At 71.4% G+C, this 56540-nt stretch carries 49 protein-coding genes and 2 pseudogenes (2 of these 51 only partly in view); 25 read left to right on the top strand and 26 right to left on the bottom strand.

Annotated elements, in window-relative coordinates; translation table 11 throughout:
- Positions 1 to 674: the 3' portion of a peptidoglycan D,D-transpeptidase FtsI family protein gene (locus ACFRMN_RS01570; RefSeq protein WP_383011567.1), read on the top strand. The gene continues 808 nt to the left of window position 1, outside the view; 674 of the gene's 1482 nt are visible here — the last part of the coding sequence; the start codon falls outside the window, past its left edge; the stop codon is at positions 672 to 674.
- 80 nt (positions 675 to 754) lie between these two features.
- Here ACFRMN_RS01570 and ACFRMN_RS01575 read toward each other — a convergent pair.
- A pseudogene (locus ACFRMN_RS01575) lies at positions 755 to 1894 on the bottom strand (sirohydrochlorin chelatase); the annotation flags it as partial.
- Positions 1895 to 2044: 150 nt separating this feature from the next.
- Here ACFRMN_RS01575 and ACFRMN_RS01580 point away from each other — a divergent pair.
- From ACFRMN_RS01580 to ACFRMN_RS01605, 6 genes are all read left to right on the top strand, one after another.
- On the top strand, positions 2045 to 2947 hold the full coding sequence (locus ACFRMN_RS01580; RefSeq protein WP_383011570.1) for a DUF4132 domain-containing protein: 903 nt from the start codon (positions 2045 to 2047) through the stop codon (positions 2945 to 2947).
- A 5-nt stretch (positions 2948 to 2952) separates the two neighbouring features.
- On the top strand, positions 2953 to 7926 hold the full coding sequence (locus ACFRMN_RS01585) for a hypothetical protein (RefSeq protein ID WP_383012036.1): 4974 nt from the start codon (positions 2953 to 2955) through the stop codon (positions 7924 to 7926).
- Entirely contained in the window at positions 7923 to 9083 is a 1161-nt protein-coding gene (locus tag ACFRMN_RS01590; RefSeq protein ID WP_383011573.1) for an AAA family ATPase, read from the top strand. Before ACFRMN_RS01585 ends, ACFRMN_RS01590 begins: the two co-directional genes overlap by 4 nt.
- Positions 9070 to 13020: a DUF5682 family protein gene (locus ACFRMN_RS01595; RefSeq protein ID WP_383011576.1), complete on the top strand. Its 3951-nt coding sequence runs from the start codon at positions 9070 to 9072 to the stop codon at positions 13018 to 13020. Before ACFRMN_RS01590 ends, ACFRMN_RS01595 begins: the two co-directional genes overlap by 14 nt.
- Positions 13017 to 14807 (top strand): hypothetical protein, encoded by a 1791-nt coding sequence (locus tag ACFRMN_RS01600; RefSeq protein WP_383011579.1) that lies wholly within the window; start codon positions 13017 to 13019, stop codon positions 14805 to 14807. The genes ACFRMN_RS01595 and ACFRMN_RS01600 overlap by 4 nt, the downstream gene beginning before the upstream one ends.
- Positions 14808 to 14882: 75 nt before the next feature.
- Positions 14883 to 15680, top strand: a complete 798-nt coding sequence (locus ACFRMN_RS01605) for a vancomycin high temperature exclusion protein (RefSeq protein ID WP_383011581.1) — start codon at positions 14883 to 14885, stop codon at positions 15678 to 15680.
- A gap of 92 nt (positions 15681 to 15772) precedes the next feature.
- Here the strand turns inward: ACFRMN_RS01605 and ACFRMN_RS01610 are convergent, their stop codons facing one another.
- The 3 genes and pseudogenes from ACFRMN_RS01610 to ACFRMN_RS01620 form a co-directional block, all read right to left on the bottom strand.
- Positions 15773 to 16249, bottom strand: coding sequence for a gamma-glutamylcyclotransferase family protein (locus tag ACFRMN_RS01610; protein ID WP_383011584.1), 477 nt, complete (start codon positions 16247 to 16249; stop codon positions 15773 to 15775).
- A complete protein-coding gene (cutA, locus tag ACFRMN_RS01615; RefSeq protein ID WP_383011587.1) occupies positions 16246 to 16575 on the bottom strand; it encodes a divalent-cation tolerance protein CutA in 330 nt (109 codons plus the stop codon). Before cutA ends, ACFRMN_RS01610 begins: the two co-directional genes overlap by 4 nt.
- A gap of 48 nt (positions 16576 to 16623) precedes the next feature.
- Positions 16624 to 18589, bottom strand: a pseudogene (locus tag ACFRMN_RS01620) (ABC transporter ATP-binding protein).
- Here ACFRMN_RS01620 and ACFRMN_RS01625 point away from each other — a divergent pair.
- The gene (locus ACFRMN_RS01625) at positions 18497 to 18751 is read left to right on the top strand and encodes a hypothetical protein (protein WP_383012060.1); all 255 of its coding nucleotides are present in this window, start codon (positions 18497 to 18499) and stop codon (positions 18749 to 18751) included. The pseudogene ACFRMN_RS01620 and the gene ACFRMN_RS01625 sit on opposite strands and share 93 nt — an antisense overlap.
- On the opposite strand, the gene ACFRMN_RS01630 is transcribed toward ACFRMN_RS01625, so the two are convergent.
- Together ACFRMN_RS01630 and ACFRMN_RS01635 are read right to left on the bottom strand one after the other, a co-directional pair.
- Complete coding sequence (locus tag ACFRMN_RS01630) at positions 18703 to 20571, bottom strand: ABC transporter transmembrane domain-containing protein (protein ID WP_383011590.1); 1869 nt, start codon at positions 20569 to 20571, stop codon at positions 18703 to 18705. The genes ACFRMN_RS01625 and ACFRMN_RS01630 overlap by 49 nt on opposite strands.
- Positions 20572 to 20626: 55 nt before the next feature.
- The gene (locus ACFRMN_RS01635; protein WP_383011593.1) at positions 20627 to 21262 is read right to left on the bottom strand and encodes an NADPH-dependent FMN reductase; all 636 of its coding nucleotides are present in this window, start codon (positions 21260 to 21262) and stop codon (positions 20627 to 20629) included.
- Between the two features lie 52 nt (positions 21263 to 21314).
- Between ACFRMN_RS01635 and soxR the strand changes: the two genes are divergently transcribed.
- The 4 genes from soxR (at position 21315) to ACFRMN_RS01655 (ending at position 24582) form a co-directional block, all read left to right on the top strand.
- A complete protein-coding gene (soxR, locus tag ACFRMN_RS01640; RefSeq protein WP_383011596.1) occupies positions 21315 to 21770 on the top strand; it encodes a redox-sensitive transcriptional activator SoxR in 456 nt (151 codons plus the stop codon).
- 211 nt (positions 21771 to 21981) lie between these two features.
- On the top strand, positions 21982 to 22776 hold the full coding sequence (locus ACFRMN_RS01645; protein ID WP_383011599.1) for an aminotransferase class IV: 795 nt from the start codon (positions 21982 to 21984) through the stop codon (positions 22774 to 22776).
- Positions 22777 to 23020: 244 nt separating this feature from the next.
- Positions 23021 to 23683 carry a hypothetical protein gene (locus tag ACFRMN_RS01650; protein ID WP_383011602.1) on the top strand — a complete coding sequence of 221 codons (663 nt, stop codon included), beginning with the start codon at positions 23021 to 23023 and terminating at the stop codon, positions 23681 to 23683.
- Positions 23684 to 24003: 320 nt separating this feature from the next.
- On the top strand, positions 24004 to 24582 hold the full coding sequence (locus ACFRMN_RS01655) for a class F sortase (RefSeq protein ID WP_383011605.1): 579 nt from the start codon (positions 24004 to 24006) through the stop codon (positions 24580 to 24582).
- Between the two features lie 99 nt (positions 24583 to 24681).
- On the opposite strand, the gene ACFRMN_RS01660 is transcribed toward ACFRMN_RS01655, so the two are convergent.
- The 3 genes from ACFRMN_RS01660 to ACFRMN_RS01670 all read right to left on the bottom strand — a co-directional run bounded on the left by ACFRMN_RS01660 (position 24682) and on the right by ACFRMN_RS01670 (position 26351).
- Positions 24682 to 25461 (bottom strand): sulfite exporter TauE/SafE family protein, encoded by a 780-nt coding sequence (locus ACFRMN_RS01660; RefSeq protein ID WP_383011608.1) that lies wholly within the window; start codon positions 25459 to 25461, stop codon positions 24682 to 24684.
- 153 nt (positions 25462 to 25614) lie between these two features.
- On the bottom strand, positions 25615 to 26151 hold the full coding sequence (locus tag ACFRMN_RS01665; RefSeq protein WP_383011611.1) for an SDR family NAD(P)-dependent oxidoreductase: 537 nt from the start codon (positions 26149 to 26151) through the stop codon (positions 25615 to 25617).
- Positions 26094 to 26351, bottom strand: a complete 258-nt coding sequence (locus ACFRMN_RS01670) for an SDR family oxidoreductase (RefSeq protein WP_383011613.1) — start codon at positions 26349 to 26351, stop codon at positions 26094 to 26096. Before ACFRMN_RS01670 ends, ACFRMN_RS01665 begins: the two co-directional genes overlap by 58 nt.
- A 175-nt stretch (positions 26352 to 26526) precedes the next feature.
- On the opposite strand from ACFRMN_RS01670, the gene ACFRMN_RS01675 reads away from it, so the two are divergent.
- From ACFRMN_RS01675 to ACFRMN_RS01690, 4 genes are all read left to right on the top strand, one after another.
- The gene (locus ACFRMN_RS01675; protein WP_383011616.1) at positions 26527 to 27168 is read left to right on the top strand and encodes a TetR/AcrR family transcriptional regulator; all 642 of its coding nucleotides are present in this window, start codon (positions 26527 to 26529) and stop codon (positions 27166 to 27168) included.
- 69 nt (positions 27169 to 27237) lie between these two features.
- On the top strand, positions 27238 to 27489 hold the full coding sequence (locus ACFRMN_RS01680) for a DUF397 domain-containing protein (RefSeq protein ID WP_383011619.1): 252 nt from the start codon (positions 27238 to 27240) through the stop codon (positions 27487 to 27489).
- A gap of 103 nt (positions 27490 to 27592) precedes the next feature.
- Positions 27593 to 28522, top strand: coding sequence for an oxidoreductase (locus ACFRMN_RS01685; protein WP_383011622.1), 930 nt, complete (start codon positions 27593 to 27595; stop codon positions 28520 to 28522).
- A gap of 143 nt (positions 28523 to 28665) precedes the next feature.
- Entirely contained in the window at positions 28666 to 29823 is a 1158-nt protein-coding gene (locus tag ACFRMN_RS01690) for an alkaline phosphatase PhoX (RefSeq protein ID WP_383011625.1), read from the top strand.
- Here ACFRMN_RS01690 and ACFRMN_RS01695 read toward each other — a convergent pair.
- The 7 genes from ACFRMN_RS01695 to ACFRMN_RS01725 form a co-directional block, all read right to left on the bottom strand.
- Complete coding sequence (locus ACFRMN_RS01695; protein WP_383011628.1) at positions 29793 to 30914, bottom strand: ArsR/SmtB family transcription factor; 1122 nt, start codon at positions 30912 to 30914, stop codon at positions 29793 to 29795. The genes ACFRMN_RS01690 and ACFRMN_RS01695 overlap by 31 nt on opposite strands.
- 503 nt (positions 30915 to 31417) lie before the next feature.
- Positions 31418 to 34171, bottom strand: coding sequence for a pyruvate, phosphate dikinase (ppdK, locus tag ACFRMN_RS01700; RefSeq protein ID WP_383011631.1), 2754 nt, complete (start codon positions 34169 to 34171; stop codon positions 31418 to 31420).
- Positions 34172 to 34527: 356 nt separating this feature from the next.
- On the bottom strand, positions 34528 to 35229 hold the full coding sequence (locus tag ACFRMN_RS01705) for an HAD family hydrolase (RefSeq protein WP_383011634.1): 702 nt from the start codon (positions 35227 to 35229) through the stop codon (positions 34528 to 34530).
- A complete protein-coding gene (locus ACFRMN_RS01710) occupies positions 35226 to 36353 on the bottom strand; it encodes an ABC transporter ATP-binding protein (protein WP_383011637.1) in 1128 nt (375 codons plus the stop codon). Before ACFRMN_RS01710 ends, ACFRMN_RS01705 begins: the two co-directional genes overlap by 4 nt.
- 7 nt (positions 36354 to 36360) lie before the next feature.
- Positions 36361 to 37326 carry an ABC transporter permease gene (locus ACFRMN_RS01715; protein ID WP_383011640.1) on the bottom strand — a complete coding sequence of 322 codons (966 nt, stop codon included), beginning with the start codon at positions 37324 to 37326 and terminating at the stop codon, positions 36361 to 36363.
- Positions 37314 to 38210, bottom strand: a complete 897-nt coding sequence (locus ACFRMN_RS01720) for an ABC transporter permease (RefSeq protein WP_383011643.1) — start codon at positions 38208 to 38210, stop codon at positions 37314 to 37316. The genes ACFRMN_RS01715 and ACFRMN_RS01720 overlap by 13 nt, the downstream gene beginning before the upstream one ends.
- The gene (locus tag ACFRMN_RS01725) at positions 38210 to 39373 is read right to left on the bottom strand and encodes an ABC transporter substrate-binding protein (RefSeq protein ID WP_383011646.1); all 1164 of its coding nucleotides are present in this window, start codon (positions 39371 to 39373) and stop codon (positions 38210 to 38212) included. The genes ACFRMN_RS01720 and ACFRMN_RS01725 overlap by 1 nt, the downstream gene beginning before the upstream one ends.
- 289 nt (positions 39374 to 39662) lie before the next feature.
- On the opposite strand from ACFRMN_RS01725, the gene ACFRMN_RS01730 reads away from it, so the two are divergent.
- Positions 39663 to 40445, top strand: coding sequence for a GntR family transcriptional regulator (locus ACFRMN_RS01730; protein ID WP_383011648.1), 783 nt, complete (start codon positions 39663 to 39665; stop codon positions 40443 to 40445).
- 52 nt (positions 40446 to 40497) lie between these two features.
- Here ACFRMN_RS01730 and dusB read toward each other — a convergent pair whose 3' ends face one another.
- Entirely contained in the window at positions 40498 to 41661 is a 1164-nt protein-coding gene (dusB, locus tag ACFRMN_RS01735; RefSeq protein ID WP_383011651.1) for a tRNA dihydrouridine synthase DusB, read from the bottom strand.
- A 52-nt stretch (positions 41662 to 41713) separates the two neighbouring features.
- Here dusB and ACFRMN_RS01740 point away from each other — a divergent pair, with 52 nt between their 5' ends.
- Positions 41714 to 43213: an MFS transporter gene (locus ACFRMN_RS01740; RefSeq protein WP_383011654.1), complete on the top strand. Its 1500-nt coding sequence runs from the start codon at positions 41714 to 41716 to the stop codon at positions 43211 to 43213.
- Here the strand turns inward: ACFRMN_RS01740 and ACFRMN_RS01745 are convergent.
- Together ACFRMN_RS01745 and ACFRMN_RS01750 are read right to left on the bottom strand one after the other, a co-directional pair.
- The gene (locus ACFRMN_RS01745; RefSeq protein ID WP_383011657.1) at positions 43180 to 44067 is read right to left on the bottom strand and encodes a helix-turn-helix transcriptional regulator; all 888 of its coding nucleotides are present in this window, start codon (positions 44065 to 44067) and stop codon (positions 43180 to 43182) included. The genes ACFRMN_RS01740 and ACFRMN_RS01745 overlap by 34 nt on opposite strands.
- A gap of 198 nt (positions 44068 to 44265) precedes the next feature.
- Positions 44266 to 44460, bottom strand: coding sequence for a DUF1918 domain-containing protein (locus ACFRMN_RS01750; protein WP_351387673.1), 195 nt, complete (start codon positions 44458 to 44460; stop codon positions 44266 to 44268).
- A gap of 151 nt (positions 44461 to 44611) precedes the next feature.
- Here ACFRMN_RS01750 and ACFRMN_RS01755 point away from each other — a divergent pair, with 151 nt between their 5' ends.
- Positions 44612 to 46087: an MFS transporter gene (locus ACFRMN_RS01755; RefSeq protein WP_383011660.1), complete on the top strand. Its 1476-nt coding sequence runs from the start codon at positions 44612 to 44614 to the stop codon at positions 46085 to 46087.
- An 81-nt stretch (positions 46088 to 46168) separates the two neighbouring features.
- Here the strand turns inward: ACFRMN_RS01755 and ACFRMN_RS01760 are convergent, their stop codons facing one another.
- The gene (locus ACFRMN_RS01760; protein WP_383011662.1) at positions 46169 to 46393 is read right to left on the bottom strand and encodes a DUF6243 family protein; all 225 of its coding nucleotides are present in this window, start codon (positions 46391 to 46393) and stop codon (positions 46169 to 46171) included.
- A 263-nt stretch (positions 46394 to 46656) separates the two neighbouring features.
- Between ACFRMN_RS01760 and ACFRMN_RS01765 the strand changes: the two genes are divergently transcribed.
- On the top strand, positions 46657 to 47673 hold the full coding sequence (locus ACFRMN_RS01765; RefSeq protein ID WP_383011665.1) for an aldo/keto reductase: 1017 nt from the start codon (positions 46657 to 46659) through the stop codon (positions 47671 to 47673).
- Between the two features lie 129 nt (positions 47674 to 47802).
- Entirely contained in the window at positions 47803 to 48390 is a 588-nt protein-coding gene (locus ACFRMN_RS01770; RefSeq protein WP_383011668.1) for a TetR family transcriptional regulator, read from the top strand.
- Positions 48391 to 48409: 19 nt separating this feature from the next.
- Here the strand turns inward: ACFRMN_RS01770 and ACFRMN_RS01775 are convergent, their stop codons facing one another.
- Both ACFRMN_RS01775 and ACFRMN_RS01780 read right to left on the bottom strand, forming a co-directional pair.
- Positions 48410 to 48616: a hypothetical protein gene (locus ACFRMN_RS01775; RefSeq protein ID WP_383011671.1), complete on the bottom strand. Its 207-nt coding sequence runs from the start codon at positions 48614 to 48616 to the stop codon at positions 48410 to 48412.
- A gap of 114 nt (positions 48617 to 48730) precedes the next feature.
- A complete protein-coding gene (locus ACFRMN_RS01780) occupies positions 48731 to 50113 on the bottom strand; it encodes a glycine--tRNA ligase (RefSeq protein ID WP_383011674.1) in 1383 nt (460 codons plus the stop codon).
- Positions 50114 to 50257: 144 nt separating this feature from the next.
- Here ACFRMN_RS01780 and ACFRMN_RS01785 point away from each other — a divergent pair, with 144 nt between their 5' ends.
- From ACFRMN_RS01785 to ACFRMN_RS01800, 4 genes are all read left to right on the top strand, one after another.
- A complete protein-coding gene (locus tag ACFRMN_RS01785; protein WP_383011676.1) occupies positions 50258 to 51277 on the top strand; it encodes a metal ABC transporter substrate-binding protein in 1020 nt (339 codons plus the stop codon).
- A gap of 84 nt (positions 51278 to 51361) precedes the next feature.
- Positions 51362 to 52228 (top strand): metal ABC transporter ATP-binding protein, encoded by an 867-nt coding sequence (locus ACFRMN_RS01790; protein ID WP_383011679.1) that lies wholly within the window; start codon positions 51362 to 51364, stop codon positions 52226 to 52228.
- Between the two features lie 2 nt (positions 52229 to 52230).
- Positions 52231 to 53160, top strand: coding sequence for a metal ABC transporter permease (locus ACFRMN_RS01795; RefSeq protein ID WP_383011682.1), 930 nt, complete (start codon positions 52231 to 52233; stop codon positions 53158 to 53160).
- Between the two features lie 84 nt (positions 53161 to 53244).
- Entirely contained in the window at positions 53245 to 53685 is a 441-nt protein-coding gene (locus ACFRMN_RS01800) for a Fur family transcriptional regulator (RefSeq protein WP_383011685.1), read from the top strand.
- 83 nt (positions 53686 to 53768) lie between these two features.
- Here ACFRMN_RS01800 and ACFRMN_RS01805 read toward each other — a convergent pair whose 3' ends face one another.
- From ACFRMN_RS01805 to leuA, 4 genes are all read right to left on the bottom strand, one after another.
- Complete coding sequence (locus tag ACFRMN_RS01805; RefSeq protein ID WP_383011688.1) at positions 53769 to 54602, bottom strand: isoprenyl transferase; 834 nt, start codon at positions 54600 to 54602, stop codon at positions 53769 to 53771.
- 21 nt (positions 54603 to 54623) lie between these two features.
- Positions 54624 to 55373 carry a DNA repair protein RecO gene (recO, locus tag ACFRMN_RS01810; protein ID WP_383011691.1) on the bottom strand — a complete coding sequence of 250 codons (750 nt, stop codon included), beginning with the start codon at positions 55371 to 55373 and terminating at the stop codon, positions 54624 to 54626.
- A 90-nt stretch (positions 55374 to 55463) separates the two neighbouring features.
- Positions 55464 to 56159 carry a TerB family tellurite resistance protein gene (locus tag ACFRMN_RS01815; protein WP_383011693.1) on the bottom strand — a complete coding sequence of 232 codons (696 nt, stop codon included), beginning with the start codon at positions 56157 to 56159 and terminating at the stop codon, positions 55464 to 55466.
- 252 nt (positions 56160 to 56411) lie between these two features.
- Positions 56412 to 56540, bottom strand: partial view of a 2-isopropylmalate synthase gene (leuA, locus tag ACFRMN_RS01820; protein ID WP_383011696.1) — the end only. 1632 nt of this gene lie beyond the right edge of the window; 129 of the gene's 1761 nt are visible here — the last part of the coding sequence; the start codon falls outside the window, past its right edge — the gene reads right to left on this strand; it ends in the stop codon at positions 56412 to 56414.

Consider the following 56540-nt stretch of genomic DNA (forward strand, 5'->3'; position numbering starts at 1 on the left):
CGCTGAAGACCGCCATGCAGTACTCCTGCAACAACGTCTTCCTCGACGCGGCGGCCAAGGTCGGCGCGGACAAGATGCGCGAGACGGCGGAGAAGTTCGGGTTCAACGCCGATGTCTACTCCGAGGACTTCGGTGACATGCTGGCCACCAAGAGCCTCTACCCCGACAAACTGGACCGGCCGGGGACCGCGCTGACGGGCATGGGCCAGGGCAGTCTCACCAGCACCCCGATGCAGATGGCCATGGTGACCGCCGCTCTCGCCAACGGCGGCAAACTGATGCAGCCCTACATCGTCGAGGAACTGCGCGGCCCCGATCTCTCCAGCCTGGACAAGCGCGAACCCGCGCTCAAGAGCCGGGCCGTCTCCGAGGACACCGCCGAACAGGTGCGGGAGATGATGGAGTTCACCGCCGCGGAGGGCAGCGCGAAGAGGGCGCTGATCGACGGCGTCACGGTCGGCGGGAAGACCGGCACCGCGCAGCGCGGGGTCGATGTCAGCCAGGAGGTGCCGTACGGCTGGTTCGTCTCCTACGGCCAGAAGGGCGACGCCTCCGTCGCTGTCGCGGTCTTCATCGACCCCACGGACATGGACATCTCCCGTGCGGATATCTCCGGCGGCAGGCTCGGCGCTCCGATCGCGAAGAGCGTCATGAAGGCCGTACTCGACAGCTGAAAGCAGCCCTCCCCGGGGCTGTCCCCGGAGCTCTCCCCGGAGCTCTCCCCGAGGCTGTCCCCGGGGCTGTGCGGGCGCGGCGCCGTCAGGGGTGCCACCAGGGCCTCGTCGTAGCGGTGGAGCAGCAGCCGGGCCATCGCCGGGTGCGCGCCGAGCGGGGCGGCGGCGAGCCGGGGCTCTGTGACGAGCCCGGCTCCGGCGGCGGCGCTGCGGGTGGCCAAGTGTCCGGGCGCGGTGAAGTACGAGGCGATCGCGGTGCGCCGGCGGCCCCGGGCGGCGAGGGCGCGCAGGGCCTCGGGGACGGTGGGTGAGGCGGCGGACGCGTAGGCGGGGACGACCGGTACGCCGCCGAGACGTTCGCTGAGCATCACGGCCGTACGGCGGGTGTCCGCCACCGACTCGGGGTCGGGCGATCCGGCGGCGGCCAGGACGATCCCGGCGCCGTGCCCGGTCGGGTCGGTGCCGCGACGCCCGTGCCCCGGGGCTCCCCGGCCTGTCCGGTCTCCCTTACGCGTCCGGTCCGACCGGTTCGACTGGTCCCTCCGGTCCGTCCAGTCGCTCCGGTCCGTGGGCCAGCCGGCCTCGACGAGACGGGCGTACAGCGCCTCGACCAGCAGCGGATGCGGCCCGAGCGGCGCGGCGATCCGGGTGCGCAGGCGGGGTGCGGCGGCGGCTGACGCGGGCAGGTCGCGCTTGATGTGTACGCCACGGCTCAGGAGAAGAGGTACGAGGACGGCCCGGCCGGCGCCGAGGGCGGCGAGGGTGTCGGGCAGCCGCGGTTCGTTGAGCTCGATGTGGCCGAGCCGTACGTCGAGACCGGGGCGCAGCTCGCGGACCTGGTCGAGCAGCGCCGTGATGGTGCGCAGGGCGCGCGGGTCGCGGCTGCCGTGGGCGACGACGACAAGGGTGGGTGCGGGACGGATGGACGCGAGGCCGGTGGACGCGGGTTTGGTGGGGGCGGGTTCGGTGGGGGCGGGGCTCGCGGGGGCGGGGCCAGAGGAGGCGGGACCAGGGGAGGCGGGGGTGTCGCCGCGCGTGTTGCCGTGGGTCCCGTTCCGCGCCATGTGGCTGAGCTGGTGACCGAGTCGCTCGGTTATCCGGATGAGCAGCTGCCCCGCGGTGTCGAAGGGGAACGGCTCCTCGTCCCTGTCCCGTGACTCCCGCGTGGCCGGTGTGGGGGGTTGTGGGGGTGACATGCGGTGGTGTGCCGGCTCCGTCATGAACCGATCGTGGCGGGTCCTGATTGCCGGGCGGTTGCGCGGTGGTGACGGCGGCTTTCCACCATCTCGCCGACGGCGCGGGGGCGTTGTCAGACCCCTCACTTACTGTGATGGCAGTTCAGAACCAGAAGGTCGGGGAGGGGTCCTGCCATGGGCTGGATCGAGACAACGGGCGGGTATGCCGTCGCGCTGGACGGCACGCGCGTGCTGTGCCGGAACGCCGCGGGGCGCACGCTGAAGCAGGTGCCGCCGAAGCTCAAGGACGACGCGGAAGTCGTACGGCTGCGGCAGTTGGCGGAGTGGCTGGGGCGGCACGAGCGGGAGTGCCGGGAGCAGGTGGACACCTGGCTGGTGCGTTCACTGCCCGTGCCCGTGGCCCTGCTGGCCCGGGTGTGGCCGGATCCGGCCTGGCAGTCGGCGTTGCGGGATCTCGTCGTGGCCCCGGTGGCGGCGGACGGCTCGGCGGAGACGGAGCGTGCCGGTTTTCTGCGGAACGCCGATCCGGCGCGGGGGCTGGGGATCGTCGATCTGGACGGGGATTCGGTGTGGCTGGACGCGGCCCGGGTGGAGACGGTGCTGATTCCGCATCCGGTGCTGCTCGAAGAGCTGGCCGAGTTGCGGGAGTTCGCGGCCGAGCTGGGGGTCGAGCAGGGCGCGGAGCAGCTGTTCCGCGAGGTGTGGCGGCGGCCGGAGGCGGCCGGGGGCGCCACCGGGCGCGGTGCGGCGCAGGACTGGCGGGCGTACGCCGACGGGAAGTTCGCGCAGCTGCGGCACGCCACGGCCCGCGCGGTCTCGCTCGGCTACCGGGTGCGCGGCGGCCAGGCGGTGTGCCCGCTGGTGGAGAACGGCCGACAGCTGGAGGCGGCGTACTGGCTGGGGGACGACTACCCCGAGTCGGAATCGCTGACCGGTTCGCTGGAGTGGCGTGACACGGCGGGGCGGCGGCTGCCGCTCGCCGAAGTGGGGCCGGTCGCCTGGTCGGAGGGCGAGCGGATGGCCGCGCTGGTGTACGCGGGCCGTGTGATCGAGAGCGACGAGGAGAAGGCGCTGTGAACGGCATGCGACCGCTGAGCGGGACACGGGTGGACGGGAAGTCCACGGGCGCGGACCTTCCGGAGCGGGAGCGGCTGGGGAAGGACCTGCTGGAGGCGGGTGCGGTGCTGCCACTCGGCGGTGCCTCCGGCGATGTGCTGACGGCGCGTTCGTACGGCCATCCCGCGCTGGACGAGCGCGCGGTGGTACGGCTGGTGCCCGGGGCGATCGGGGCCGCCGAGGATCTTGCCCTGGAGTATCTGGGGTTCGGCGCGGCCGAGGTCACCGAGGTCGGCCGGGTGAAGCGGCAGTCGCTGGGTTTCCCGGCCTGGGCGCTGGTCAACGACCCGGCCAACGGCCATCACGCGCTGGCCGTCGTCAAGGAGATGGAACGGCTCACCCGGCTCGTGAGCACCAAGCCGGGGCTGGCGAAGGAGGGTTTCGACGAGATCGGCGAAAGGCTCGACCGGTCCGTCCCGCATTTCCTGCCCACCTACTACGAGCAGGTGGCACGGCTCTTCCTGGCCGTCGAATCCCGGCAGCAGGCCTCGGTGTTCTTCGGCAAGGCGCGGGCGGCCGAGCAGCGGCACGCGCTGGCGGTCGACGAGGAGCGGCTGCGTGAGGTCTTCCTGGAGTTCGCCGGAGCGGGCGCGCTGACCGGCAAGGCGCTGCGTGAGCACGCCAAGGCGCTGACGGTCCGGCTGTCGGCGGCCGAGGCGTACGGACAGTTCAGGGCGGTGTCGCTGGAGCGGTGCGCGGCCGGGCTCGCCCCGTACGCGGGCATGCTGGAGGATCTGCGGCGCCTCGCGAAGGGCGCGGGGCTGGACGCGGACGCCGAGGAGCAGTCGCTGCTCGGCGAGATCATCCACACCGGTCCGATGAACCGCGCGGCGGGGGGCTTCTGGAAGGCCGCGCTGCCCGCCCTGGCCGCCATCGCGGCCGAGGACCGCTCCGTACGGGAGCGGCTGCTGACGCTGCTGCCCGCCACGGGCGGTGACAGGCCCGAGGAGTTCGACGCGTCCTGGCTGGCGCTGCTCGACCGGTGCGGGGCGGTCGAGCTGCTGGTGGACGGGACGGTCCCGGCCGCCGAGTGGCTGTCGTCCTGGGCCAGGCACCGGCAGCGCGGCTGGCGGACCACCGTGCGCCTCGAAGCCGAACTGACCCTGCTGGAAAGGCTGGTGCGGCGGCTGGTGGCCGACGGCACGCCGGTACGGCTGCTCGGCGGCTACGGCCGGCGCGTGACGGCGGATCTGGATCTGCTCGACGCCTGTCTGGCGTGGGGCGTGCCGGTCGCCGGGCCCTCGGAGGGCGCCTCGCACCTCGATCTGGACGACTGGCTGACGGACGAACGCGAGGGGCGCAGGGATCTGGTCGCGCTGACCACCGATCCCCGGTTCACGCGGCTGCTGGGTGCGGGCGTGGAGCAGGTGGCCGACAGTGGTGACGCCCAGGACCGGCTCGACCGGGTCGCGGACCATCCCGCGCTGCGCACCGTGCTCGTGGGCTGGCTGGCCGACCGCGCCGACGATCTGTCGCGGCCCTTCGGACTGCCGGAGCTGGACGGCCTGCTGCGGCGGCTCAGCCGCTTCTCCTCGCCGTCCGTGCTGGCCACGGCGCCGGAGGCGGTGCGGCGTATCACGGCGGTCTCGCCCGCTCCCGCCCTGGCGAGGACCTTGCGGGCGGGCATTCTCGACGAGCTGGGCTGGCCCGCTCTGGAGGAGGCGCTGCCGGGGCTCGGCAAGGTCGACCCGAAGGCCTCGGGACAGCGTTACGGGTACCGCGCCGAGGCGTGGTACCAGATGCGGGACTCCTGGCCCGCCCTGCTCGTCCGGGTCGGCACGCAGGTCGCGGCGGTCGGGCCGACGGCCGTGCTCGACCAGCGGCCGCTGACTCCCCCGACGGCCTCGAACCGCTCCTGGGACGCGATGACGATCCGTTACGCGGGCGGCCAGTGGCTGATCGCCAACGGGTACGGCGACGACCGGCGGGCTGTGTGGTCGGGCCGTCCCGCCGAGGTGTTCCAGCCCAAGGGCGAGCTGAGCGACCACTGGACGGACGCCCAGACGCCGTCGTTCGAGCTGCCCGACGGAGGGCGCTGCTACGGCGGGCGGCCGGTGTACGCGGGCGACACCTCGTTCGCGGCGGAGCGCCGCCCGGTCGCCTCGGACGGGATCTCCGTATGGGTGCTGCACGAGAACCAGTGGTGGGAGTACGACCCGGAGTCGGCCCGCAGGGGCCGGGTGTCGGTGCCCGCGTTCTTCGACTCGGCGCTGGCCGGGGGCGGCGTACGGCTGCTGGAGCGGGCCTGTCGGCTGCTGCCCGTACAGCCCGGTCTGGAGTCCTCTCCGTTCGGCACGAAGGACGGGCTGCTGGGCTGGTGGGTGACGTACGACCCCAAGGAGGGGACGCTCACCGCCTGTTCGGTGGACGGCAGCCGGAGCCCCGCGGTGCCGGTCCCGGCCCGCGCTCGCGTCGAGCATCTCACCGACGGGACTCCCGCGCCGCCGCTGCGGCTGCCCGGCGGGGCCTCGCTCCATCCGCGCGAGTCCCGTGGCTACGGCGCGTCGGTTTCCCTGTACGACACCGACGGCATCCAGATCGCGCGCTTCGAGGACGGAGGCCGGGGTGGCGCGTACGCGGCGGGCACCCCGCTGGTGGCCCCGCTGTCGTACTGGCACGCGCTGCGGACGCGTGACGAGCGAGGTTCGGCCGCGCTGCGCGCGGTGACGGACGCGGACGCGCGGGCGCTGCTGGCCTTGGTCGCCGAAGGGACGAAGGCGGAGGCGGCGGTGCGCCGACTGCTGCCGGACATCACCCACCCCGGGCTGGTCGCGGGCGTGGCCGGGCTGGTGGACGAGGCGGCGCGCCACAGCGGGCGTATCGCCACGCTCGCCGAGCGCGCGGCGCGCGGGCCGGGCTCGGAGCACGCTGAGGAGAAGGTCCGGTACGCCCACGACGCCGTGCTGAGCAAGGTGTTCCAGGGCTTCGCCGTGTCGACGTACCGGTACGACTACCACCATGTGCCGGAGGGGAGCGCGGCTGTCCTCCAGCAGGTCCGGCTGTTGTCGGAGGCGCTGGCACCGGCCGCGGTGCCGGGGCGCACGCCGGTCGAGCGGACGGATCAGGGGTGGGTGACGCTGGCCGGAGCCGGGATGGCGGCGCTCGCGCTGCGCGCCGCCTCACCCACCACCTCCGACGAACACCGGGCCGCGCTGCTGGAGTTTTTTGACGCGGCGCTGGCCGTCGAGGCGGACGGTGACGCGCTGCTGACCGACCCGCGCGGCCGGCTGCGCGCCGTGGAACTGCTGATCCCCGGCAGCGAGGCGAGCAAGCTCGCCGGTGAGGTACGGCACGCGGGGGCACGGCGGCTGGTGTTCCTCGGCCAACTGCGGTCCGACGACAAGGACGCGTACTGGCACTGCGTGGAGTACGACCCGGCCGGCTCCTTCGGGGGTTGGGACGGGTGCGTGCTCATCGAGTCCGAGGTGCTGGGCGCGGCGGACGATCCGGTACGGGCGCCGGTGGTGCGCCGGATCATGGAGTTGGTACGGGAGCGGGGCCCGCTGCCGTACCGCCCCGAGCAGGCCATGGATTTCGCCGAGCGGGTCGGGATCATCGCGACCGCGGGCGCCCTGCTCCAGCTCGGCTCCCCGGAGATGGGCAGCTACCGGGGCCAGGGGGTGCTGCCCGCCGCGTATCTGGAGCGGCTGGGTGCGAAGAACGCCGAGGTGGAGGTGGGGGTCGCCACGCTCGGCGCGCTGAGTGTCCGGGAGCGACGGGCCTTCAGCGCACTGCTGCTGCCCGCCGGTCCGGAGCGGGTGGCGGAGCTGTGGACCACCGGGTTCGCGCTGGAACCACTGGTGGAGGCGTGGATCACGGCGTTCGGCAGGCGACGGCCCGTACCGCCCTCGCTGATCAGGCAGCTGGTGGCCGAGCTGGGCGGCGGCACCTCGGCACATGACGCGCTCAACCCCGAGTGGCAGGAGAAGTTGTCCGGCCGCACCGAACAGCGGATGGTCGACGGCGAGCTGGAGCCGGCGGAACCGCGGCTGCTGCTGACCGGGTCCACGCTCTATGCCATGGTCGAGGCGCTGCGCTGGTTCGCGTACCGGCTGCCGTACGGCGACCCGCTGCGCGAGGTCCTGCCGGTCACCGCGCGCAAGCTGCGGGAGCGGCTGGCGGATCCCGGTCTGCTGCTGCATCTGGTGGTCGACCGGGACGCCGCCTATGACTCCGTGTCCGAGCGACTGCGCGAGGCCCGCGGCCTGCCGCCGGAGCGCGGCGCGGGCGACAAGGAGATATTCGAGTTCTCACCGGCGCTGGTGCTCACGCCCTCGCGGTACGGAAACCGCTGGGAGAGTGTCTGGGTGCGGCCCTCGGCCGTACTGCCCATGGAAGGGACGGACGGCCAGGGCGAGGGCGGTCCCGACCATCCGGATCTGACGCTGCTGGCCGCGATGGCGGGCGCGGCGCCGCAGCTGACGGCGCTGCGGATGCTGCTCAGCGCGGAGTTCATGGAGCTGGTCACGGCGGACGGCCCGCCGGGGCGGCCACAGGACCCTCGGCTCGGCGCGCCGGAGCTGGTGGGCGAGGCGGCGGAGCGGTTCGGACTCTCCGAGGACGCCGCCGTGCTCTATCTGATGCTGCTCGCGCTGCCCGATCCGACCGACCGTCACCAGGCCGAGTGGACGGGGTGGAAGCCGGCCCGGCTGAAGAAGGCGCGGGCCGAACTGGCCGCCACGGACCTGGTGGTGGAGGCCAAGCGCGCGCGGGCGGGCCGCTCGCTGTTCCTGCCGGGCGGCTGGCTGGAGCAGCGGACGCCGCGGTTGCCGGCGGAGAGCTGGAAGACGGCGCTGCTGCCGTGGGACCTGCATTCGTATGTGGTGCCCGACCGGCCGGTGCCGGAGCTGTACAGGGCCGCGTGGCGGCGGGTCGTTGAAGGCGATGTGCCGGGGTTCGAGGAGTTCCAGGGCCGTAGCGGCCGGGGAGGCAGACGATGACGGTGACAGAGATGACGGCGGCGGAGCACGAGCCGGGGCGGCAGCTGGAGCTGCCGGAGGACCGGTACGCGGCGGAGCTGGCGTTCCTCGCGTCGTACGACGAAGGACCGCGCCCGCCGAGATGGCGGCTGACGCCGCGCGCGGTGGTGCTGTTCGTCTGTGGTTCCGACGGTGAGGCGTTGCGGTCGGCCGACGGCGGACAACTGGTCGTGTCACGGAAGTTCGTGGGAGACCGGGCGCTCGTGGAGCGGTGTGTGGTGACGCTGGCGGGCGAGCGCGGACTGCTGCTCGTCGGTGAGCCGGGCACGGCCAAGTCCATGCTCTCCGAGCTGCTGTCCGCCGCGGTGTGCGGCAGCAGCACACTCACGGTGCAGGGCACCGCGGGCACCACCGAGGACCAGCTCCGCTACGGCTGGAACTACGCGCTGCTGCTGGCCAAGGGGCCGAGCCGGGAGGCCCTGGTGCCCTCCCCCGTCCTCACGGCCATGACACGTGGCGCGGTGGCCCGGGTCGAGGAGGTCACGCGCTGTCTGCCCGAGGTGCAGGACGCGCTGGTCTCGATCCTGTCGGAGCGCCGGATGTCCGTGCCCGAACTGGCGGGCGGCGAGGGCGGGGACAGCACGGTGCACGCCGTACCGGGCTTCACGCTGATCGCCACCGCCAACCTCCGCGACAAGGGCGTCTCCGAGATGTCCGCCGCCCTGAAGCGCCGGTTCAACTTCGAGACGGTCGGCCCGATCGGCGATCTCGACGCGGAGACCGAGTTGGTGCGCGCTCAGGCGACGGCGGCGCTGGTGCGCGGCGGGGCGGCGTTCTCCGTGGACGACACGGTGCTCGAAGCGCTGGTCACCGCCTTCCGGGATCTGCGGACGGGACGGAGCGCGGAGGGCTGGGAGATCGAGCGCCCCTCAACGGTCATGTCGACGGCCGAGGCGGTGCATGTGGCCACGTCGATGGGGCTCGGCGCGGCGTATCTCGGCGACGGGCGGGATGTTCTGCGTACGCTGCCCGGCCATCTGCTCGGGACGGTACGCAAGGACGACCCGGCGGACCACGCACGGCTGTTGGGGTACTGGGACGGCCCGGTGCGCCGCCGGGCGGAGGCGGGCGCTCCGCTGTGGCGGACGCTGTGGGGGCTGCGCGATGAGCTGGGATGAGCCGGAGGTCGGGGCGGGAACGATCGGGACGGGGGCGGTCGCGGCCGAGGTGGTCGCGGCGGATGGCGTGTCGGCGGGCGACGGCACGGGGCCTTCCGAGGCACTGGCCGGGCTCGCCGGGTGCCGGGAGCCGTATCTGATCGGGGTACGGCACCACTCCCCGGCGCTGGCGGCGGCCGTACCGGCGATGCTCGACCGGGCGGCGCCTGAGGTGCTGTTCGTCGAGCTGCCCGAGGAGTTCGCGCCCTGGCTGCCGTATCTCGCCGATCCGGCGACGGTCCCCCCGGTCGCCCTGGCGGGCGGCCGGGACGTGGCCGCGGGCGGCGGGCTGGTGTTCCTGCCGTTCGCGGAGTTCTCGCCCGAGCTGGCGGCGATCCGCTGGGCACGGGAGGCGGGGGTGGAGGTCGTTCCGTTCGATCTGCCGCTGGCAGCGCGCGCGTCCGGTCCGGGCGCGGACGCCGAGCCGAACGGGTCCGGTGATGCCAACGGGTCGAACGGGTCCGGTGAGTCCGGTGGACCGGTCTGGACCGGTGGGGCGTTGGCCGCCGCGCTGCGGGCGCGGCCCGGGGGGCGGCCCGGGGACGATCTGTGGGACCGGCTGGTCGAGGCGGGGGCGCCCGGTTCCGGCCCCGAGGCGCTGCGGCGCGCCGCGCTGCTGGTCGGCTGGGCCCTGCGGGCGGACGCGGGCGCGGTCGATCCGTACGATCTGCGGCGCGAGGCGAATATGCGGCGCCGGCTGGCCGAGCGCGAGGGGCGCCGGGCGGCGGCCGTGATCGGCGCCTTCCACGCGCCCGCGCTGCTGCCGGGCGCCGCGGGACCCGGCCCTGGGGACGTGTCGGCGGGGCCGAGGGACGTGCGGGCCGCCGGGGCCGTCGTCACCTCGCTCGTGCCGTACTCGTACGCGCTGCTGGACGAGCGGTCCGGCTATCCGGCCGGGATCCGCGACCCGGAGTGGCAGCGCGGGGTGCATCTCGCGGCGGGCGATCCCGCGCTGCTGGACGATCTGCTGACATCAACGGCGGTACGGATCTGCGCGGCCGTACGGGACGCCGGGCATCCGAGCGGACCGGCCGACGCCCGCGAGCTGGTCCGGGTCGCGCGCGACCTGGCGGCGCTGCGCGGGCTGCCCGCCGCCGGGCGCGGTGAGCTGGCCGAGGCGGCACAGACCGTGCTCACGCAGGGGCGGTTGTTCGGGCGGGGCCGGGTGGTGGCCTCCGCCATGGAACGGGTGCTGGTGGGGACGCGGCAGGGCAGACTCGCGCCGGGCACGCCGCGTTCCGGCCTGGGGCCGGCCGTGGAGGCGCTGCTCGACGGCCTGTCGCTGCCCACACCGGCCGCGCCCGGCCGCCGGGAGCTGCGCCTCGACGCGCACCGCGGCGATCTGGACCGGCGCCGTGAGCTGTGTCTGCGCCGGCTCGCGGCCTGCCGTGTCCCGTACGGGGAGGAGGGCGAGGTGGCGGGAGTGGGCGACGCCGCCCCGCTGACCACGCGCTGGGCCGTGGCCTGGTCCCCGTCGACCGCCGCGATGCTGGATGTGGCGGGCGTTCACGGGGTGACGCTCGAACAGGCGGCGGCCGGGATGCTGCGCCGACGGCGTGCGGCGGAGCGCGAGCGCGGCGGGCCGACCGCGGCCGAGGTGCTGACCGGCCTGGAGGACGCGGTGCGTTGCGGACTGCCCGCGCTCGCCGCGGAGCGGCTCTCCGAGGCCGCCGGACTGCTGCCCGCGTCCGGCACCCTGCCCGAACTGCTCACCGGCCTCGCCCTGTTGGACCGGATCGGAGCCGGCCATCTGCCGGGACTGCCCTCCGAGTGGGAACGGGACGCGCTCGGCGCGGCGTACGAGGAGCTGGCCGCGGCCGGGGTCCGGGCACTGGACGGGCTCGCCGGTTCCACCGAGCCCGCCGACGCGCGCGCCCTGGTCTCCCTGGCCGACAGGGCGGCGCTCGGCCGGGTCCAGCGGATCTTCGCGGATCAGCCCGCGGCGTCCGGTAGGTCTGATCGCGAGACGGAGGATCGGTCTCGTACTGGACGTACGCGGCCGACTCCGACGACGGGGGGAGGTGCGGTGCCGGACGCCGCGGGCCCGCGGCGATCCACCGGACAGGACCTGGGCGGCGGCTTCCGGCTCGACGCCTCGCTCAAGCGCCTCGACGCCGGGGCGACCCCGCTGATCCGGGGCGCGGCGGGGGCGGCCCGGGTGTTGCTGGGACACCGGGATGCGGCGGAGTTCGGCACGCGTCTGGCGTCCCGCGTGGACAGCGCGACGACCCCCGAACTCCGCGCCGACCTGGCGGGGTTCCTGCGCGGGACGCTGCTCGCGGCGGGCCCTCTGCTGGAGACCGGCCGCGCGCTCGATCCGTTGCTGGAACGGATCGAGGCCCTGCCCGACCGCGGCTTCCTGGACCGGCTCCCCTCACTGCGCGCGGGTTTCGACACGCTCTCCCCGGCGGCCCGCTCCCGTCTGCTCGGCGTGGTGGAGGACCGCACGGGCCTCGCCGCGGGCGCCCTCCCCGGGACGCTGTCGGACCCGGCGGCGTCGGCGCTCCTGGCGGCGGCCGATCTGGCGGGCCGGGAGGCCCTGGCGGCGCGAGGGCTGGATGCGGACGCTCCGGCGGGCGCGCGTGGCGTGGCGAGTGCGGCACAGGCACCTCCCGGTGCCCCCAGTGATCCTGGTGCCCCCGGTGCCCCCGGTGATCTTGGTGATCTTGGTGATCTTGGTGATCTTGTTGCCCCCGATGATCCTGGTGGCTCCGTCGGCTCCGGCGGGCTGGGCCCCGGCTCCCTCGGCGAGGGCGATGACCTGGCCGGAGCCATCGCGCTCGCCCCCGGTGAGCGGTGGCGACTGCTGCTCGGACGGGGGCGGGAGCTCACCGGTGGAGCCGCCCGGATCGCCGGCGCGCTCGATGAGTTGTACGGGTACGGGCGGGGCGAGGGCGCGCGCGGTGAGGAGCGTGACGCGGGTGGCTCCCGGGGCGGGGACGGGGCTTCGTACCCCGATGTCCGTTCCTGGTCCGAGGAGTTGTCCGCGCTGTTCGGGCCCGGTGTACGGGAAGAGGTGCTTGCGGCCGCCGCCGATACGGGACGGCTCGACGCCGCCCTGGAGCTGGACCCGGCCTCGGCCCGGCCGTCGGTGGAGCTGCTGCGTACCGTCCTCTCGTACGCCGGTGGGCTCCCCGAGCACCAGCTCGCCCGGCTGCGGCCCCTGGTGGCCCGGCTGGTGGCCGAGTTGACCGAGGCGCTGGCCAACCGGCTGCGCCCGGCCCTCACCGGTCTCTCCCATCCGCGCCCGACCCGCCGTCCCGGCGGGCCGCTGGATCTCGCCCGTACGCTGCGGGCGAATCTGGCGACAGCCCGCCGCGATCCGGACACCGGAGCGGTGACGGTCCTGCCGGAACAGCCCGTCTTCCGCACGCGTGCCCGTAAGGCGGCCGACTGGCGGCTGGTGCTGGTCGTGGATGTCTCGGGTTCGATGGAGGCCTCGACGGTCTGGGCGGCACTCACCGCCTCCGTACTGGCCGGTGTCCCCGCGGTGAGTACGCACTTCGTCGCGTTCTCCACCGAAGTGCTCGACCTCACCGACCAGGTCGACGACCCGCTGAGCCTGCTCCTTGAGGTCCGGGTCGGTGGCGGTACGAACATCGCGCGCGGGCTGCGCCACGCCCGTGAGCTGGTGACGGTGCCGTCCCGCACGCTGGTCGTGCTGATCAGCGACTTCGAGGAGGGCGGCCCGGTCTCCCCGCTGCTCACGGAGGTGCGGGCGCTGGTCGACGCGGGCTGTCATGTCCTGGGCTGTGCCTCGCTGGACGACGAGGGACGGCCCCGGTATTCGGCCGGTGTGGCGGGCCAGTTGGTGGGGGCGGGCATGCCGGTCGCGGCGCTCAGCCCTCTGGAGCTGGCCCGCTGGGTCGGCGAACGCGTAGGAGGTGCGCACCGATGACGGATTCCGCGGCGGTACTGCCGCCGGTGACCGCCGAAGTGGCGGCCGGGGCGCTCGATCTGCTGCCCGCGCGGCTGCGCAAACGTGTGGACGGGGCGGTGGCGAAGGCCGCCGGCTGGCCGGTGGAGACGACACCGGACGGCGTCCTGGTGCGGGTCGCGGAGGACACGACCGTGACGTTGAGGGTCACGGCCGGGATCGTGGCCGGCCCGGACGACGCGGTGTGCGGCTGTCTGCTGGCACCGGCCTGTCTGCATCGCGCGGCGGTCCTGTCCGTCGCCCCTCTCGCGGTCCGGGAGAAGGAACACCAGGGGACTGACGGGACTGACGGGACTGACGGGGAGGAGGGGAGAGGAGAGCCGGAGGGGGGACAGGGTGAAGCCGGGGCACCGGCGCCCTCGGCTGCCGACGAGACCGCGCTCACCCCGGCCCAGTCCACGGCGCTCGACGCGCTCCGGGACGCCGTGACCGCCGTCCTGGTCTCGGGCGTCTCCGGCTCCGGCGCTGTCCACCGCGCCGAGTTGCTTCATGCCGCCCACTCGGCGCGGCTGGCCGGGCTGCACCGGCCCGCCGGCACGGCGGTGCGGATCGCGCGGCTGCTGAGCGAGGCCCGTTCCGGCGACCCGGCGTTCCGGCTGTCCGGGCTGTCGGGCGAGCTGGCGGAGCTGCTGGATCTGGTGCGCCGCCCCGCCGCCGCGCTCTCCCCGGCCCGCCGCGACTACCGGCCGGAAGGGCCGCTCCGGTTGTACGGGCTGTTCACCGAGCCGGTGGTGACCGCGTCCGGATACGCGGGCGCCACGGTCTACGCGCTCGCGCCCGACGGCACGCTCCGTACGCTCTCGGACGTCGCTCCCGGCGGACCGGACCGCGCCCTTCAGGCCTCGGGGACGCCGGTGCCCGGCGGCTGCGCGCTAGGGCTGCGGGAGTTGGGCGACGGCGGCGGGGTGATCCTCACGGCGCCCACCGTCTCGCCGGACGGCCGGATCGGTGGCGGCGGGGCGGTACGTTCCGTACGGGCCGCCGGTGCGGGCTGGCGGGAAGCGCCGCTCGCCGCCCTCTGGGAGCGGCCACCCGCCGACCAACTGGCCTCGGCGCTCGGCTGGTTGTCCGAGCCCGCCGACGCCCGTTCGGCGGGCGGCGATCTGCTCTTCCTCGACGGTGTCGTCACCGGCGCGGGCTTCGCCGTGGTCGCGGGTCCCACCCTGCGGCTCGCGGCGCCGGACGAGCGGACGGAACTCCCCTACGCCGAGAACCTCCCGCTCCTCGCGAGCCGCCGCGGACTCGCGCTGCGGCTGATCGCCCGGGTCGTGCCCGACAGGCCCAACCGGGTGCATGTGCTCGCCGCGTCCTGGACCGGCCACGACGGTGAACCCGTTCGCGCGGATCTGGGGTTGCGCCTGCTCAACCGCTCGCACATCCCGGCTGTGCCGCCGGGACGAGGGGAACCGATGGAGGCAGGGGCGCCGCCCGCGCTCCCCGTCGAGCTGGACCTGCTGCGCAGGACCGTGGACCGCTCGGTCGCGGGCGGCCGCGCGGTGTCGGCCGCGTCGGCGGACGACGAACTACCGCGCCGGCTGCGGGCGGTGGGCCTCACCACCGGCGCGCGGCGGGTCGAGGCGCTGACGGACGCGGCGGCGGACCGCCGCCATGACGTCCTGGGCCGGCTGCTGCCCGCCGATCCCGGGGGCTTCGCCCTGGCCTGGCTGGCCGCGACGGTCTACGCGTCGGCGGCGACCGAATCGCTGCTGCTGGCCGCCTGGACACCACCGGACATATCCGCGAACTGATCGGCGCCGTCGATCGTCGTACAGAGCGGAGAGCGGGTTGAACGGGGAATCCAGGACCACCCAGAGGGGACCACCATGCCACTGCCGAAGCTGTCACGCCTACGCGTGTCACGCCTACGCTCGCTATGGCTGCGCGTGCCACGGCTGCGCGCGCTACGGCTGAAGCGTCAGCCACGGCAGCCCGAAGAGGCCCGGCCGCCGCGTTTCCGGCTCACCCGACGTCGCCGGAGACACCTCGTGCAGGCCGTCATGCTCGGGTGCGTACTCGCGCTGGCGCCCGCGACGTGGATGCACGCGGTCGCGGACAGCCGGATCCGTACGGTCGCCGAGGTCCCGGCGCGGGACGTCGCCGTGGTCTTCGGCGCCGGGCTGAGGTCCGGTCGGCCGACGCCGTATCTCGCGCACCGCCTCGACGCGGCGGCGGAGCTGTACAGCGCGGGGAAGGTGAAGGTCGTGCTGGTGACCGGGGACAACAGCCGGGAGGAGTACGACGAGCCGAGCGCGATGCGGACGTATCTGGCCGAGCGCGGGGTGCCGGACGACCGGGTCGTCAGCGACTACGCGGGGTTCGACACCTGGGACTCCTGCGTACGGGCCAAGAGGATATTCGGGGTCGACCGGGCGGTGCTGGTGACACAGGGGTTCCATGTCCGGCGCGCGGTGGCGCTCTGCGGGGCGGCGGGCATCGAGTCGTACGGCGTCGGCGTCGCGGAGCCGCATGACGCGACCTGGTACTACGGCGGGATACGGGAGGTCTTCGCCTCCGGGAAGGCGGCGGCGGAGGCGGCGGTCCGGCCCAATCCCATGTTCCTCGGACCGGCCGAGACGGGGGTGGCCGAGGCGCTGGCGGCGGGCGGCGGTGGCGTCCGCTGACGCCACCGGACACTCGCTGCCGCCACCTGACACTCGCCGACGCCATCCGACGCGCGCCGACGCCCGCCACTCTGCCCACCGTCCGCGTCCGGTCAGCCCCCGCGGATGCGGCGGATATGGGCGAGCCAGTCGCCGTCCTCGATCAGCCGTCCGCGCGCCCGTAGCGCGCGGGTGACGCTCGGCGCCGCGAAGTAGACCCAGGCCCTGGCCGGGGTGCCGTCGGACCGCAGGACGTCGCGGGCCACCCGTACGTACAGGTTGCGCGGATCGCCGGGGGCCTCGTACCCCTCCAACTCGTCCAGTCCGGCGAGCAGTCCGTCGTACTCCCCCGGCTTCGCCGTGACCAGGTCGCCGACGACGCCGGAGGAGACTGTGCCGGGGGCCTCGATCGCGTACGGGTAGCCGGGGCCGTCGTACAGCAGCGCTCCCGCCAGCCTGGCCGGTTCCTCCGCGGCCACGCGTCCGCGCAGGCACAGGTCGTGATTCCGCTCGCCCGGCCGCAGCGTGCCGTAGACGAAGAACGGAAGCCCGCCCTCACGTCCGTCGTCAGCCCCGGCGCCGGCCCTCATGGTGCGACAGTCTCCTCGGCGATCCACGCCAGATACTCCGCGCTCCCCCGCACCACCGGCGTGGCAATGATCTCCGGTGTCTCGTAGTCGTGAGCCTCCTTCAGATGGGCCTCCAGCGCGTCATAACGGGCGGCGGTGGTCTTGAAGAGGATCTGCCACTCCTCGCTGGTCTCGATCGCGCTCCGCCAGCGGTACACGGAGGTGACCGGCGCGGAGATCTGCGCACAGGCGGCGAGCCCGGCCTCGATCACACCCCGGGCCAGGTCCTCCGCCTTGTCGGCGCTGTCGGTCGTGGTCAGCACGGTCAGGCACGCGGTGGGTGGCACGAACGGACTCCTTCGGGTTCCGGATGTTCGGTGGCGGGCCGGGGGACCTTACACCGCGAGGGCCGGGAACTGCGAGGCGTACAGCCGCGCGTACGCGCCCTCCGCCACCAGCAGTTCGTCGTGCGAGCCCTGTTCGACGATCGCGCCGTTCTCCATCACCAGGATCACGTCCGCGTCCCGGATCGTGGAGAGCCGGTGCGCGATCACAAAGCTCGTACGGCCGTGGGCCAGCCGCGCCATCGCCTTCTGGATCAGCACCTCGGTCCGGGTGTCCACCGAGCTGGTCGCCTCGTCCAGGACCAGGATGGCCGGTTCCGCGAGAAACGCCCGTGCGATGGTGAGGAGTTGCTTCTCGCCCGCGCTGAGTCCCGCGCCCTCCTCGTCCACGACCGTGTCGTAGCCGTCGGGGAGCGTACGGATGAACCGGTCCGCGTGCGTGGCGCGCGCCGCCTCCACGACGCGTTCGCGCGAGACGTCGCCGGGGGCGCCGTACGCGATGTTGTCCGCGATCGTGCCGCCGAACAGCCAGGTGTCCTGGAGGACCATGCCGATCCCCGACCGCAGCTCCTCCCGGGGGATCCGCGCGATATCGACGCCGTCGAGTGTGATCCGGCCGCCCGTCACCTCGTAGAACCGCATCAGCAGATTGACCAGGGTGGTCTTGCCCGCACCCGTCGGCCCGACGATCGCGACCGTCTGCCCCGGGTACACCGAGAGCGACAGATCGTTGATCAGCGGCTTGTCGGGCTCGTACCGGAACGACACCTTCTCGAACGAGACTGTCCCCGGGCCTGGCCCCCGGCCCGTGTCCGGGAGCTGGCCTGTGTCTGTGTCTGTGTCTGTGTCTGTGTCTGTGTCTGTGTCTGTGCCCGGGACCGGGACCGGGACCGGGACCGGGACCGGGACCGGGACCGGGACCGGAGACGGAGAGGGGGACGGGACCAGGGCCGGGGACGGGACCAGGGCCTGTGTCTGTGCCCGGGACCGGGACCGGGACCGGGACCGGGACCGGAGACGGAGAGGGGGACGGGACCAGGGCCGGGGACGGGACCAGGGCCGGGGACGGGGACGACTCCTCCTCCGCGTCCAGCAGCTCGAAGACCCGCTCGGCGGACGCGATGCCCGACTGGAGGAGGTTGGCCATGGACGCGAGCTGCGCGACCGGTCCGTTGAATTCGTACGAGTAGTGGACGAAGGCCTGGACATCGCCGATGGACAGCGTCCCCGAGGCGACCTTCAGCCCGCCGGCCACCGCGATCAGCACATAGGTCAGATTGCCGACGAAGCTCAGCGCGGGCTGAATGACCCCCGAGATGAACTGCGCCCGGAAACTCGCCTCGTACAGCTCCTCGTTGTGCTTCTCGAAGGTGCGGACGGCCTCGCGCTTCCGGCCGAAGACCAGCACCTCGGCGTGACCGGTGTACATCTCCTCGACATGGCCGTTGAGCCGGCCGGTGACGGCCCACTGCTTGACGAACTGCGGCTGGGCCCGCTTCCCGATCCGTACCGCCACCAGGACGGACACGGGGACGGTCGCCAGGACGATCAGCGCCAGCGGCGGTGAGATCCAGAACATCATCGCCAGCACGCCGACGAGCGTCAGCACTCCGCGCACCATCTGGCCGAACGCCTGCTGCATGGTCTGGGTGATGTTGTCGATGTCATTGGTGGTACGGGAGAGGACTTCGCCACGCGGCTGCTTGTCGATGTACGCGAGCGGCACCCGGGACAGCTTCGCCCGCGCCTCCTCGCGCAACCGGTAGCCGGCCCGCTGGACGACCTCCATCGTGAGCCGCGTCTGCGCCCAGCTGAGGGCGGCGGACACGAAGGCCAGGGAGAGGACGACGGCGAGGGCCCGTGCCACCGCCGGGTAGTCGACGCCGTGCGGACCGCCGGCTCCGGAGACCACCAGATCGGTGGCATGGCCGAGGATCTTCGGGAGGACGACGACGAGGGCTATGGCTGCCGTCCCGGTGGCGAGCACGCCGAGCAGCAGCGCCCGCTCGGGCGCCATCGTCCGCAGCAGCCGTACGGCGGAGCGGCGGAAGTCCAGGGAGCGTTCGAGGGACGGTCCCGCGGTCAGGCCGGGGCCGCGCTGCGGCGCGGGCCCCCGGCGTTCGGGAGCGCTCATGCGGCTTCCTCCTCGCTGAGCTGGGAGAGGACGATCTCCCGGTAGGTGTCGTTGTTCCGCATGAGCTGTTCATGGGTTCCGGTGCCGACGACCCGGCCCTCGTCGAGGACCACGATCCGGTCGGCGCCCCGGATGGTGGAGACGCGCTGGGCGACGATCACCACGGTCGATCCCGCGGTCTCCCCGGCCAGCGCCGCCCGGAGCGCCGCGTCGGTGGCGTAGTCCAGCGCCGAGAACGAGTCGTCGAAGAGATAGATCTCGGGGCGTGCTACCAACACCCGTGCGATGGCGAGGCGTTGGCGCTGCCCGCCGGAGAGATTGCCGCCGCCCTGTGCGACCGGCGCGTCGAGTCCCTCCGCCTGCGCGGCCACGAATCCGGCCGCCTGCGCGGTCTCCAGCGCTCGCCACAGCTCGTCGTCGGTCGCGTCCGGCTTCCCGTAACGGAGGTTGGAGGCGACCGTTCCGGAGAAGAGGTACGGCTTCTGCGGTACGAATCCGACCGTACGGGCGAGCAGGGCCGGGTCCATGGCCCGGATGTCGGTGCCCCCGATCCGTACCTCGCCCTCGGTCGGGTCGAGCAGTCTCGGCACCAGATTGAGCAGGGTGGTCTTGCCGCTGCCCGTGGAGCCGATGACGGCGGTCGTACGACCGGGACGCGCGGTCAGATCGACGGCGCGCAGCACGGGCTCCTCGGCTCCGGGGTAGCGGAATCCGGCGCCCCGGATCTCCAGCCGACCGGCGTCGGCGAGCAGGTCCCCGGGCAACTGGGCACCGGGCAACTGCGCCCCGGGCAACTGGGCACCGGACAACCGGGCACCGGACAGCGGGCCTCCTGGCAGCGGGGCCTCAGACAGCTGATCCCCGGAAAGCCCGGCCCCGGAAAGCCCGGCTCCAGAAAGCCCTGCCCCGGACGGCTCGGTTTCCAGGACCTCCTGGACGCGCTCCGCGCTCACCGCCGCGCGCGGCAGCTGCGTCAGCAGAAAGACCGTCATCATCACGGCCATCAGGATCTGCATCAGATAGCTGAGGAAGGCGATCAGCGAACCGGCCCGCAACGCACCGGAGTCGAGGCGATGCCCACCGACCCAGACGATCGTGACGGTCGCGAACTCCCAGACCAGTATGACCGTCGGCAGCATCCACGCGGTGAGCCGGCCGGTCCGCAGGGCGACGGTCATCAGCTCCCGGTTGGCCCGGGCGTACCGCCGCTGCTCGTGCGTGTCGCGCACGAAGGCCCGGATGACCCGCACCCCGGTGATCTGCTCCCGCGTCATCCGGTTGACCTGGTCGATACGCCGCTGCATGCCCGCGAACAGCGGTGGCATCCGCCGGACGATCAGACCGAGACAGCCGCCGAGCAGCGGTACGAAGATCAGCAACAGCAGCGAGAGCGGCACATCCTGCCTGACGGCCATCGCGATCCCGCCGACACAGGTCAACGGGGCCGCGACCAGCATGGTCAGCCCGATCGCCGTGAGGGTCTGGACCTGCTGGACGTCATTGGTCGTCCGGGTGATCAGCGAGGCGGCGCCGAAGCGGCCCATCTCCCGTACGGAGAAGTCCTGCACCCGGGAGAAGACGGCGGACCGCAGATCGCGGCCGACGCCCATCGCGACCCGGGCCCCGAAGTACACGGCCGCGCCGGCGGCGAGGATCTGGAGCAGGGTGACGGCGAGCATCACACCGCCCGTCGACAGCACATGGCCGGTGTCACCTGTCAGCACACCGTTGTTGATGATGTCGGCGTTGAGAGTGGGCAGGTAGAGCGTGGACAGCGTCTGGATCAGCTGGAGCACGACGACCAGCGCGAGCAGCCCGGTATAGGGGCGCAGCCGGTCGCCCAGCAGGCGGATCAGAACGGACATCTCTTGTGTCCCCCGTATACGTATGAATGCGAAGTGGGCGGGCGGACGGCCGTGGTCAACCGGCGTACGGACGGACGGATTTGGCCTCGCGCAGCGCCAGCGCCCACCAGGCGAGCCGGTCGAGCATCGTCCGCGCGGCGGCGTCGCACGCGGCGGGGTCCCGGTGCCGGCCCTCGGCGTCGAAGTGCGCGTGCGCGTTGTGGAAGGAGACCGTGTCCCGGACGGTGACGGCGTGCATCTCGGCGAAGATCTGGCGCAGTTGCTCGACGGCGCGCAGCCCGCCGGACATCCCGCCGTACGAGACGAAGCCGACGGGCTTGGCCTGCCATTCGACGAAGTGCCAGTCGATCAGCGCCTTGATGGCGGCGGGGAAGGAGTGGTTGTACTCGGGGGTGAGGACGACGAAGGCGTCGGCGCCCGCCAGCGCCGGGGTGACCTTGTCGAGTTCGGCCCGTACGGCGGGGCCGGGGCGGGAGGAGAGGGGGGCCGACAGGTCCGTGTCGGCGAGATCGATGAACGTAGTGGTGAAGTCCTCGCGCTCGGCGGTACGGGAGAGGAACCAGTCGGCGACGACGGGGCCGAAGCGGCCCTCGCGGTTGCTGCCGAGGATGACGGCGAGCCGCAGCCCGCCCTTCTTCCCGGTGTGTCCGGGCACGGCTGTGATCGCGGATTCCCGCGTGGTGAGGTCCATGGGAAGAGCGTCATACTTCAACCATGGTTCAGGTCAAGTTACGCTGGCCCGCATGACGCATCTCGCCTGGAACGCCAAGGAAGCCACCGTCGGTGAACTGGCCGAACGCAGCGGCGTCGCCCCCTCCGCGCTGCGCTTCTACGAACGCGAGGGGCTGATCAGCAGCCGCCGTACGACCGGTAACCAGCGCCGCTACAGCCGGGACACGCTCCGTCGGGTCGCCTTCATCCGTACCTCGCAACGCCTCGGCATCCCGCTCGCCACGATCCGCGATGTCCTGGCGCTGCTGCCGGAGGACCGTACGCCCACCCGGGAGGACTGGGCGCGGATCTCCGAGTGCTGGCGCGACGACCTCGACCAGCGCATCCGTGCGCTGCGGCGGCTGCGGGACAACCTCGCGGACTGCATCGGCTGCGGCTGTCTGTCGCTGGACCGCTGCGTGCTCTCCAACCCCGGCGACGAACTGGCCTCGCACGGGCCGGGACCGCGCCGGCTGATAGAGGACTGACCGATCGAGGACCCGCCGATCAGGGACCGGCCGATCAAGGACCGAGCCCGATCAAGGACTGACCGTTCCAGGACCGAGCCCGATCGAGGACCGGCCGATCAAGGACCGAGCCCGGCCCCGGCCCGACCGAGACCGGCCCCGGCCCGACCGAGACCGTCCCCTGCCTCTCCGCCTTCCCGCCCATACGGGCGACCGGCATACCGTGAGGCGCATGACGACTACCACCACCGCACCACAGCCGCTGATCGAGGTCGACGGCCGGCCCGCCACCGAGGCCGACCTGCGGCTCCGCGCGCTCGACACGTACGGGCACTTCACCGCCATGCAGATCAGGGACGGCCGGGTACGCGGTCTGGACCTCCATCTCGCCCGGCTGGACGCCTCGACCCGGGAGCTGTTCGGCTCGGGTCTGGACGGCGAGCGGGTACGCGCCCTGCTCCGGCACGCGCTCGGTGACGTACGGGACGCCTCGGTGCGGGTGTACGTGCACTGGCCCGAGGGGGCGGCGGAGGCCAGCCTGATGGTGACGGTACGGCCGCCGGCGGCCCCGGACGGGCGGGCGCGGAGCCTGATGTCCGTCCCGTATCTGCGCCCGGTCGCGCACATCAAGCATCTGGGCGGCTTCGCCCAGATCCACTACGGGCGGGTGGCCAGGAACGCGGGCTTCGACGACGCGCTGCTGACCGGCGAGGGCGGGGTGGTGGCCGAGGCGGCGATCGCCAATATCGCGTTCTGGGACGGCGATTCGGTGGTCTGGCCGGACGCCCCGCTTCTGACGGGGATCACCATGGCGTTGGTGGAGTCCCGTCTCCCGGGCGCCGGTCTCCCTTCGGTACGCCGTGAGATCACCTTGGCGGACCTGCCCCGGTACCGGGCGGCCCTGGTCACCAACTCGCACGGGATCGCCCCGGTGGACCGGATCGACGACACGGTCTTCCCGGGGGACGCGGCGCTGGTGAAGCGGGTGACCGAGCTGTACGACGGGGTGGAGTGGGACCGTATCTGAGTGACGGGACGGCCCCCGGGGCGACCGGTCCGGGCATCGGCTCACCCGTTCAGCGCGGCACGGGCCGCCCTGCCGACGGACCGCCGCCGCTCCGCCGTGACCTGCGACGACACCGGCGCGCGGGCCCGGCGGGCTCCCCCCGGCCGACGAATCTGATCGCCCATCAGCAGGCGTGCGCGCTCCGGGGCGCCTTATCTCGGAGGTGACGAGTACCGCGCCGTTGCCAGCCTCGGAGGATGCCACCATGCCCACCACTGTCCGACTGCAGACCGCGACCGCGCTGGCAGCCGCCGCGATAGCCCTGACCGTCACGGGCAACACGGCGGCCGTCGCCGTGGACCGTGACGGTAGCTGGGACACCGGCCGTGACAGCGGCCAGGAGGGCAGTTGGGACGGCGGACGCGACGGCAACTGGGACAGCGGGCGTGACGGGAGCCGGGACAGCGGGGGTGACGGGAGCCGGGACGACGCGCGTGACCGCGGGAAGCCGGCCCGGCTGGATCTGTCCCCCAGGCGCGTGCGCCCCGGCACCAGCGTCGTCGCCAGGACCACGGCATGCGGACGTGACGGCAGCGGCCGGGGCTTCGCCGAGTCCGTCGGCGCCGGGGAATTCAGGCTGGAGCGCCGCGCCACCCCCAAGGAGGCCGTGGCCGGGGAGTTCCGGGTGGCGCGCCACGCCAGGACCGGAACCCACAGCATCCGCGTGCGCTGTGACAACGGCAGAGAGGCCCGTGGCGAGCTCTTCGTGGAGCACGGCGGGCCGACCGGCCATGTGAGAACGGGGGTCGGCGGCAGCGTCGCCCCCGACACCACCCAGATCGCGGCGGGCGTGGCCATTCTGGCCGCAGCCGCCGTCGGCGGGACCTGGCTCCTGCGTCGCCGGGCGAGCGGCGCGCAGGCAAGCTGACGGGCCGGTCTCCACCGCCCCGGTCCCGCCCCGCGTCCCCGTCCCCGTCACGCTCATCGCTGACGGGGGCGGGGAACCTCTCCATACAAAGGCTCGGAACACAGCAGCGGGACACCGCACGACCAGCGAGCCATCCGCACGACCGACGGGAAAACAGGAGAACAGGACTGATGACCGCCAGGGCCAGGCGCAGAGGCAGAGGCATGTACGGGGCCGGGTGCGGCGCCATATGCGGAGGAGGCGGTGGCAGAGGCGCGTGCGCGTGCGGAGCCGGCGGCCGGACCAGGGGCGGCGGTTCTGGCTGGCTGATAGCCATTCCCGTGCTGGTCGGGATCTGGCTCGTCCAGAACGGCTCCGAGCCCGTGACCCCGCCCATGCCGACCGCCGCGGAAGCCTTCGCCGCGGGCCCCGGAAGCCACAGCGAGCTCACCGCCGCTCCGATGCGGCCCTCCGCCCCGGTGCGTCTGAGCATCCCCGAGATCAAGGTGAACGCGCAGGTCCTCGGGCTGGGGCTGGGGCGCGACGGCAGTCTCGACGTACCGCCGTCCGGCATTCGCAACATCACGGGCTGGTACAAGGACGGCGCCACCCCGGGGGCCAAGGGGACCGCGGTCCTGGCCGGTCATGTCGACAACGCGCAAGGACCCGCCGTCTTCTACGAGCTGGGCACGCTCAAGAAGGGCCATCTCATCGAGGTGACCCGCGCGGACGGCCGTACCGCCGTCTTCACCGTCGACGCGCTTGAGGTCTACGACAACGCCGACTTCCCCGACCGCAAGGTGTACGGGGCCACGGACCGGGCGGAGCTACGGGTGATCACCTGCGGGGGCGGCTTCGCCAAGAAGGGCGGCTACCAGGGCAATGTGGTGGTGTACGCCCATCTCATCGGCACGAAATAGCACCGGAGCAGGCGCGGGCCCTCCAACCGCGCGCCCCCAGACCCCCGGGCCCCCCGGGCCCCCCGGGCCCCCCAGACCCCCCGGGCCCCAACGGCGCGCTCACGCCTTCCACTGGTCGAACGCGAGCTTCGCCACCAGCGAGAACACCACCACCAGCAGCACCCCGCGCACGAACTCGCTTCCCTTCCGAAGAGCCATCCGCGCACCGATCATCCCGCCCGCCAGATTGAACACCGCCATCAGCGCGGCCAGTTGCCACAGCACGGTGCCCTGGTAGGCGAACATCGCGAGCGCGCCACCGTTGGTGCAGACGTTCACGATCTTCGCGGTGGCGGAGGCCGTCACCAGATCGAGGTGGAGTACGGCGGTGAGCGCGAGCACAAGAAACGTTCCTGTACCGGGTCCGAACAGCCCGTCGTAGAAGCCGATCCCGCCGCCGACCAGCACGATCGCGGTGACCGTACGCGCCCGGGTGACCGGGCCGCCCGCACCCGTCCCGCCGAAGGACGGCCGCAGCAGGACGAAGGCCGCCACGGCGAGCAGCACCACCATGATCACGGGCCGGAGCACGTCGCTGCTGATCCCGGCCGCGAAGAAGGCGCCGGCCATCGAGCCGGCCAAGGCCGCGAGCCCGATCCGTACGGCCGTCCTCACCTCGACCGGCGTCTGGCGCAGATAGGTCACCGCCGCGCCCGAGGTGCCGACGATGGCGACGGCCTTGTTGGTGCCGAGGATGTGCGCGGCGGGTACGTGCGGCAGCCCGAGGAGCATCGCGGGCAGGAGCAGCAGCCCGCCCCCGCCCACCACGGCATCGATCCAGCCGGCCGCCCCGGCGGCGAGGCAGAGCACAACGAGCATGGTCAGCGATATGTCGGGCATGATCACGACCCTATGGACGGGCTGTGTGCCCCGTCCATGGCTCCAGGGAGAGTGTGAGCTACCCGGCCCTCCGTCACCTCATCGCTGCTCAAGCGGCGGCGCGACCTGATCACTGGCCACTGAGCCTTTTCCAGCCTTCCGCGCGCACCGTGTTCAGCGAGCCTGGTCGGTCGGCCGGATCAGAATCTCGTTGACGGCGACGTGCTCGGGCTGGGCAAGCGCGTACAGGACGGCGCCGGCGATGTCCTCGGCTCGAAGGGTCCGCATGGACTCGGCCATGGTCTTCGCCGCGGCCTGCGTGGCCGGGTCGGTGATGTGGGTGGCCAGCTCCGTCGCGACGAATCCGGGCTCGACGACGATGACGCGTACGCCCTGCGCGGTGACTTCCTGCCGCAACGCTTCCGAGAAGGCGGTGATGCCGAATTTGGTCGCCGCGTACACACCGCCGCCGGCCGATGCGGTACGCCCCGAGGTCGAGGAGATCTGCACCACGGCGCCCTTGCCCCGCAGCAGGTGGGGCAGTGCGGCATGGACCGCGTACATCGATCCGAGCAGGTTGGTCTCGACCATGCGCGTCCACTCCGCGGTGTCCGCGTCCAGGATCGGGCCGCTGAGCATGACGCCCGCGTTGTTCACCAGGGCGTCGAGGGCTCCGAAGTGATCGACGGTCGCCGTGACCGCGTCGTGCACCGACTGGCGGTCGGTGACGTCGAGTCCAGGACCAGCGTCTCGCCGGGGGCGTCCTGTGCGAGGGACTTCAGCCGGTCGGCCCGACGAGCCCCGACGGCCACCCGGGCGCCGGCCTTCGACAGCGCGAGCGCGGTGGCCCGGCCGATGCCCGAGGACGCACCGGTGACCAGGACGACCTTTCCTTCAAGGGTGTTACTCACGTTTTCCTCCCAGGGATGCGTGGAGAAGCACTAATCCGCCAGGTGCCCTGACGGCGACACCGGCGACCGGCCCGGCAGAAAGTGACCGCCGAGTCATGTTGAGCGTAACACCAAATATGACCGCTCGGTCATGTTGCTGATAGGCTTCCGGTCACCGAGGAGGGAGGAGGCACGCATGACCGGGACGACAGCCACTCCGGGCCCAAGAGCGGACATGGTGCGCAACCGGCGTCTACTGCTCCAAGCCGCGACCGAGGCGTTCGCCGAGCACGGAACGGAAGCATCGATGGGCGAGATCGCCCAGCGCGCCGGCCTCGCCAAAGGCACCGTGTTCCGGCACTTCGCCTCGAAGGAAGACCTGCTCGCGGCGATCATGCTCCAGCTGCTCGACCGACTGATCGGCACAGCGGAACGCCTCGTTGAGGCCGACGACGCGGCAACGGCGCTACGGGAGTTCATGACCGACGGCGTCGAGGCACTGGCCACCGACCGCGCGTTCTGCGAAGTGATCGGACGCCCGTCACTGGAACATTCCGGCGTACGGGACGCGATCGGCCGCCTCTGCGACGCGGCTGAGGCACTCGCGGCTCGGGCACGTGAAGAAGGCACCGTCCGCGCCGACATCACGGGCACGGACATCGTGCTGCTACTCGGCGGCATCCACCAGACGGCAGCCCCCCTGCTGACCGCCCAGCCGCAAGCATGGCGCCGCTACCTCGAACTGGCCCTCGACGGACTACGCACCACGGGCGCCGGCACATTGCCACACCGGCCGCCCCGCCACCTGCACCTCACCGACCTCCCCGGGGACGCCTGACCCGCGTCGCGGCCGACCAGCTCCACGCTTCACACACCAGAAGCTTTCTGTCGTCAGCCGGTAGCGGTCATGACCGGGGTGACGCTCGGCGTGTTTCAACGTCCACACCTCGACCGGAAGTCGGCTGTCGTCCACCACGTCCGACGTGGCCGAGCACTCCCGGCACTCCACCATGAAGTCGAGGTCGCGTTCCTCGACAACGGACGTGTGGCGATGCGCGACAGCAAGGACAAGGGCAACGGCCCCGCTCTCGTCTTCACCCCCGGTGAGTGGGCGGCGTTCGAAGGCGGCGTGCTGGACGGCGAGTTCAAGCGGCCGTAGCGCCGCGCCGTGCGTAGCATCAAGAGCGTCCGACCGGACTCGATCGGTCGGGCGCTCTTTACTGTCGTACACAGACAACATGTGAATGCGCGAGGAGCACCCCATGACGACCGGCTGGAGCACGCGCGACATCCCCGACCAGAGCGGACGCGTCGCCGTGGTCACCGGCGCCAACAGCGGGATCGGTCTCGTCACCGCCCGCGAGCTGGCCCGCCGGGGCGCCCACGTGATCCTCGCGTGCCGCAGCGAGACCCGGGGCAGGGAGGCCGAGGCGCTGATCCGTGAAGAAGTGCCGGGCGCCGGGGTGGAGTTCGGGCGGCTGGATCTCGCGGACCTCTCCTCCGTACGGGCCTTCGCCGCCGCGTATCCGGTCGAACGGCTCGATCTGCTCATCAACAACGCGGGCGTGATGGCACTGCCGTACGGCACGACCGCCGACGGCTTCGAGACCCAGTTCGGCGTCAACCACCTCGGTCACTTCGCCCTCACCGGGCTGCTCCTCCCCCGGCTGCTCGACACCCCGGGGGCCCGGGTGGTGTCCGTCTCCAGCGGTTTGCACGCGCTGGCCAATATCGATATCCGTGATCTCAACAGTGAGCGCCGCTACCGCCGTTGGGTGGCCTACGGCCGCTCCAAGTCGGCGAATCTGCTCTTCGTCCACGAGCTGGCGAGGCGGCTGGCCACCGCGGGCTCGGACATCGTCGCCGCCGCCGCGCAGCCCGGGTACGCGGCCACCAATCTCCAGACGGCCGGCGTCAGGATGGAAGGACGCGGGACCGCGGAGCGGATCGTCTCGCTCGCCAACCGGATCATCGCCCAGCCCGCCGAGGCGGGCGCCCTGCCGACGCTGTACGCGGCGACCGCGCCCGGCGTACGGCCCGACTCGTTCACCGGGCCCAGGATCCAGGGCTGGCGGGGCCCGCCCGTCCCGTCGTTCCGCGCGTCCTGGACCCTGGAGGACCGCGCGGGGAAGCTGCTGTGGGCGGCGTCGGAACGGCTCACGGACGTGCGGTACGCGAGCCTCCCCGGGTAGGCCCCGTCTCCCCCGGCGGAATGACGACTCCTCACCGCTCGTTCAGACGGCGGCCATTGACATCCCCTAGGCTCCTGCGACGCGCGACCCCATGGCGTCGGCCGGCGCCGCGGGGCGGTCACGACACCACCATGGAGCGACCAGTGGAACGTCGCAGTTTCCTGCGCGGAGCGGTCATCGGCACCTCGGCCGCGGCTTTCGGCGGCACCCTGTGGCGCGGCGCCGCCTACGCCGCGCCCGCCCAGCCCGGCGCGGGCCCCTACGGAGCACTCGGCACGGCGGACGCCAACAACATCCGGCTCCCCGCCGGATTCACCAGCCGGGTCATCGCCCGGTCGGGGCAGCAGGTCCCCGGCACGTCGTACAGCTGGCACAACGCCCCGGACGGCGGCGCCTGCTACGCCGACGGCACCGGCTGGATCTATGTCTCCAACTCGGAGATCGACCCGTCGGGCGGCGCGAGCGCGGTCCGTTTCTCCTCGACGGGCGCGATCACCGCCGCGTACCGGATCCTCTCCGGCACCCGGCAGAACTGCGCGGGCGGCAAGACTCCGTGGAACACCTGGCTCTCCTGCGAGGAGGTGGACCGCGGCTATGTCTACGAGACCGACCCGTGGGGCGTGAAGGCGCCGGTGCGGCGGGACGCGATCGGACGCTTCAAGCACGAGGCCGCCGCCGCGGACCCCGTACGCAGGACCATCTATCTCACCGAGGACACCACCGACGGCTGCTTCTACCGCTTCACGCCCACCACCTGGGGCGATCTGTCGGCGGGCCGTCTCGAAGTCCTGACCGCCGGTACGGGCACGAGCGGCCCGGTGGGCTGGGCGACGGTCCCCGACCCGAGCGGCGCCTCGACGGCCACCCGTAACCAGGTCTCCGGCGCGAAGCACTTCAACGGCGGCGAGGGCTGCTACTACGCCGACGACACCTGCTGGTTCACGACCAAGGGCGACAACCGGGTCTGGCAGTACAACGTGGCCGCGGGGACCATCGAGCTGGCCTACGACGACTCGCTCGTCTCCGGTACGGCGCCGCTGACCGGTGTCGACAATGTCACCGGCTCCTCCTCCGGCGATCTCTTCGTCGCGGAGGACGGCGGGAACATGGAGATCTGCGTGATCACCCCCGACGATGTCGTCGCGCCGTTCCTGCGGATCGGCGGCCAGTCCGGCTCGGAGATCACCGGACCGGCCTTCTCCCCCGACGGCAAGCGGCTCTACTTCTCCAGCCAGCGCGGTACCAGCGGGAGTTCGTCGGGCGGTATCACCTACGAGGTCACCGGGCCGTTCCGGGCGTAGAGCCCTTCCGATGCTTTGCCGCCCCGCAGCAGGGCGGCGCCCAGCGGGGTGAGGGTGTGCAGGACGGCGTTGCCGTGCCGCAGGGTGACGACGAGCCCCGCCTCGCGCAGGACGCAGGCGTGCTGGCTGGCAGAGGCGAGGGACACGCCGGTTCTGCGAGCCAGCTCGCTCGTGGTCGAGCCGTGCTCGATGGCGCGCAGAACGGCCGAACGCGTATGTCCGACGAGCCGGCCGAGCGTGGGTCCGCCACGCTCCGTGACGGCGGGCGCTTCGGAGTGGGTGACGGGATAGACCAGGACGGGCGGCAGCGTGGGGTCGCGGTGGACGACGGGCGTGGAGCGGCAGAAGAACGACGGCTGGAGCAGCAGTCCCCGCCCGTCCAGCCGCAGTTCGCGGTCGAACGGGTAGTCGGCCTCCAGCACCGGGGAGCGCCAGCGCAGCATCGGCGGCAGCGTGGAGAGCAGTTCGTCCGCGCCGCCGTCGAGCAGCGCCCGCCCGCGCAGCGCCCGGTCCGCCTCGACCCTGGCCCGGATATGCGGCCAGTACGGCTCGACGGCGGCGCGGTGGTACGTACGCAGCGCGTCGACGAGCCGGCCGGAACAGCCGGCGCAGCCGTCGGCGAGCGAGGCCAGCCGGCCGCCCGGGTCTCTGCCGTGCCCGTCGCTGCGGTCCCTGGCCCGGTCCCTGACCCGCTCCCTGCCTCGGTCCCTTTCTTGGCCCGGTCCTGCCTCGCCCCGTCCGGCCGCGCGGGTCCGCCCCACGGCGAGCAGGGCGAGTTCGGCGCGGATTCTCTCCTGGGGTGTGGCGCGCAGCGCCTCAAGGCCCGCTTCCAGGCCCGTGTCAAAGCCGAGCCTTCCCTGAGCCGGCGTCAGGAAATCCGGGAAATAGCCGCGCTGCGGAACGAGCGCGGAGAGCAGACTTGTTTCACCGTTCAACCGGGTTCGCGTTTCCCTGCGCCATTCCCCGTAGGCGAGCGGACCGCGTCGGTCTCTTATTCGATGAAAGCTGAGAATCGTTTCCCACAGCGGGTCGGGCCCGGCGGCCATCCGTACCCCGCCGAGGTCCTTCCCGGTGAAATGAATACGCAGCATCAAATCTCCACTTGTTGCAGCCACAATCTCCCCAGCAGCCCCCAGCACTGAGTATGCAGGTCATCACGGGCTGTTACCACGGTGTTTCGGCCACAGTTGAAACGCTTCGCGGTGGCGCGCGCGAAGCGAAAAGCTGTACCTCGTCGGGCATGAAACCTGGACGACCGAATAGGCGTGGCGAAGGCCGTGGGGGGCTTTGCCCGCTCGGCGGCGGTCGGTCGAGGTTGCGGCTCCATGTCCGGCCCGCGTAAAAGGGGCGCGACCGGTGGGTGGGGATCCACCGGTCGCGCTCTACCCGTTACCAGCCGTTACCCGGGGGGCAATTCAACAGGACACTCACCATTCGCACATGACGAAGGGGCGGGCGCCTCCGCACAAGGCGCCCGCCCCTTCTCTGTGCCCCGGAGCCGCCTCGCCGGTCCGGCGAGGGTCAGGGATCAACCGGCAATGCGGCTCCGGTGTTCAGAGGAAATCCACCACTTTCTCTCGGGAGTCACCAAAAGTCATCGGGAATCGCTGCCGGCCGACGACGCCGCCGCGCGGCCCGCCTCCAGCCGCGCCACCGGGATCCGGAACGGCGAGCAGGAGACATAGTCCAGACCCACCTCGTGGAAGAAGTGCACCGACTCCGGATCGCCGCCGTGTTCACCGCAGACACCGAGCTTGAGTCCCGGCCGGGTGGCCCGGCCCGCCTCGGAAGCGCTCCGCACGAGCGCGCCGACGCCGTCCCGGTCGATCGTCTCGAACGGGGAGACGCCGAAGATGCCCTTCTCCAGGTACGCGGTGAAGAAGCTCGCCTCCACGTCGTCGCGGGAGAAGCCCCAGACGGTCTGGGTGAGGTCGTTCGTACCGAACGAGAAGAACTCCGCCGCCTCCGCGATCTGCCCGGCGGTCAGCGCGGCGCGCGGCAGCTCGATCATCGTGCCGAGCGCCAGCTTGAGTTCGACCCCGGTGGCCCGCTCGACCTCGGCGATGACCAGCTCGGCCTCGTCCCTGACGATCTCCAGCTCCTGGACGGTGCCGACGAGCGGGATCATGATCTCCGGGCGCGGGTCGCCCTTGGCGTTCTTGCGCTCGGCCGCCGCCTCCGCGATGGCGCGTACCTGCATGGCGAACAGCCCGGGGATGACCAGGCCGAGCCGTACCCCGCGCAGACCGAGCATCGGGTTCTGCTCATGGAGCTTGTGCACGGCCTGGAGGAGGCGCAGATCGTTCTCGTTGTGGTCCTTGCGGGCCTCGGCGAGGGCGACCCGTACGGACAGTTCGGTGATGTCGGGCAGGAACTCGTGCAGCGGCGGGTCGAGCAGCCTGACCGTCACCGGCAGGCCGTCCATCGCCTCGAACAGCTCGATGAAGTCCTTCTTCTGGAGCGGCAGCAGCGCCCGCAGCGCCTCTTCCCGCTCGTCGTCCGTGTCGGCGAGGATCAGCTTCTCGACCATCCCGCGGCGCTCGCCCAGGAACATGTGCTCCGTACGGCACAGTCCGATGCCCTGCGCGCCGAATCGCCGGGCGCGCAGCGCGTCCTCGGCGTTGTCGGCGTTGGCACGCACCCGCAGCCTGCGGCGGCGGTCGGCGTACGCCATGATCCGGTGCACGGCCTCCACCAGTTCGTCGGCGTCGTCGGCGCCCGCGTGCATCCGTCCCTCGAAGTACTCGACGACGGGGGACGGTACGACCGGGACCTCACCGAGGTAGACCTTGCCGGTCGAGCCGTCGATGGAGACGACGTCGCCCTCCTCGATGACGGTTCCGTCGGCCGTCAGCCGACGCGACTTGGTGTCGACCTCCAGCTCCTCGGCGCCGCAGACACAGGTCTTGCCCATGCCCCGGGCGACGACGGCGGCGTGCGAGGTCTTGCCGCCGCGCGAGGTCAGGATGCCCTCGGCGGCGATCATCCCGTCCAGGTCGTCGGGGTTGGTCTCGCGGCGGATGAGGATGACCTTCTCGCCGGACCGGGACCACTTGATGGCGGTGTACGAGTCGAAGACCGCCTTGCCGACGGCCGCGCCAGGCGACGCGGCGATCCCGCGCCCGAGCAGCTTCCGCTTCGCGTTCTCGTCGAACCGCGGGAACATCAGCTGGGCGAGCTGGGCGCCGTTGACGCGCTGGAGCGCTTCGGCCTCGTCGATCAGTCCCTGGTCGACGAGTTGGGTCGCGATCCGGAAGGCGGCACCGGCGGTGCGCTTGCCGACCCGTGTCTGGAGCATCCACAACTGGCCGCGCTCAATGGTGAATTCGATGTCGCACAGATCCCGGTAGTGCGTCTCCAGGGTCTCCATGATGCCCATGAGCTGGTCGTACGACTTCTTGTCGATGTTCTCCAGCTCGGCGAGCGCCACGGTGTTGCGGATGCCCGCGACGACATCCTCGCCCTGCGCGTTCTCAAGGTAGTCGCCGTAGACGCCCTGGTGGCCGCTGGCGGGGTCGCGGGTGAAGGCGACGCCCGTGCCCCCGCCTCTCGATGTCGCGGTCGGGCCGAGGTTGCCGAAGACCATGGAGCAGATCGTGACGGCGGTGCCGAGGTCGCCGGGGATGCGTTCCTGACGGCGGTAGAGCTTGGCCCGGTCGGTGTTCCAGGACTCGAAGACCGCGCGGACCGCCAGATCCATCTGCTCGCGCGGATCCTGCGGGAAGTCGCGGCCCGCCTCCCGGGAGACGATCTTCTTGAACCGCTCGACCAGCTTCTTGAGGTCTGCGGTCTCCAGATCCACGTCGGTGGCGGCGTTCTTGGCCCGCTTGGCCTCCTCCAGCGCCTCTTCGAAGAGATCCCCGTCGACGCCGAGCACGGTCTTGCCGAACATCTGGATCAGCCGGCGGTACGAGTCCCAGGCGAAGCGCTCGTCGCCCGCCTGGGCGGCGAGTCCGGCGACGGAGGCGTCGGAGAGCCCGACGTTCAGGACGGTGTCCATCATGCCGGGCATGGAGAACTTGGCGCCGGAGCGTACGGAGACGAGCAGCGGATCGTCGGCCTGGCCGAGCCTCTTCGCCATCTTCTGTTCGAGGGCGTCGAGATGCGCGCTCACCTCATCACGCAGAGCGGCCGGTTCGGCGCCACTGTCGAGATAGATGTTGCACGCCTCGGTGGTGATGGTGAAGCCCGGCGGGACAGGCAGCCCGAGGTTGGTCATCTCGGCGAGATTGGCACCCTTGCCGCCGAGGAGGTGCTTCAGATCCTTGTTGCCCTCGGTGAAGTCATAGACGAACTTCTCGCCCTGGAGCGTGGGGGTGGCTACATGGGGATCGCTGTTTTCCGACACGGGTCCGACTCCTCAAGGACGCGGTGGCTGCCCTGACGGCGAGGAACATACCCAGATCGAAGGCGCCTGGGTACGGCCACTTGCCTGTCATACGGCCTTAACCACCCGTCCGCCAGCAGATCGAAAGTGACGGTGGCGCGGTCGGTCCGGCCGGTCTCCTTCACGCCTCGAAGCGGCCATGACCCGGACATGACCGGATGCGCTCATATGAGTGATGACATCGACGTCTGAGTTCAAGTGATGAACACAGAAAGGGTGGCACTGCGTGCCACCCTTCCCCTTCTGCACTCGCTCAAGATCCGCTCATCTGAGCCTTGCCCACATCAAACGTGGCGAGAATCACGCCCCCGAATGGCCTATCCGACGCCCCCGGACGACCCCTCGTACCCGAGTCCGCAGCCACGCAGCACCGCCAGGTCGACGTCCTCCAGACTCCGGGCGAAGTACCGCCCCACCGCCGGGTCCACCGGCAGCAGTGAGGGCACCACCAGCACCGCGCACCCGGCCGCCTGGGCCGAGGCGCTGCCGTCCGGCGAGTCCTCCACGGCGACACACACGGCGGGACCGACACCGAACCGCTCGGCCGCCGCGCGATAGGGGTCGGGGTGCGGCTTGGTCCGTACGGTGTCGTCGGCGGAGAGCGTGAAAGCGAACGGCACATCGGCCAGCGAGCCCGCGACCACCGAATCCACCACGGCCCGAGGAGACGCGCTGACCAGCGCGAAGGGCACCTCGGCCCGCTCCAGTTCGGCGAGCAGCCGACGGGCGCCCGGCCGCAGCGGCGCCCCCGCCTCCACGCGCCGGAAGAAGGACCCGGTCAGCTCCGCGGCGACCGTATCGGCGCATCCGCCGCCCGTGACCCGCACCAGATGAGCGGCGGTGTCGGCGACCGCCCGGCCGACCACCTCAGGCGCGTCCGCGCCGGTGAGCCGGTGGCCGAGGCTCCCGGCGATCTCGTCCGCCGTCTCCCACCACAGCACCTCGGTGTCCACGAGGGTGCCGTCCATGTCGAAGAGCACGGCCGCGGGCACGGCCGCGGGCGTCGTCGCCGTACTCACGCGCCGCTGCCCGGGGCCGGCACCACGAGGACGGGGCGCCGCGCGGGCTCGACCGTCGCCCGTACCCCCGGGACCAGTTCGCCCGCGTCCCTGGACGGCACATCGGACTTCACCGAACCGCCGCCCGGCAGATCGAGCAGTACGCGCGTGACCGAGCCGAAGAAGGACGCGGAGACGACCGTCGCCGTACCGGCCGGATCGGCGGTGGCGGTGATGTTCTCGGGACGGATCAGCACCTCCACCTCGCGGCCCGCCGCCGGGAGTTCGCCGTCCACGGGCAGCGTGACGCCCGCGACCTCGACCTGCCCGCCGTCCGTGAGCCGGCCGGCCAGCCGGTTCATCGTGCCGACGAACTCGGCGACGAACGCCGTGGCGGGCCGCTCGTACAGCTCCGCGGGCGGCGCGCACTGCTCCAGCCGGCCCGCGTTGAGCACCGCCACCCGGTCGGCCATGGAAAGCGCCTCCTCCTGGTCGTGGGTGACGAAGATGGTGGTGATGCCCAGCGACAGCTGGAGCCGCCGGATCTCCTCGCGCAACGTCAGCCTGACCTTGGCATCGAGTGCCGAAAGCGGTTCGTCCAGCAGCAGAACGCGCGGGCGCAGCGCCAGCGCGCGGGCCAGCGCGACACGCTGCTGCTGGCCGCCGGACATCTGGTGCGGAAAGCGGTCGCCGTGCTCGGGAAGGCCGACCAGATCGAGGAGTTCGGCCGCGCGGGCGCGCCGCTCGGCGGCGGACACCTTGCGTACCCGCAGTCCGAACGCCACGTTGTCGCGGGCGTTGAGATGCGGGAAGAGGCTGTACGACTGGAAGACCATGCCCGCGTCGCGCCGGTTCGCCGGTACGCGGGTGATGTCCTCGCCGTCCACCAGCACCTCGCCCGAGTCCGGCTGCTCGAAGCCGGCCAGGACCCGAAGCGCCGTGGTCTTGCCGCAGCCCGAGGGGCCGAGCAGGGCGAGGAGTTCACCGGGCCGCGCCGTCAGATCGAGCCCGTCGAGGGCGACGGTCGGGCCGAACGCCCGGCGCAGACCGCGGAATTCGACCAGGGCGCCGGTCGCGCCCGTGGTCCCCGCCGCCGGACGGTCTTCCTCCGGACGGTCTTCGGTTGCTGTCGAGGTGAGTGACATGGGAGGTCTACTCCTTGCCGGAGGCGGGAGAGGTGGGGGAGGCGGAAGAGCTGGAAGGAGCGGAGGAGGCGGGCGGCGCGGGCGTGGCCGAGACGGCGCGGGTCCCCGCGCGCGACAGGAGCAGCAGCAGCGCCCAGGTGATCAGCAGGCTGAGCAGCGACACCGCCACCGACATCCGCGCCTGCGCGCCGGAGACGGACACGATCCACACCGCGAACGGCCGGAAGCCGAGCAGCGAGGCGATCGTGTACTCCCCGAGCACCAGCGCCAGGGTGAGGAAGGAGGCACCGGCCAGCGAGGAGCGGAGGTTGGGCAGGATGACCCGCAGGATCACATACGGCCTGCTCGCCCCGCAGTTGCGCGCGGCCTCCACCAGGGTCGGTACATCCACGGCGCGCAGCCCGGCGTCCAGCGAGCGGTAGACGAACGGCAGCGCGAGCACGGTGTAGGCGAGCACCAGCACGACCGGGAACGACTCGTTCTGCACGGCCAGGAAGGTCTGGTAGAGCGGGGTACGGGAGAGATGGTCCGGTCCCCAGCGCAGCACCGTCGTAACGCCGGTGACCAGCGCGATCGGCGGCACCACCAGCGGCAGCATGCAGACGATCTCGACGAGCGGGCGCAGCCGGGGCGCGCCGAGCCGGACGGCGATCAGCGCCGGCACGGCCAGCAGCAGCGCGAGCGCGATGGTGGCGGCGGCCAGCCCGAGGGAGAGCAGCAGGCTCTGGGTGAAGCCCTCGGCGGAGAGGATCCCGGTGTACGCGGCGAAGGAGAGGCCCTGGCCCGGCGTATGCACCGTGAAGACGAACGAGGACAGCAGCGGTACGAGGAAGTAGAGCCCGGCGAGCGCCAGCACCGCGCCACGCCAGACGCGGGGGCGGCGGCGCGCCCGTACCCGTACGGCCTTGCCGTCCCGCGCCTGTCGCGGGGTACCGCCGGGGGCGGGGGCGGCGGTCGGTGTCAGTGCAGCCATCGGGTGCTCCGTCGCTGGAGGGGCAGATAGACCGCCATGACCAGACCGGCGATCACGATCATGTCGAGGCTCAGCGCGAGCGCCACGTTCTCCTGTCCGACCAGGACGTTGCCGGAGAGCGCGTCCGCGATCTTCAGCGTGACCAGCGGGACCGAACCGCCCACCAGCGCGGCGGCGGTGGCGTGCGCGGCGAAGGCGCTGCCGAAGAGCAGTACGAACCCGCCGAGCAGCGAGGGCGCGAGGACCGGCAGTCCGACATGGCGCCAGAACTGCCAGGTGGTGGCCCCGGCGTTCTGCGCGGCCTCGCGCCACTGCGGGCGCAGACCGTCCAGCGCCGGGACGCTGACCAGCACCATCAACGGCACCAGGAAGTAGAGGTAGATGACGGCGAGTCCGGTGAAGGAGTACAGGTTCCAGCCGACGCTGTCGAGATGGCCGAGCCGGGTGACCACACCGGAGATGCCGAGGGTGGCGACGAACGCGAACGCCAGCGGGATACCGCCGAAGTTGGCGAGCACCCCGGAGGCGGTGAGGACGGCGTTGCGGAGCGCGCCGCCGCGCGAGGTGACGACCGCCTGGGCGATCAGTGTGCCGAGCAGGGTGGCGATCACGGCGGTCAGCGCGGAGAGTTCGACGCTGCCGGCCAGCGAGGTCAGATACGGGCCCTGGAGCGAACGCTGAAGGTGTTCACCGGTCAGGGCGGTGGCGCCGGTGGCCGGATCGTCGCGGGTGACGGCCCCGTACACCAGCGCGCCGACCGGCAGTCCGAAGCACAGCGCGGCGAAGACGAGCAGCGGGAGGGCGCCGAGCCAGGCGCGCGGCGCCCGCCGCCGACGGCGTGTTCCGTCGGCGGCGCCCGGTACGGACGAGGAGGGGGTGGGCATCAGGAGACGGCCTTGTCCCAGTTCTCGGCGAGGATGGCGTTGGCCTTGTCCAGCTCGGCGGACTCGGGGAAGCTCGGGGTGCCCTCGACCTTGGGGAGCTTGGCGACGAAGGTCTTGTCGGCGGTGCCTTCGGTGGTCATCGAGGGCAGCAGCACGGGGCGCGCGTACCCCTTCAGCCACAGGTTCTGGCCCTCGGCGCCGTACAGGAACTCCATCCACAGCCGGGCGGCCGCCGGGTGGGGCGCGTCCTTGTTGATGGCCTGCGAGTAGTACTGCGCGTACACGCCGTCGGTCGGGATGGCGACCTTCCAGTCGACGCCCTTGCCGCGGAACTGGTCGGCGTAACCGGCGTTGAGGTAGTCCCAGTCGATGCTGATGGGCGTCTCGCCCTTCTCGACCGTGGCCGGGGTGGACTCGACGGGGATGAAGTTGCCGTTCTTCTTCAGCTTGCCGAAGAAGTCGATACCGGGCTGGATGTCGCCGAAGGAGCCCTTGTTGGCGAGCGACGCCGCGTACACCCCGCCGAAGGCCGAACCGGACTTGGTGGGGTTGCCGTTGAGCGCCACCTTGCCCTTGTACTCGGGCTTGAGGAGATCGGCGAAGGTCTGGGGGCAGTTCTTGATCCGGGCCGCGTCGCAGCCGATCGAGACATAGCCGCCGTAGTCGTTGAACCAGCGGCCGTCCTTCTCCTTCTGGGCGTCCGGGATCTTGTCCCACGCCTCGACCTTGTACGGCGCGAACAGGTTCTCGGCGGCGCCGCTGCGGGCGAAGGCGATCCCGAGGTCCAGGACGTCGGGCGCGCGCTTCTGGCCCTTGCGGGACTTGACGGCGGCGATCTCGTCGGAGCTGGAGGCGTCCGGGTTCTCGCTGCTGACCTTGATCTTGTACTTGGCCTCGAACGCCTTGATGACCTCGCCGTAGTTGGCCCAGTCCGGCGGAAGGGCGATCGCGTTGAGCGTGCCCTCCTTCTCGGCGGCGGTGACAAGGGCCTCCATCCCGCCGAAGTCGGCGACGGAGGCGGCGGTCGCGGCCTTGGCGCCCGCGGCGGAGTCCGCGGAGTCGTCGGGCGCGGCGCCACAGGCGGTGAGCGCGGTGAGCGCGGCGGTGCTGAGCGCCACGGCGGCGACGAGCCGGCCGTTGGCGCGGACACGGAGTCTGGTCACGCGGGGTCTCCCGGAGCGAGAAGTGAGGGTGTCGGGGGTGCCCGACGGGTGTCGGGGGGTGTCACTTGTTCAGACAAGATGGCATCAGTTCGCCCGGCTCAGGTATCGCGGACATGAACGGACGATGACCATGGCGACAGGAACCGAGGAAGACCAAACCCGTACAACTGGCTGACGATGCCAGTGAAGGGGGACGGAAACACCCACGGAAACGTACGGTTAGAGTGAAGGTCAGGTTCGCGACCGTTGGACGTACCTGTGCACAGTTGGGTTTTCCGAGGGGGCAGGCGTGGCATCAGGCACGAGCGGATCGCGCTATCTGGAGATCGCCGAGGCGCTGCGGCAGTCGATTCTGAGCGGCGAGCATCCCGTCGGCGCCCGGCTGCCCTCGGAGAGCGATCTGGCGGCCCACTGGTCGGTCTCGCGCGGCACGGTACGGCAGGCGGTCGGGCTGCTCGCATCGGAGGGGCTGATCGGCTCCCGGCAGGGCGCGCGCCGGGTCGTACTGCGCCAGGAGCGCCGCCACAGCTTCCAGCAGCTCAACAGCTTCGCGCAGTGGGCACAGGCCATGGGCAGCGAGGTCTCCAGCCTGATCCTCAGCCGTACGACCCGGCCCGCCACCGCCGAGGAGGCGTCCCGGCTGGGGGTCGGGCCGGGGAGCGAGGTGCTGTACGTCGTGCGCGTGCGGCGGCTGGACGGGGAGCCGGTGATGGTCGAGCGCACGGCCTACACGGACTGGGTCGCGCCGGTCGTACGCGCGCTGCCCGACGATGTCGTCTCGATCATGAACAGCATCGCGGAGGACGCCGGCATCGTCGCCCATTACGGCGAGCACCTGATCGACGCCGTCGCGGCGGGCAGCGAGGACGCCCGGCTGCTCCGGGTCCGCCGGGCCAGCCCGCTGCTACGGCAGCGCCATCTGACGAACACGGCGGCGGGCCGGCCCATCGAGTGGACCGACGACCGCTATCGCGCGGGCAGCGTGGCGTTCAGCGTCAGCAACTCGGCGGCGGCGGCGCCGCTGGAGCGGCAGGCGGGTCCCGAGGTGACCAGAAGCCCGTCAGGCGACTGACCGGCCCGGCACGCCCCGCAAGTGCCGGGCACACCCCGCAAGTGGGCTCGCGTCAGCCGCCCGACGTGTCCAGCTCCGCGTCCGCGCCGATACCCGCGCGGTCGTACGGGTCCTTCAGCCAGCCGTCCGGCAGGACGACCCGGTTGTTCCCCGACGTACGCCCGCGGGGACCGTCCGCGCCGTCCGGCCACGGCTGGTCCAGATCGAGTCCGGCCATCAGCTCGTCCAGCTCGGCGAGCGACGAGGTGATCGCCAACTGCTTGCGCAGGTGCGAGCCGACCGAGAAGCCCTTCAGATACCAGGCCACATGCTTACGGAAGTCGATCACTCCGCGGGCCTCGTCCCCGATCCACTCCCCCAGCAGTTCCGCGTGGCGCCGCATGACGCCCGCGACCTCGCGCAGCGTGGGCCGCGCGGTCTCCTCGCGCCCCTCGAAGGCCGCGACCAGATCCCCGAAGAGCCAGGGCCTGCCCAGGCAGCCGCGCCCCACGACCACACCGTCGCAGCCGGTCTCGCGCACCATCCGCAGCGCGTCGTCCGCCGACCAGATGTCACCGTTGCCGAGCACGGGGATCTCCGGGACATGCTCCTTGAGGCGCGCGATGGCGTCCCAGTCCGCGGTGCCGCCGTAGTGCTGGGCGGCGGTCCTGCCGTGCAGCGCGATCGCGGTGACGCCGGCCTCGACCGCGATCCGCCCCGCGTCGAGATAGGTGAGATGGTCGTCGTCGATGCCCTTGCGCATCTTCATCGTGACCGGCAGATCCCCGGCGTTGGACACGGCCTCGCGCAGGATGGCCCGCAGCAGGGGCCGCTTGTACGGGAGGGCCGAGCCGCCGCCCCTGCGGGTGACCTTGGGCACCGGGCAGCCGAAGTTGAGGTCGATGTGGTCGGCCAGATCCTCGTCCACGATCATGCGGACCGCCTTGCCGACGGTGACCGGGTCCACTCCGTACAGCTGGATCGAGCGCGGGGTCTCGGTCGCGTCGAAGTGAATGAGCTGCATGGTCTTCTCGTTGCGCTCCACCAGTGCCCGGGTGGTGATCATCTCGCTGACGAACAGCCCCGTCCCACCGCTGAATTCCCGGCAGAGCGTCCGGAACGGGGCGTTGGTGATCCCGGCCATGGGGGCGAGCACCACCGGCGGCTGGACGGTATGGGGGCCGATGGCCAGCGGGGCGGCCGGGGGTGCGACGAGCGTGGAGAGTGGAGCGGTCATCCGCCCATTGTCGCTCACGACACGAGTCATTAGTTAGTCGTACTATCAATGAATGCCCGAGCTGAGCCACGGACGGCGGATGCTGGTGCTGGCGATCTGCTGCATGAGTCTGCTGATCGTCAGCCTCGACAACACCATCCTCAATGTCGCCCTGCCCACCATGCAGAAGGAACTGCATGCCACGGTCGCCGGGCTCCAGTGGACGATCGACGCCTACACCCTCGTCCTCGCCTCGCTGCTGATGCTCGCGGGCTCCACCGCCGACCGGATCGGCCGGCGCCGGGTCTTCAAGACCGGGCTCGTCCTGTTCACCCTCGGCTCACTGCTCTGCTCCCTCGCCCCGAGCCTCGAATCGCTGGTCGCCTTCCGCATGATCCAGGCGGTCGGCGGCTCGATGCTCAATCCGGTGGCGATGTCGATCATCACCAACACCTTCACCGACCCGCGTGAACGCGCCCGCGCCATCGGCGCCTGGGGCGCCGTCGTCGGTATCGCGATGGCGGCGGGCCCCCTGATCGGCGGACTGCTGGTGGACTCGGTCGGCTGGCGGTCCATCTTCTGGATCAACATCCCCATCGGGATCGCCGCGTTCATCCTGACCTGGCGGTACGTCCCCGAGTCGCGCGCCCCGAAGCCGCGCCGCCCCGACCCCGTGGGACAGCTGCTGGTCATCGGCGTACTCGGCGCCCTCACCTACGCGATCATCGAGGCGCCCGTGGCGGGCCTGACCTCACCGCTGATCCTGTCCTTCGCCGCCGTCGCGGTCCTCTCGCTCGTCGGGCTGCTGCTGTACGAGCCGAGACGCGCCGAACCGCTGATCGATCTGCGCTTCTTCCGCAGCGCGCCGTTCAGCGGGGCGACGGTCATCGCGATCTGCGCCTTCGCCGCGCTCGGCGGCTTCCTCTTCCTCAACACGCTCTATCTGCAGAACGTACGGGGCCTGTCCGCGCTCCACGCCGGGCTGTACATCCTGCCGATGGCCGCCATGACCTTCCTCTGCGCCCCGCTCTCGGGCCGGCTCGTCGGCAGCCGGGGCCCGCGCGTCTCGCTGCTGGTCGCGGGGGTGGCGATGACGGCGAGCGGTGTGCTGTTCGCCGTGTTCGACGCGGAGGGGACGAACGTGCTGATGTTCACCGGCTATGTGCTGTTCGGCCTCGGCTTCGGCATGGTGAACGCGCCGATCACCAACACCGCCGTCTCCGGTATGCCCCGCTCCCAGGCGGGTGTCGCCGCCGCCGTGGCCTCCACCAGCCGCCAGATCGGCCAGACGCTGGGCGTGGCCGTGATCGGCGCGGTGCTGGCGGGCGGCACGGTGGGGGCGGTGGGCTCCGCCTCCTACGCGTCGGGGTTCGTGGCGGCGAGCCACCCGGCCTGGTGGATCATCACGGCGTGCGGGGTGTGCGTCCTGCTGGTGGGGGCGCTGACCAGCGGCGCCTGGGCGCGGCGGACGGCATACCGTACGGCGCAGCGCCTGGACCCCGCCGCCGCCGACAGCGAGGGCGCCACGGCCGAAGGCGCTCAGAAACGGACGGGGGCCGGCGGGGACGTCTGAGCGGACGCCTGAAGCTTCTCCAGCCGGAGCCCGGTCTCCTCGTCCACCGGGACATAGCTGACCAGCCGGGGCCCCGACGACGGCCCGAGCCAGAGGTTGGTGTGCTCCAGATTGAGCTGCCCGACCTCGGCGTTGACGAACCTCTTCGTCCTGTCCCCGACCGGGGTGACCACTTCGTGCCGCTCCCAGATCTCACGGAACTCGGGCGAGGCCGCCCGCAACCGCCCGAGCAGCGTCTTCCAGGGAGGCTCGGAAAGATGCTCCGCCATGGAGGCACGGAACTTGGCCGCCATGATCCGGGTCGTCTCCTCGCGATTGCCGAGGGCGGCGCGGAAGTCCTCGTTGGTGAAGGCGAGCCAGAGGCAGTTGCGGTCCTGCGGAGGCACCGAGTCCAGGTGGCACATCAGCACGCCGTACGTGCGGTTGTAGGCGAGGATGTCGTACCGGCTGTTCTGCACACACGCCGGGAACGGCTCCAGCCGCTCCAGCATCCGCCGGATCGCGGGCGTGATGGTGGGGCACGGCGTCCCGGGCGCGGGATCCAGCGCCCCGGCCAGCGCGAAGAGATGCGCGCGTTCGCTGGGGTCGAGGAGAAGGGTGCGCGCGAGCGCGTCGAGGACCTGCGCGGAGACCTGTATGGCCCGCGCCTGCTCAAGCCAGGTGTACCAGGTGACACCGACAGCGGAGAGCTGCGCGACCTCCTCGCGCCGCAGCCCGGGGGTACGCCGACGGCTCCCCCGGTCGAGCCCGACCTGCTCGGGCGTGATCCGCTCACGGCGACTGCGCAGGAACCCCGCGAGCTCATGCCGCCGGATATCGCTCTCCTGCCCGGCCTGTGCGGTGGTGGTACTCATAGCACCAGGGTGCCGCACGCCTCAGCCCATTGCCAGGTGGTGCCGGTACCAGCACAAGAACGCCCGGCCACCGGGCCGAGGGGGGGCCGCCGTGCGGCCCAAGCCCGGTGACAGCGGGCCCGGTTGGGACCGTACGACCGCCGCCACCAGGCATCATCTCGCGTTGTTACCCGCGCTTCAGTCGCGCTTCGAGTCGCGTCAGTCGCGCTTCGAGTGCGGCTCCACCGCGGTGTCCGGGCCCGGCGACACGATCGATTCGTGACCGTTCTCGGCGCGTACCTTGAACGGAGGCGAGCCGTTCGGCCCCAGCACCTCCACGACTTCCACGATCCGGTCGTGCTTGCCGACCACCCGGCCGTGCATCACGAGGCGGTCGCCCTTGCTTGCTTTCATCATCACTCCAATGTCACTTGACGTAACCGAGAGTGTACGAAGCGGCCGGTGTGGTCGCCCTCGGTGAAGAAGGGTGTCGCGCCTCAGCCCGTTACCGGGTAGTCCGAGTACCAGGATAAAGAGACTCTGGTACCAGGGTGGGAGATGGGCGATGGTCGGTGGAGTGAGCAGAGCATTCGCGTCCCTCCAGAAGACATCCACCGCCGAGGCCCCGTCCGGCGGACCGCCCGTCATCCATGACCACGGGTCCGTTCTCGGCACTCTCGGCCTGTTCACCGTGCTCCTCGGTGCGGCGCTCCCTCTCATCGACTTCTTCATCGTCAATGTAGCTCTGCCGACCATCGATCACGATCTGGCCGCGGGCCCCGCCCTGCTGGAGCTGGTGGTGGCCGGGTACGGGCTCTCGTACGCCGTACTGCTCGTACTCGGCGGGCGGCTCGGGGACATGCTCGGCCGACGACGGCTCTTCCTCATCGGCATGGCGGCCTTCGGCATCACCTCACTCGCCTGCGGCCTCGCGCCGAACGCCTGGACGCTGGTCGGCGCCCGGGTGGCGCAGGGCGCCGCGGCGGCGCTGATGCTGCCGCAGGTACTGGCCACCATCCACTCGGCGACCAACGGACCGCGCCGCGCGAAGGCACTGAGCCTGTACGGCGCGACGGCCGGGCTCGCGATGGTGGCGGGCCAGATCCTGGGCGGGGTGCTGGTCGCGGCCGACATCGCGGGGAGCGGCTGGCGGGCGATCTTCCTGGTGAATGTGCCGGTGGCGCTGGTGGGCCTGCTCTTCGCGGTCCGTTCGGTGCCGGAGACCCGCTCGCAGCGCCCGGCGCCCATCGACACCCCGGGGACGATCCTGCTGGCCGCCGCGCTGGTGACGCTCCTGGCGCCCCTCACGGAGGGCCGCGCCGCCGGGTGGCCCGCGTGGACCTGGGTCTCGCTCGCGGCCTTCCCGGTCGTGTCGTACGCCTTCGTACGGGTGGAGCGACGGGCCGACCGGCGGGGCAGGACCCCTCTCGTACCGCCGAGTCTGCTCGCGCTGGTCACGCTCCGGCGGGGGCTGGCGCTGATCGTGCCGTTCGGGATCGGCTTCGGCGGCTTCATGTTCGTGATCGCCGTCGCCCTTCAGCAGGGTCTGCGGATGGGCGCGATCGACGCCGGACTGACGCTGGTGCCCATGGCGGTGGCGTTCTTCGGGGCGTCACTGGCCGGACCGCGGCTGATCCGGCGCTACGGCAGCCTGGTGGTCACGGCGGGCGCGGTGTTCCGGACGGCCGGGGTGGCGCTGCTGGCGCTCGCCGTATGGGGTGGCTGGCCCTCGATCGGCGCGCTGGATCTGCTGCCGGGCATCGCGCTGGCCGGTCTCGGCCAGGGCTTCCAACTGCCGGTCATCATCCGCGTCGTGCTCTCCGACATACCGGCCGAGCGGTCCGGGGTGGGCAGCGGTGTGATGGTCACGGCCCAGCAGTCCGCACTGGCGCTGGGGGTGGCGACGCTGGGCTCGCTCTTCCTGAGCCTGACCGCAACGGCGGGGATGCGGGACGCCCTGGTGGTCACTCTCCTGGCACAGCTGGGGCTGGTCGTCCTGACGGCGCTGCTGAGCCTGCGGCTGCCGCGGAAGATCAGCTGAACGACATGGCCGTGGGCCCGGTTCACCGAGGTGATCCGGGCCCACGGTCTACGAAGGGAATGCCGTCAGTCAGTCAGTCCGTCAGTCCTGCGAGCCGGCGCCGCCGGTCGCGTCGTTCCGCCGCGTGGCGTCGTCACCGCCCTGTCCGGCGGCGCGCTCACGCATCTTGCGCAGCAGTTCCTGCTTGTGGTCGGCGGAGGCCTTGCGGTTGGCGTCGCGCGCGGGGGCGCTGGCCTGCGGGTCGGTACGGGACAGCTTCTTGCGCTGTCCGCCGACGCCGAGAAGGTTGTTGCGGCTTTTTGCCATGGGGTTCTCCCGAAGCGATGAGAAGTGATCTGCGGATTCGTCGGTGGGGGGCGGGCTTTCGCCGCCGCGCTCTCACTCGTAGATCTGGAAGAACATGCCGTGACGCTACCACCGGGCGGGGCCGGGACGTAACGCGTTTTTGGCGGACACCAGACACCTGAAGACATGGGGTGATGACAGATATTGAAATCTGTCATCGCTCATGCCATGGTTGTTCTGTCACTACTCGCGCTCACTCCACGATCCGCATGGAGGAACTCCTCATGAACGCCATCCCCACGCGCTCCCTCGGCACCTCGGGCCCCCGCACCTCCGCGCTCGGCCTCGGCTGCATGGGCATGTCCGGCATGTACGGGGGAGGTGTGAACCGCGCCGAGTCCATCGCCACCATCCACGCCGCGCTGGACGCGGGCGTCACCCTGCTCGACACGGGCGACTTCTACGGCATGGGCCACAACGAACTGCTGATCGGCGAAGCCCTGCGCACCGCCCCCGCCGGTGCCCGTGAGCGGGCCCTCACCAGCGTCAAGTTCGGTGCCATGCGCGATCCGGACAACGGGTGGAGCGGTTACGACGGCCGGCCCGCCGCCGTGAAGAACTTCGCCGCGTACTCCCTCCAGCGCCTCGGCACGGACCACATCGACATCTACCGGATCGCCAGGGTCGACCCGGACGTCCCGATCGAGGAGACGGTCGGCGCCATCGCCGAGCTGATCCAGGCCGGGCATGTGCGCCATGTCGGGCTCTCCGAGGCCGGCGCCGGGACCATCCGCCGGGCAGCCGCCGTCACCCCCGTCGCGGACCTCCAGATCGAGTACTCACTGATCTCGCGCGGTATCGAGGACGAGATCCTGTCGACCGTCCGCGAGCTGGGCATCGGCGTCACGGCGTACGGAGTGCTCTCACGCGGACTGATCAGCGGCCACTTCACGCACGACCGCGCGCTGTCCCCCACCGACTTCCGCGCCGTGAGCCCCCGGTTCCAGGGTGACAACCTTCAGCACAATCTCGGGCTGGTCGAGTCGCTGCGGAAGATCGCCGAGCAGAAGGGTGTCTCGGTCGCCCAGATCGCCATCGCCTGGGTGCTCTCCCGGGGCGAGGACATCGTGCCGCTCGTCGGCGCCCGCCGCCGAGACCGGCTGACCGAGGCTCTGGGCGCGCTGGACGTCACGCTGGACGCCGACGATCTGGCCGCCGTCGAACGCGCCGTGCCGGCCGGCGCGGCCGCCGGAGACCGGTATCCGGCCGGCCAGATGACCCACCTCGACAGCGAGCGCTGACGAGCGCTGACCGGCATGGGGGAAGGAGGACCGCCCGCCGCAGACCACCCCGCCGGTCACCGGACCTGACGGGTAGTGTCATCTGTCGCATCCGCCGTACGAGTCACGTCATGAAAGGTCGGGCGCCCCATGGCCACCGAGCCCCTGACCGCAGAGCGCATCCTCGAAGCCACCGAGGAGGTGCTGCGTCGCTACGGCCCGGCGAAGGCGACGGTGGTCGATGTGGCACGGGTGCTCGGCGTCAGCCATGGCAGTGTCTACCGGCACTTCCGTACGAAGGCCGCGCTGCGGGAGGCGGTCACCTCGCGCTGGCTGAGCCGTACGGAGACCGCGCTGGCCCGGATCATGGAAGGGGAGGCCGAGCCGGGCCCGGAGAAGCTGCGCGGCTGGCTGCTGGCGCTGTTCGACACCAAGCGGCACAAGGCCGGGGACGACCCGGAGCTGTTCGCCACGTTCTCCGTGCTCATCGACGAGAGCAGCGAGGTGGTCGACGCGCATCTGACGGAGCTGGCCCACCAGCTCACCCGGATCGTCGAAGAGGGCGTGCGCGAGGGCGAGTTCGTGGCTGCGGACCCGGCGAGCACGGCCGGGGCGGTCTTCGCCGCCACGGCCCGTTTCCACGACCCGGCGTACGCGCCGGAATGGCGGAAGCCCACGATCGACGCCGAGTTCACCGCCGTGTGCGATCTGCTGCTGCGCGGGCTGCGGGCGGGCTGACGGCCCCGCTCACGCCCCGTCAGTCCGCCGCCGGGTCCACCGTCGCCCGGTGGGCCTCGGTGAGGTGTTCCTCGGCCTTGAGCCAGGGCAGGAACTGCGCCCCCTTGCGCCAGCCGCAGGTGTCGCAGATCAACGACCGCTGCGCACCCGCCTTCTGAACGCGTACGACATGCTCGCGTCCATCCTGATCCCATCTCCTGACCGTGCTGGTGGTCGTGGCCGGCATGATCCGTGCCTCCCTGGTAGGTCAGCGCCCAGTCTGCAACGAAGCCCCCGGTTCCGTGGAGGAACCGGGGGCTTCGAGCTACGAACGTGACCCGCCGTTCAATGTGGGCCGTTGTCAGCAGCCGAGGAGCCGGGCGCCGAGGTAGCCCTGGATCTGGTCGAGCGAGACGCGCTCCTGCTGCATCGTGTCGCGCTCGCGCACGGTCACCGCGTTGTCGTCCAGGGTGTCGAAGTCGACGGTCACACAGAACGGTGTGCCGATCTCGTCCTGGCGGCGGTAGCGGCGGCCGATGGCGCCCGCGTCGTCGAACTCGATGTTCCAGTTGCGCCGCAGATCCGTCGCGAGCCCCTTGGCCTTCGGCGAGAGCTGCGGGTTACGGGAGAGCGGCAGCACGGCCACCTTGACCGGCGCGAGGCGCGGGTCAAGACGCATCACGGTGCGCTTCTCCAGCACGCCCTTGGCGTTGGGCGCCTCGTCCTCGTTGTACGCGTCGAGGAGGAAGGCGAGCATCGAGCGGCCGACACCGGCGGCGGGCTCGATGACGTACGGGGTCCAGCGCTCGCCGGCCTCCTGGTCGAAGTACGACAGGTCGTGGCCGGACGCCTTGGAGTGCGCGGAGAGGTCATAGTCGGTGCGGTTGGCGACACCCTCCAGCTCGCCCCACTCGCTGCCGCCGAACTGGAAGCGGTACTCGATGTCGGCGGTGCGCTTGGAGTAGTGCGAGAGCTTCTCGGCCGGGTGCTCGTACCACCGCATGTTCTCCTCACGGAGACCCAGGCCGGTGTACCAGTTCCAGCGCTGCTCCATCCAGTATTCCTGCCACTGCTCGTCCTCGCCCGGCTTGACGAAGAACTCCATCTCCATCTGCTCGAACTCGCGCGTACGGAAGATGAAGTTGCCCGGAGTGATCTCGTTCCGGAAGGACTTGCCCATCTGCGCGATGCCGAACGGCGGCTTCTTGCGCGAAGTCACATGCACCTGGGCGAAGTTGGTGAAGATACCCTGCGCGGTCTCGGGCCGCAGATAGGCGATGGAGCCGGAGTCCTGCGTCGGACCGAGGTGGGTGGAGAGCAGGCCGGAGAACTGCTTGGGGTCGGTGAACGTGCCCTTGTTGCCGCAGTTGGGGCAGTTGATGTCGGCGAGGCCGTTCGCGGGGGCCTTGCCGTGCTTCGCCTCGTACGCCTCCTCCAGGTGGTCGGCGCGGAACCGCTTGTGACAGGAGGTGCACTCGGTGAGCGGGTCACTGAAGGTCGCGACGTGGCCGGACGCCTCCCAGACCTCCGTGGCGAGGATCACCGAGGAGTCGATACCGACAACGTCCTCGCGCGAGGTGACCATGTAACGCCACCACTGGCGCTTGAGGTTTTCCTTCAGCTCGACTCCGAGCGGCCCGTAGTCCCAGGCGGCGCGCTGACCACCGTAGATCTCACTGGACGGGTAGACGAAGCCACGGCGCTTGCTCAGGTTGACGATGCTGTCGATCTTGTCGGCGGCCACGGTGCTCTCTTCATTACGACGACGACGAACGGCGAATGCTTCAGATTAGCGGCGGGCGCACCCCTTGGATCAAATCGGTGCGGGGTAAGAGAGGTTCCCGACCCTTGTTGACAATCGTTTCCACTTTTGTTGAAAATGACACTCATGAACGCACGACGCCTGATACCCACCGCCACTCTCGCCGGAGCAGTCACCCTCGGCCTGGTCGCGCTGTCCGCCTGCTCCCCCTCCGACGCGGCCGCCGCCAGGAAAAGCGACGGCAAACTCGCGGTGACCGCGTCGTTCTACCCCATGCAGTTCCTGGCCGAGCGAATAGGCGGCGACCATGTCTCCGTCACCACGCTCACCAAGCCCGGCGTGGAGCCGCACGACCTGGAGCTCACCCCCCGGCAGGTCGCCCAGCTCGGCGAGGCCGAGGTCATCCTCTATCTCAAGGGCATCCAGCCCGCCGTGGACGAGGCCATCACGCAGTCCGGTGTGAAGAACACCGTCGACGCGACCTCCCTCACCACGCTGGAGAAGCACGGCACCGAGGTCGGCCACTCCCACGGGGACTCCCACGGGGACGACCACGCGGGCGATCAGGCGGACGCCCACGCGACCGAGGAAAGCCACTCCGCCGGCGAAGAGGACGCCCTGGCCGGCAAGGACCCGCACATCTGGCTGGACCCGGTGAAGTACGCCGAGGTCGCCAAGGGCGTCGGCGCCTCCCTGGAGAAGGCCGACCCGGACAACTCCGCCGCGTACCGGAAGAACACCGACGCCCTGGTGAAGCAGCTCGGCGGCCTGGACACCGCGTTCAAGCAGGGCCTCGCCGACACCACCACCAAGACCTTCATCACCACCCACGCCGCCTTCGGCTATCTCGCCGAGCGCTACGGTCTGGCGCAGGAGGCCATCGCGGGCATCGACCCCGAGTCGGAGCCCAGCCCCGCCCGGATGAAGGAACTGGAGACCATCGCGGAGCACGACAAGGTCGGCACCGTATTCTTCGAGACGCTCGCCAGCGACAAGACCGCCAAGACCGTCGCAGCGGACTCCGGACTGAAGACCGACGTCCTGGACCCGCTGGAGGGAATTACGGACAAGTCCAAGGGCGATGACTACATCGAGGTCATGAACGCCAACCTCACCGCGCTGCGGAAGGCACTCGGCGCGAAGTGAGGCCGTCGAAGTGACCCGTGACGTGAAGCCCGCGAAATGACACAGCCGACACAACGGCCGACACCAGTATCGGAGGCGCCCGACATGGCGACGGTGGAGAGCGGCCGGACCGCCGAGGCGGCACGGCAGGCATCGGATCAGGGCTCCGCACCGATCGTCACCGTCCGGGGCGCCAGGGCCACGCTCGGTGCGCGCCCCGTGCTGCGCGGCATCGACCTCACCGTGCACAGCGGAGAGGTCGTCGCCCTGCTCGGCGCCAACGGCTCCGGCAAGTCCACCGCCGTACGCTCGATGATCGGGCAGGTACCGCTGACCGACGGTGAGATCACGCTCTTCTCGACCCCGCTGCGCCGCTTCCGCGACTGGGCCCGCGTCGGCTACGTACCGCAGCGCACCACCGCCGCGAGCGGGGTGCCCGCGACCGTCCGCGAGGTCGTCGCCTCCGGCCGGCTGTCCCGTACGCGGTTCGGCCTGCCCAGGAGGGCCGACCGGGCCGCCGTCGAGCGGGCCATCGAACTGGTCGGGCTCACCGACCGCGCCAAGGACTCCGTGGAGGCCCTGTCCGGCGGCCAGCACCAGCGCGTGCTGATAGCCAGGGCGCTCGCCGCCGGGCCCGAACTGCTGATCATGGACGAGCCGATGGCGGGCGTCGACCTGGCAAGCCAGGACATTCTCGCGGCGACCCTGCGCGAACAGGTCGCGGCCGGTACGACCGTCCTGCTCGTCCTGCATGAACTCGGCGCGCTGGAGCCGCTGATCGACCGCGCGGTGGTGCTGCGCGACGGCTGTGTGGTGCACGACGGGCCTCCGCCGAGGGCCCCCGAGCAGGCTTCTCCGAGCTCTTCGAGCGCGGGAGGCCCGCCGCCGGGCCATGGCCCCGATCCTCTGACCGATCCAGGCTGCCATCCGCACGAGGCCGGCGAGCCGCTCCGCACAGGACTGCTGACCTGACCATGGAAATTCTCCAGACCGCCTTTATGCAGCGCGCGCTGATCGCGGCCGTACTGGTCGGCATCACCGCCCCCGCCGTCGGCATCTATCTCGTACAGCGCCGCCAGGCCCTGATGGGCGACGGCATCGGCCATGTCGCGATGACCGGGGTCGGTCTCGGCTTCCTGCTCTCCACCAGCGCGATCTGGACGGCGACGCTGGTCTCGGTCGTCGGCGCCGTCACGATGGAGCTGATCAGGGCGTACGGCCGCACGCGCGGCGACATCGCGCTGGCGATGCTCTTCTACGGCGGTATGGCGGGCGGTGTCCTGCTGATCAACCTCGCGCCGAACGGCTCCACCGGCAGCCTCAGTACGTATCTCTTCGGCTCCCTGTCGACGGTCTCGCCGGCGGACGTGACCGCGATCTCGCTGCTCGCCGCCTTCGTGGTGCTGGTCACGGTGGGGCTGCGGCGGCAGCTCTTCGCGGTCAGCCAGGACGAGGAGTTCGCCCGCGTCACCGGACTGCCGGTGCGGGCGCTGAATCTGCTGATCGCGGTCACGGCCGCGGTGACGGTCACCGTCGCCATGCGAGTGGTGGGGCTGCTGCTGGTCAGCGCGCTGATGGTGGTGCCGGTCGCGGCGGCCCAGCAGATCACCCGGTCCTTCGTGGTCACCTTCGTCCTGTCGGTCGTGATCGGTACGGCGGTGACGCTGGCCGGCACGGTCACCTCGTACTACCAGGACGTACCGCCCGGCGCGACGATCGTGCTCATCGCGATCGGTGTCTTCGTGGTGCTGACCGCTCTCGCGACTCCCCTCGCGAGACGCAGGGCCCGCGCGCTGCGGGCCGCCGAGACCGCGGCCGTACCGGACGCGGCGGCGCCGGACGTGGCAGCGGCGGGCGTGGACGTACCAGCCGCGCGCCGGACCGCGGGCGATGTCACGGTCTGACCATGAGCCGGTCACGAACTGGCAGAATGGCCCGTGGGAAGCGGGCAACGCCCGAGTGATACGGGCAGAGGCAAGGAGGCACCTGTGACGACTGCGCCCAGCGGTGGATCAAGCGCGGCCCCCGTGCGCGGCCGATCGACCCGCCAGCGCGCCGCGGTGGCGGCGGCGCTCGACGAGGTGGATGAGTTCCGCAGCGCGCAGGAGCTCCACGACATGCTCAAACACCGTGGTGACTCGGTCGGTCTGACCACGGTCTATCGCACCCTTCAGTCCCTCGCCGACGCGGGCGAGGTCGATGTGCTGCGGACGAACGACGGCGAGTCGGTCTACCGGCGCTGCTCGACCGGCGACCACCACCACCATCTCGTCTGCCGGGTCTGCGGAAAGGCCGTCGAGGTCGAGGGCCCCGCGGTGGAGCAGTGGGCCGAGACGATCGCCGCGCAGCACGGCTACGTCGGCGTGGCGCACACGGTGGAGATCTTCGGTACGTGTGCGGAGTGCGCGGCGGCGGTCTCGAAGAACTAGACGAGTAAGTCCGCGTCCTGCTTCAGGCGCCTTCGGTCGCCGTACGGGGCCACCATCAGCCCGTACGGCGACCGCGGCGCGTCTCAGTCCTGCTGCTCCGCCTGTTCCAGCTGCTCCTCGTTGGGCAGCGCCCCGCCGAAACGCCGGTCCCTGGACGCGTACTCCAGACAGGCCCGCCACAGATCGCGGCGGTCGAAGTCCGGCCACAGCACGTCCTGGAAGACCATCTCGGCGTAACTGCTCTGCCAGATCAGGTAGTTGGACGTGCGCTGCTCACCGCTGGGGCGCAGGAAGAGATCCACGTCCGGCATGTCCGGGTAGTACAGATACTTGGCGAACGTCTTCTCGTTGACCTTGGACGGGTCGAGCTTGCCGGACGCGACATCGGCGGCGAGCGCCCGCGCGGCGTCCGCGATCTCCGCGCGACCGCCGTAGTTGACGCAGAAGTAGAGCGTCATGGCGTCGTTGTCCTTCGTCTGCTCCTGGGCGACCTGGAGCTCCTGGACGACCGACTTCCACATCTTGGGCATCCGGCCCACCCAGCGGATCCGGATCCCCAGCTCGTCCATCTCGTCGCGGCGGCGCCGGATGACATCGCGATTGAAGTTCATGAGGAAGCGCACCTCGTCGGGGGTCCGCTTCCAGTTCTCGGTGGAGAAGGCGTACAGGGAGAGGTTCTTGACGCCCATCTCCAGACAGCCCTTGAGCACGTCGAGCACGACGCCCTCGCCGACCTTGTGGCCCTCGGTGCGCGGCAGACCGCGCTCCTTGGCCCAGCGGCCGTTGCCGTCCATGACGCAGGCCACGTGCTTCGGGACCAGCTCGCCGGGGATCTTCGGCGGGCGCGCACCGGAGGGGTGCGGTTCCGGCGTCTTGTACTCGCGGCTGGAACGCCCCAGGATTCCGCGTCGTGCCATGCGCTCTCGTCTCCTAGTTTCCTAGTTCTTCTCTACGTATCTGAGCGAGCGCAGCCCGCGCTCCAGGTGCCAGTGCAGATAGGCGGACACCAGTCCGCTGCCCTCCCTGACGTGCCGTGCCTCGCACGCGTCCGCCGTCTCCCAGTCGCCGGTCAGCAGCGCGCTGAGCAGTCCGACGGCCTCAGCCGAGGGTACGACGCTGCCGGGCACCCGGCAGTCGCCACAGATGACGCCACCCGCCGCGACCGAAAAGAAACGATTCGGCCCGTGGAGTCCGCACTTCGCGCAGTCGTCGAAGCTCGGCGCGTAGCCATTGACGGCGAGGGAGCGCAGCAGGAAGGCGTCCAGGATCAGATGGGGCGCGTGCTCCCCGCGCGCGAGCGTACGCAGCCCGCCGACCAGGAGCAGATACTGCTGGACGGCCGGCTCGCCCTCGTGGTCGGTGAACCGCTCGGCGGTCTCCAGCATGGCGGTGCCCGCGGTGTAGCGGGCGTAGTCGGTGACGATGCCGCCACCGTACGGGGCGATGGTCTCGCTCTGCGTGCACAGCGGCAGCCCGCGTCCGACGAGGTCGCTGCCGCGCGCGAAGAACTGCACATCGACATGGGAGAACGGCTCCAGCCGCGCCCCGAACTTCGATTTGGTCCGCCGCACCCCCCGGGCGACGGCGCGGACGCGGCCGTGGCCGCGGGTCAGAAGCGTGATGATGCGGTCGGCCTCACCGAGCTTCTGGGTGCGCAGCACAACGCCGTCGTCCCGGAACAGACTCATGGGGGCCATTCTCCCGCATACGCGGACGCCCCTCCGCCTCCCGCCGCCTCCCCCTCCCGCTCCTCGCGGGCCCTCGCTCCCGGGTCCGGTTCAGGAAGGCGTGCCGGACGCCGCCAGCAGCAGTCGCTCCGTATCGTCCGAGCAGAGCTGGAGCGCGCCGCCGACAATGCTCAGCACCTCGCGCTCCGGCAGGCTGTACTGTCCGTCCGCCACCGCGATCCGCGCGCCCTGGAGGACGATCGACTCCCGGCCCGCCGGGGCCAGATGCGGTGCCAGCGGCTCCAGCGCCTCATGCAGCTCGATGGCGAGCGCCGCGCCGAACGGCCCCGGCTCGATGAGGAAGCGGCCGGTGTCCGCGGCGAGAGCTTCCACGAGATCCGTCAGCCGGTCCTCCGTGCAGTCCTCGAACCCGGCCGCCCGGACGATGAGGACCGCGGTCTCCCTGACCGTGCGCGAGGAGGTGCCACCCGCCGCGAGGACCGCCAGCGCGACCGTGTGCACGGCATCGCGCAGCATCGCGGAGAAGCGGACGGTGGTGGGGTGATCGAGTACGTCCATCCCGAAGTGGGCGTGGCAGGCGGCGCATTCGACGACCGGCCCGGCGCAGCCACGCGGAAGCAGCGGGACCCCGAGCACCGTGAAACGGCGACGGCCCGTACGACGGCGGTAGTTGCGGTCGCCTCCGCAGTCGGGGCAGAAGAACTCCCCGTCACCGACGGTGTTCCAGGACGTACGAATGCCGCAGAAACGCACTTTTCGCCCGCCGGGTCTCTGAGCTGGCAGCACGTCGCGCACCTCCGTAACGCTCCGGCAACGCTTCGTTGCGTTGCGCTCCGCTTCACCTCTGCGCCCTTTCCGGGGTATCCGGATGCAGGGAATCCGGATACAGAGCCGCCGCGTTGACGTGATGTTAGCCACATCGCGCGGGCGCCGTCAGTACCGCGGCGTGAGATCGCCACGACATGGCTGAACCCCGACCACCGTGGCCGGTGATCGGGGTTCGTGAACGCTCAGGTCAGGCCGGGGCCGACGGCCGGATCAGCGGGCCGCGCGGTTCACCGCGGAAATGACCGCCTTGAGTGAAGCGCGGGTGGTGTTCGCATCGATTCCGATGCCCCACAGCACCTTTCCGTCGATCGCGCACTCGATGTACGAGGCGGCCTGCGC

Source organism: Streptomyces sp. NPDC056835, from assembly GCF_042789485.1.
Taxonomy (GTDB): domain Bacteria; phylum Actinomycetota; class Actinomycetes; order Streptomycetales; family Streptomycetaceae; genus Streptomyces.

What these genes read in the sequence shown, in the direction of transcription:
- ACFRMN_RS01580 (WP_383011570.1), top strand. Translation starts at nt 2,045, where the DNA reads ATGGGCTGGATCGAGACAACGGGCGGGTATGCCGTCGCGCTGGACGGC.
- ACFRMN_RS01585 (WP_383012036.1), top strand. Translation starts at nt 2,953, where the DNA reads ATGCGACCGCTGAGCGGGACACGGGTGGACGGGAAGTCCACGGGCGCG.
- ACFRMN_RS01590 (WP_383011573.1), top strand. Translation starts at nt 7,923, where the DNA reads ATGACGGTGACAGAGATGACGGCGGCGGAGCACGAGCCGGGGCGGCAG.
- ACFRMN_RS01595 (WP_383011576.1), top strand. Translation starts at nt 9,070, where the DNA reads ATGAGCTGGGATGAGCCGGAGGTCGGGGCGGGAACGATCGGGACGGGG.
- ACFRMN_RS01600 (WP_383011579.1), top strand. Translation starts at nt 13,017, where the DNA reads ATGACGGATTCCGCGGCGGTACTGCCGCCGGTGACCGCCGAAGTGGCG.
- ACFRMN_RS01605 (WP_383011581.1), top strand. Translation starts at nt 14,883, where the DNA reads ATGCCACTGCCGAAGCTGTCACGCCTACGCGTGTCACGCCTACGCTCG.
- ACFRMN_RS01610 (WP_383011584.1), bottom strand. Translation starts at nt 16,249, where the DNA reads ATGAGGGCCGGCGCCGGGGCTGACGACGGACGTGAGGGCGGGCTTCCG.
- ACFRMN_RS01625 (WP_383012060.1), top strand. Translation starts at nt 18,497, where the DNA reads ATGGCCGAGGATCTTCGGGAGGACGACGACGAGGGCTATGGCTGCCGT.
- ACFRMN_RS01630 (WP_383011590.1), bottom strand. Translation starts at nt 20,571, where the DNA reads ATGTCCGTTCTGATCCGCCTGCTGGGCGACCGGCTGCGCCCCTATACC.
- ACFRMN_RS01635 (WP_383011593.1), bottom strand. Translation starts at nt 21,262, where the DNA reads ATGGACCTCACCACGCGGGAATCCGCGATCACAGCCGTGCCCGGACAC.
- soxR (WP_383011596.1), top strand. Translation starts at nt 21,315, where the DNA reads ATGACGCATCTCGCCTGGAACGCCAAGGAAGCCACCGTCGGTGAACTG.
- ACFRMN_RS01645 (WP_383011599.1), top strand. Translation starts at nt 21,982, where the DNA reads ATGACGACTACCACCACCGCACCACAGCCGCTGATCGAGGTCGACGGC.
- ACFRMN_RS01650 (WP_383011602.1), top strand. Translation starts at nt 23,021, where the DNA reads ATGCCCACCACTGTCCGACTGCAGACCGCGACCGCGCTGGCAGCCGCC.
- ACFRMN_RS01660 (WP_383011608.1), bottom strand. Translation starts at nt 25,461, where the DNA reads ATGCCCGACATATCGCTGACCATGCTCGTTGTGCTCTGCCTCGCCGCC.
- ACFRMN_RS01675 (WP_383011616.1), top strand. Translation starts at nt 26,527, where the DNA reads ATGACCGGGACGACAGCCACTCCGGGCCCAAGAGCGGACATGGTGCGC.
- ACFRMN_RS01680 (WP_383011619.1), top strand. Translation starts at nt 27,238, where the DNA reads ATGACCGGGGTGACGCTCGGCGTGTTTCAACGTCCACACCTCGACCGG.
- ACFRMN_RS01685 (WP_383011622.1), top strand. Translation starts at nt 27,593, where the DNA reads ATGACGACCGGCTGGAGCACGCGCGACATCCCCGACCAGAGCGGACGC.
- ACFRMN_RS01695 (WP_383011628.1), bottom strand. Translation starts at nt 30,914, where the DNA reads ATGCTGCGTATTCATTTCACCGGGAAGGACCTCGGCGGGGTACGGATG.
- ACFRMN_RS01710 (WP_383011637.1), bottom strand. Translation starts at nt 36,353, where the DNA reads ATGTCACTCACCTCGACAGCAACCGAAGACCGTCCGGAGGAAGACCGT.
- ACFRMN_RS01715 (WP_383011640.1), bottom strand. Translation starts at nt 37,326, where the DNA reads ATGGCTGCACTGACACCGACCGCCGCCCCCGCCCCCGGCGGTACCCCG.
- ACFRMN_RS01720 (WP_383011643.1), bottom strand. Translation starts at nt 38,210, where the DNA reads ATGCCCACCCCCTCCTCGTCCGTACCGGGCGCCGCCGACGGAACACGC.
- dusB (WP_383011651.1), bottom strand. Translation starts at nt 41,661, where the DNA reads ATGACCGCTCCACTCTCCACGCTCGTCGCACCCCCGGCCGCCCCGCTG.
- ACFRMN_RS01740 (WP_383011654.1), top strand. Translation starts at nt 41,714, where the DNA reads ATGCCCGAGCTGAGCCACGGACGGCGGATGCTGGTGCTGGCGATCTGC.
- ACFRMN_RS01745 (WP_383011657.1), bottom strand. Translation starts at nt 44,067, where the DNA reads ATGAGTACCACCACCGCACAGGCCGGGCAGGAGAGCGATATCCGGCGG.
- ACFRMN_RS01750 (WP_351387673.1), bottom strand. Translation starts at nt 44,460, where the DNA reads ATGAAAGCAAGCAAGGGCGACCGCCTCGTGATGCACGGCCGGGTGGTC.
- ACFRMN_RS01755 (WP_383011660.1), top strand. Translation starts at nt 44,612, where the DNA reads ATGGTCGGTGGAGTGAGCAGAGCATTCGCGTCCCTCCAGAAGACATCC.
- ACFRMN_RS01760 (WP_383011662.1), bottom strand. Translation starts at nt 46,393, where the DNA reads ATGGCAAAAAGCCGCAACAACCTTCTCGGCGTCGGCGGACAGCGCAAG.
- ACFRMN_RS01765 (WP_383011665.1), top strand. Translation starts at nt 46,657, where the DNA reads ATGAACGCCATCCCCACGCGCTCCCTCGGCACCTCGGGCCCCCGCACC.
- ACFRMN_RS01770 (WP_383011668.1), top strand. Translation starts at nt 47,803, where the DNA reads ATGGCCACCGAGCCCCTGACCGCAGAGCGCATCCTCGAAGCCACCGAG.
- ACFRMN_RS01775 (WP_383011671.1), bottom strand. Translation starts at nt 48,616, where the DNA reads ATGCCGGCCACGACCACCAGCACGGTCAGGAGATGGGATCAGGATGGA.
- ACFRMN_RS01785 (WP_383011676.1), top strand. Translation starts at nt 50,258, where the DNA reads ATGAACGCACGACGCCTGATACCCACCGCCACTCTCGCCGGAGCAGTC.
- ACFRMN_RS01790 (WP_383011679.1), top strand. Translation starts at nt 51,362, where the DNA reads ATGGCGACGGTGGAGAGCGGCCGGACCGCCGAGGCGGCACGGCAGGCA.
- ACFRMN_RS01795 (WP_383011682.1), top strand. Translation starts at nt 52,231, where the DNA reads ATGGAAATTCTCCAGACCGCCTTTATGCAGCGCGCGCTGATCGCGGCC.
- ACFRMN_RS01805 (WP_383011688.1), bottom strand. Translation starts at nt 54,602, where the DNA reads ATGGCACGACGCGGAATCCTGGGGCGTTCCAGCCGCGAGTACAAGACG.
- recO (WP_383011691.1), bottom strand. Translation starts at nt 55,373, where the DNA reads ATGAGTCTGTTCCGGGACGACGGCGTTGTGCTGCGCACCCAGAAGCTC.